Genomic DNA, 57187 nt, shown 5'->3' with positions numbered 1-57187 from the left:
AGCGCCTGCCACCGGTAGTTGCGGTGCTCGTGTGCGCAGTGCCGGATGTCGTCCATCGTCAGTGACGTTCCGCCCGCCCCGCTGAGTACGAGGATGCGGGTCTGCCCGGACGGGTCGGGTGCGGTGACGGCGCGTCCCTCGAACCGGCTGATCCCGCCCACGAAGGTCGTCTTGTGGGCGAATTCGCGCAACCACCGGGGGTCGTACAGGTTTTGCGGCCATGCGGCGATGATGTGGTCGGCCAGTTGGTAACCGAGATGGTGCGGTGCGTCGGTGCGCTCGCCGGGCATGGCGATCAGCACGACCGGGACACCGAGTAATCGCACGAGCGCTGCCACCTCCACCGATACGTCCACCACCACCAGGGCGGGGCGGGTCGCGTCGATCCAGGACACGATCCTGGCCATCCGTGTCCGCAGCCCGGTGTCGTGGGTGGGCGCCCAGTGCAGCGCACCGTCGGCGGTGGGGTTGACGGGGTCACTGCCGCGGTCGTCACGGGCCAGCGCGATGCTGTCGGCGAAGCGTCCCGCGGGCGGTGGCGGCGCCGAGGACAGTGTGGTGACCGGCGACTGCAACTGCGCGGAGATACTCGATGCCCGCATCCGGTGACCATGACCGTGGTGGTGAATGTAGTAACCGATCACGGTGTGGCCCTACCCTGCGCCCGGGGTCGGGTGTGGCCCCGCGCCAGTCGCCGGTACAGGTCGACGTACGTGTCGACCATCCTGCGCTCGGAGCAACGTTCCCTGGCGTGGGCGCGCGCCGCCGCACGCGAGCGCCCGACGACGTCCGGGATCGCCCGGGCCAGGGCCGGGACATCCCCCGCGGCGACGAGACTGCCGCAATCGGGGGTGAGCACCTCGGGGATCCCACCGCGGGCGAACGCCGCCACAGGCGTTCCGCACGCCAACGATTCTGCGACCACCAGCCCATACGGTTCGTCCCACAGGGGAGTCACCAGTGTCGCCGCGGCCCCGCCGATCGCTGCCGCCAGCTCGGGCTGCGCCAGATGCCCGAGATAGGTGACCTCCGGTCCCAGCCGAGGACGGATCATCCGGTCGAAGTACTCGGCATCACTGATCGGACCCGCGAGCACGATCGGGAAACCGGCGCGCCGGGCGGCGTCCACCGCGACATGGGCGCCCTTCTCCGGCACCAGCCGGCCGAACCAGATGAGGTGCGGCCCACCGCGACCTTCGGGCCAGCTGTTCAGATCGACCCCGTTCGGCACCACCTCGATGTCGTCGACGGCGTGCTGCCACGCCGCCGCGGTGTGTCTGCTCACGGCGGCGAAATGTGCCCCGGCGCCCGAACGCACTGCGAGCGCCGATTCCAGCCACGGAGTGGGCGGGGTGTGCAGCGTCGACAACACGGGTGCCGGAACGGCGGATGCCATGGCGACCGGTAGATAGTGCAGGCTGTGGTTGTGGACCACGTCGAACGACTCGGCGAGTGGGCCGGACAGGTCGAGCATCAGCTGCAGGTAGGCGTGATGCTCTTGCATGAACCACATCGACGGCATCGAAACATCTTGCCGCGCGGCATGACTGACATCCAAGGTCCGCACCTGCAGGTGAGCGCAGCCCAGCGTGCGGTCCGAACCCGGGCCGGCGAACAGGGTGACGTGATGACCGTCGCCGCTCAGGGTACGGGCGAGATACCAGACGTGCGATTCCAGACCACCGGGGAACGGCTGGCGGATAGGGTAGCGACTCGATGCGATGAGGGCGATCCGTAGCGGGTCGGCCGTCACGACGACACCCGCCAGGAGAGCGCCCGCTCGTAGAGGTCGTGGTGAGCCCGTGCCAGGTTTCGCCGCTCCTGTTCGCGTTCACCCCAGGTGGCCCGCAGGTTCGACTGCTCGTAGAGGCCCTCGATGCAACGCTCGAGCGACGAGCCGTCGTAGGAATTATCATCGAAATCGTATCTACCGCAACGTTTTTGCTGGGCATAGAACCCGCAGGACGGCGCGGCCACCGCGGTGCCCAGGTCGTAGCAGGCCTCGAGCCAGCCGGAGTGGGTACCGAACCGGTACGGCAGCACGGACACCGACAGGGAGGACAGATAGTCCCACAACTCTTCGTCGGAGAAGTAGGGGTGTACTCGTAGGTCGACACAGTCCGACTCGGCGTAGCTCAGCAGCCGGGCTCCGGCGTCGGGGGCGTACCAATGGTTGGCCGGATCGAAAATTTCGTCGTGGACGTCGATCTGCAGGCGCGCCCCGTCCAGCGCCGATACGGTTCTGGTGAGGGTGTCGAGCACCGGGAACGGATCCATGTTCGCTCGAAGACTCTTCACGTGGACACCGACGACGAATGCTCCCGAAGCGGGCCGAGCGCGTTCGATGAGGGGCCGCTCCACGACGTGCGGATGCGGAAGGACGGTGGGTATCCGGGCCCAATTCGACTCGATCACCGCGGCCGCACCGGGAGTGAGGGTGACCAGCTCGGTGGCGGCGGACACCAGCACGTCCAGAGCTTCGAGGTGCGGTTCGGGGTCGGGATGATGTGGGTTACGCAGATCGTGGACCGTGTACACCAACGGTTTCCGCCGCGACGACAGCTCGTGCACGATGTCTTTCATCAATGCCGTCTCGATGGCGTCGAAACCGAAATGAATGTGGAAAATATCGAAACTTCGGTGATTTCTGCTGATCCATTCCGGGTCGAGCATCAACGGCGGCCACCACCCGCCGGGAACTTTCCGTCCGTCTGCCGGCACCGGATCCGGGAGTCGAACAACGGTGTCGTTGCCCTCCGGATCGGTCAGATGGCGAACGTACACATGAGACGCCGGTACGGAGGCGACCCGAATCACTCATTACTCCTTCGTCCGTGGGCGAGCGGTGCATCATGGTTCGGCGCCCTGTCGGCGCGCGCCGGATCACGGTGGCGTCAGCGCACCCAGGAACGACTCGGCCCATCGATGCACATCGTGCTCGACAACCTGCTCGTGCAATTTCGTCATGCGACGCCGCCCCTGCTCGGGGTCCTGTTCCAGGGCTTCGAGGATCGTGTTCTTCACACCGTCCAGATCGTGGGGGTTGACCAGATAGGCGCCGCGCAGTTCGGCGGCGGCTCCGGCGAACTCGCTGAGCACCAGTGCACCACCGAGATCGGTGCGGCATGCCACGTACTCCTTTGCCACCAGGTTCATCCCGTCCCGCATCGGCGTCACCAGCATGACGTCCGCGGCGAGGTAGAGAGCGATCAACTCCCGGCGGTCCACCGGCTGGTAGAGGTAATGCACCACAGGCTTGCCGATCTGACCGTGATCGCCGTTGATGTGGCTGACCTGCTCCTCGATGGAGCTGCGCATCTTCATGTAGTGCTCGACGCGTTCGCGGCTCGGCGTCGCCAGTTGCACCATCACGGTGTCGGACGGATCGAGACGACCCTCGTCCAGGAGTTCACCGAGCGCTGCGAGACGCAGATCGATGCCCTTGGTGTAGTCGAGGCGGTCGACCCCGAGCAGTACCTTCCGCGGGTCTCCCAGTTCGCGCCGGATCTCCGCTGCCCGCGCGACGACGGCAGGATCCGTCGCTTCGTCGATGAGTTGCCGGGCGTCTACGGAGATGGGGAAGGCTCCCACCCGGACGACCCGACCGTTCAGCCGCACTTCACCGAGCCCGCTGCGATGTCCGCCGCCCGCGGCGGTGGTGTCGAGTCCGAGCAGGCGCTCGGCGAGGAAGAGGAAGTTGTTGGCGCCGCCGGGGAGGTGGAATCCGATGAGATCTGCCCCGAGCAGTCCTTGCACGATCTCCTTGCGCCAGGGCAACTGCATGAACAATTCGACGGGCGGGAACGGGATGTGCAGGAAGAAGCCGATGGTCAGATCGGGACGCATTTCGCGCAGCAGCCGCGGAACGAGCTGCAACTGGTAGTCCTGCACCCACACGGTCGCACCCTCGGCCGCCGTGCGCGCGGTCTCCTCGGCGAAATGCCGGTTGACGTCCACATAGGTCTGCCACCAGCCACGATCGAACACCGGCGCGACCAGCACGTCATGGTAGAGCGGCCAGAGGGTGGCGTTGGAGAAACCCTCGTAGTAGAGCGTCACCTCATGCGAACTGAGCTCGACCGGAAACAAATGAAGTTTCCCCGACACGATCGGTTCGACCTTGGTGTCGGGGACGCCCGGCCAGCCCACCCACGAGCCGCTCTCCCGATCGAGAATCGGTTCGAGGGCTGTGACGAGTCCCCCCGGGCTCCGCTTCCACCGGGTGGTCCCGTCGTCGAGTGTCTCGAGATCTACCGGGAGCCGGTTCGCCACGACGACGAAGTCGGATGTGCCCTGCGGCGTTTCATCGTTCACGCCGAAATCCCGTGGGTAGGGAGCCCCTCTGCGACAAGCCTGCTTGCGTCGTCGAGGGAGGTGGAATACGGCACCACCGTATCCAGCTTCATGGCGGTCAGAGGCCGGCGGACCGCGGTGTTCCCGGTGACCGCCCAGGGCAGTCCCAGCCTGCGGGCGCGGCCGGCGATGATCTCCAGCACCGAAAGTGCTGATGCGCAGAAGAACTGAACGTGGGTCAAGTCCAGAACGAACGGCAGGCGTTCGTTGATCGCCTCGTCCAGGTGAATACCGAAGAGAGGAACGGTGGTGACGTCGATGTCACCTGAGATACGGAGGACCAGAACGCCGCCGGCACCGGGGGTGCACTCGACGGTGAGCTTGCCGTGCTCGGGCTCGGTGGCCCAACTGAAAAGCATGGTGTTTTCTGCAGAATCGTGGTGTCCCGAATGTGCACTGAGAACAGATTTCATGTCGGACTCCTCACGGTCGTAGCGACGAGGGAGACAGGCACGGGAACGGTGTGCGAACCCAGCCCGTCCTTTGCGGCTGGGGGCTCAACCGTGCAGGACACTGACGTTACCCCATCCTGTCGATTTCGGCCTCACCTCCTTCCCGGTGTGCATGCTGCCCACGACGGCGGCGGGGTGCATAGGTTCCGGGAAGCCGGGTAAACGGGAGCTATGGAGCTCATTGCACTGGTGATACTGGTGGCTGTCGTACTGTTCGTCGTCGCACGTCAGCGGGCGAAGAAGCGGAACCAGGGCTGATTTTTCACGATGCCGCCGACCACGCCGCCATGGCGCAGACGACGATGACCGAGCGCGCATCCGACATGTGCGAGAGATTGCAGGCGACGGCGCGGGACACTTTCGGCTGGGACACCCTGCGCCCCGCACAGCTCGAGGCGATGCAGGCGTTGATGACCGGCCGCGACGCGCTCGTCGTCATGGCCACCGGGGCGGGTAAATCGGCGATCTACCAGGTCCCCGCCGTCCTGCTCACAGGGACGACCCTGGTCATCTCCCCACTGATCGCGTTGCAGGAGGATCAGATCGCCGGCATCGACTCGGCGGGCGCACCCCGGGCGGTGGCGATCAACTCCACACGGTCCGCACGCGACCTCGAGGCCACCTGGCGTGCCGTCGAGAAGCACGAGGCCGAGTACGTGTTCGTCGCCCCCGAACAACTGGCGAACAGCGACGTGATCTCCCGATTCGAGGCAGCGGACGTCTCCCTCATCGTGGTGGACGAGGCGCATTGCGTCGCCGCCTGGGGCCACGATTTCCGTCCCGACTACCTACGCATCGCCGATACCGTGCGAAGGCTCGGTCACCCACCCGTCCTCGCGCTGACCGCCACGGCGCCGCCCCCGGTCCGGCAGGAAATCATCGACCGGTTGGCGCTCGATGATCCCGCGGTGGTCGCGACGGGCTTCGACCGCCCCAACATCACCCTCGAGGTGGACCGCTACGTCAACAGAGCGGACAAGGAACGCGCCGTACTCGACCGGGTACCGGAACTTCCGCAACCGGGATTGCTGTACACGGCGACCCGCAAGGACGCCGAGTTCTACGCCGAAGAGCTGTCCGACCGCGGGCTGCGGACCGCCGCGTACCACGCCGGAATGAAGAGATCCGAGCGGGAAGCTGTACACGAACAATTCCTCGACGGCAACTTCGACGTCGTGGCTGCGACCTCCGCCTTTGGAATGGGTATCGACAAACCCGACGTGCGCTTCGTCGTCCACGCCTCCGTTCCCGACTCTCTCGACAACTACTATCAGCAGCTCGGACGGGCGGGCCGCGACGGGGAGAGCGCGTTGGCGCTGCTGTTCTACCGGCCCGAGGAGCTGTCACTCGGCAGGTTCTTTGCGTCTCACCGACCGGACGAGGATTTTCTCGCCCAGGTGTTCGAACTGCTTCGCAGCGGTGGCCGCACGAAGATCAAGGACCTCCGCGCGGCACTCGACGCCGGGAGCCGCAAGGTGACGGCAGCGATCAACCTGCTCGAACAAGTCGACGCCGTCGCCGGAGAAGGAAGAGGCTTCACGGCCCGCGACCTCAGCGCCGACGAGGCCCTGAGGCGGGCAACCGACCGTGCCGCCGCGGAGGAACGCCTGGCACGGTCGCGTGTCGAGATGCTGCGCGAGTACGCCGACACCCGCAACTGCCGCCGCAGCTTCCTGCTCGGCTACTTCGGCGAGGCCTTCGACCCGCCCTGCGGCAACTGTGACCGATGTTGCGCGACCGAGTCCACCGAACACCCGGAGCCCACCGACGAGGCCGCCGCCTGCGACCAGGACGCACCCTGGCCAGTCGACACCGCAGTCGAACATTCCGAATGGGGCCCGGGAACCGTCATGAGCACCGCACCCGACCGGATCACTGTCCTGTTCGACGACCACGGCTACCGGACCCTCTCCGTCGCCGCCGTCGAAGAGTCCGGCGTACTGCGGTCACGCTGAGCGGCGCACCGACCTCCTCTCCCTCGGCCGGCTGTTTGTGGTGCGCCGCGACTCGGGTACCACTGCGGGGTGACCTCGAAGACGACCGTCGTGATAGTGACGCACAACCGGGCGACGAGCCTCTCGCGCACCCTCCTCGAACTGTCGAAACTTCGGCCCATACCCCCGATCGTCGTCGTCGACAACGCGTCCACCGACGACACCGCGGACGTCGTAGACGCGGCGCGCAGCGTCATTCCGGCCCTGACCACGATTACACGCTCCCGCAATGAGGGCGCCGCCGCTCGCAACTACGGTGTGTGGGCCGCGTCGACGCCCTACATCGCGTTCTGCGACGACGATTCCTGGTGGGACCGTGACGCTCTCCCCCTCGCGGAGAAAGTACTGGACGAGCATCCCGCCATCGCGCTGCTCGCCGCCCGCACCCTCGTCGGCCCCCAGGCCCGCAACGACCCGCTCAACGACCGCATGGCCTGCAGTCCGCTCGGAACACGGCCCGGTGCCCCCGGCCCCTCGGTGCTGGGTTTCCTCGCCTGCGCGTCGGTGGTGCGACGATCCTCATTCGAAAACGTGGGGGGCTTCTCGCGCGTGCTCGAGTTCGTGGGGGAGGAGGCGCTACTCGCACTCGACCTCGCCGCGCAGGGGTGGGAACTGTGCTACGTCGAGGACCTCGTCGCCTACCACCACCCCTCCTCGGTCCGCGCGAACGCGAGCCGCCGGCGCAATCGCGAGATCCGCAACGACACCCTGACCGTTGTGATGCGGCGACCGGTGTCGACCGTCGCGAGTGCCCTCATCTCCCTCATATTCGCGGCGGTCCGGACACCGTCCGCGGCGCCGGCGTTGTTCGACACGATCCGCAAGCTCCCCGCCGCGGTCGCACACCGGCGGGTTGTGCCCACTCACCTCGAACGCCGTCTCGAAGAACTCGAGAGGAGCCGGCCGTGAGCGGCGCCGAACCGCAGAAGCCGTCGCCGGTCACGGTGGTGGTCATGACCTACGACCGGTGCGCCGAGCTGCGCAAAACCCTCGCCCACATGACCACCCTGCCCGACCGTGCACCGATCATCGTGGCGGACAACGGCTCCGGTGACGGCACCACCGACATGGTGCGGCGCGAATTCCCGCAGGTCCGGCTCCTCGCGTTGGGGGACAACCTCGGGGCCGTCGCCCGGAACCGGGCCGTCGAGCTGGTGACGAGCCCGTATGTGGCGTTCTGCGACGACGACACCCGCTGGCAACCAGGTGCCCTGACCGTCGGCGCCGCGGTCCTCGACGCGCATCCGACGATCGGATCCGTCACCGGCAAGTGCTTGGTGGCACCGGACCTTGTCGAGGACCCGATCACTCCGGAGTTCCGGGACTCACCGGTACCCGGGCCGTCGTGGCTGCCGGGTCCGGCTGTCCTCGGCGTGATGGCCGGCCTCACGATGTTCCGGGTGGAGGCATTCCGTCAGGTCGGCGGCTTCTGCGAGAAGATGTGGCTGGGCGGTGAGGAGGAACTCCTCGCCCTCGATCTCGCCGCCGCAGGCTGGTGGATGGTGTGGAACGAGGACATGGTGATCCACCACGAGCCCTCGGTGAGCCGGGACGCCACCCGCCGCCGGCAACTCGGTATCCGCAACACACTGTGGACCCTCTGGTTGCGGCGTCCGGTGCGAAGCGCGGCGCGCCGCTCGCTGGTGATCCTGCGTAGCGCCCCGAAAGACCGCGCTACCGCGGCTGCCCTGCTCGAGGCCCTCAGGTCGACCCGGTGGGTTCTGCGTCACCGGCGCGTGGTGCCCGACACCGTGGAAGCCGGACTGGTGCTCCTCGAGGAACCGCAGTCCCGGTCGAAGGCGCGCCGATACATCGGCTGACCCGAGCCTTGTCCGCGATTCGTCAGTCGGAGTCGCCATCATCGGCGGCGACGGTCTCGACCACCTCGTGCGCCACGGTGACCAGCTTGACGTTCCTGCGCTGCGAGTTGGTCACCAGCATCCGGAACGCCTCGTCGGCCGAGATCCGCTCCGCCGCCATGAGGATCCCCTTCGCCTGCTCGATGACACCGCGCGTGACCATGGCCTTCTTCAACCCGGCCACCTCGTCGTGGGCCGCCGCCGCCTCACGCGTCATCCTGGCCACCACCTCGGCGAGACTGGTGAAGATCCTCAGCAACGCCACATCGAGATCGCCGAATCCATGGCTGCCGAAACTGTACAAATTCAGTGCACCGGCGTGCGCCTCACCCAGCCGCAACGGCGCCGACAGGTAGCTGGCAGCACCGATGTCGCGCACGTCGGCCGCGAACGCCGGCCACCGTTCGACAACCTCGTCGACCCGGACCTTGACGATCTGCCCCGTGGTGGCCGCCTCCAGGCAGGGGCCCTCACCGTTGCGGTACTGGTTCAGGTCGATGTCCACTGCGCGCCGATCGGTGCACGCCGCGGTCTCGGCACGCCCATCCTCGTCCACCAGGGTCACACCGGCCATGTCCGCTTCGATAATCGTCGACACCACACAGTCGCACAGTTCCTGCAGGAAACCCTGCAGCTGCGCGGGTGTGGTCAGACGGCGCTGCAGGTTGTCCAGCGCGCTCGCAACTGCATCGACACGTGCGGCGGTATCGACGTCGGCACGACGGTGCCGCGCCAGAGTGACGTCGGCACGACGGTGCCGCGCCAGAGTGTCGTCGGCACGCCGGTGCCGACCCGGAGTGACGTCGGCACCGAGATCCTCGGGCAATGGCACTACTCTCCCTATTTCAGGCGAGCGAGTACCCATGCACCCGCCGCCACTTCAGCGGTATGGCAGGTGTCTCTACCGAACAAAACATCCGAATACTACCGCCTCGCCGCGCCTCCTCCGATTCGAGACCACAGTCGCAGCACCCGGAATGTCGTCACCTCTGGTGACGGGGTGGGAGGACCTCCTGGGCCTTCATCTTCGCCCCCTGTACGACGAGGTGCCATGCGTTCGCATCACCCGCGAGTACCGCCTCAGCCGTCGACTTCATCTGCTCATAGGTGGCGTGCGGGGGAATCGGTGGAACCTCGGGGTCACAGCGAACATCGAGGACCACCGGCACGGAGGCGGACAGAGCGCGATCCCAGGCGGCGCCGAGCTCGTCGGGCGAGTCGACGGCCACGGCCCCGAGTCCGATGGTCCGTGCCAGGTCGGCGTACGACACGTCAGGGAGAGTCTGCGATTCCTCGAACTTCGGTGCGCCGCCCATCGCGCGTAACTCCCAGGTGACCTGATTGAGGTCGTTGTTGTGGAAGATGCACACGATCAGGCGGGGGTCGGTCCACTCCCGGTGGTAGCGGGCAATGGTCAGGAGTTCGGCGAGCCCGTTCATCTGCATCGCCCCGTCGCCGACGAGCGCGACAACCGGACGGCCGGGATGCGCGAATTTGGCGCCGATAGCGTAGGGGACACCCGCACCCATGGTGGCCAGGGTTCCGGACAACGATCCGCGCATGCCTTCCCGCAACCGCACGCACCGCGCATACCAGTTGGTCGACGATCCCGAATCGGCGGTGAGAATGGCACCTTCCGGCAGGCGCTCCGACAACTCCCACGCCACCCGCATCGGATTGACCGGCTGCGCCGACACCATGCACTGGCGCTCGACGGTGTCCCACCACCGCCGAACACCCCGTTCGATCTCCTCCCGCCACGACCGGTCGTCCTTGTGTTCGAGCAACGGGATCAGCGCCGCCAAAGCAGCTTTCGCGTCGGCAACGATGTTGACCTCCGTGGGGTACCGCATCCCTATCCGGGTGCCGTCGATGTCGATCTGCACGGCCCGCGCCCGGTCGAATGCGGGCAGGAACTGTGAGTAGGGAAAATTCGACCCGACGATCAGCAGCGTGTCGCAGTCCCGCATCAGCTCGTAGCTGGGCCGGGTGCCGAGCAAGCCGATCGCGCCGGTGACGAACGGCAGATCATCAGGAAGCACATCTTTCCCGAGCAGCGCCTTCGCCACGCCCGCACCGGTCCGGTCGGCCACCTCACACACTTCGGCGGCGGCGCCGCGTGCGCCCTGCCCGAGGAGAATCGCCACCTTCGTCCCCGCATTGAGAATGCGGGCGGCCCTGTCGATCTCTTCGACCGCAGGCTGCACCCAGGATCCGCTCACGCCAGGCGGACTGGACGGCACCTGCTTGAACTCGTGCGCCGGGGGAGTGTATTCCTCCTCCTGCACATCAGCGGGGATGATGACCGCCGTCGGCGCCCGCCGTGCCAGAGCGATGCGGAACGCCCGGTCGAGAGCGTTGGGAATCTGAGCGGCCACATTGACCTCGACAAGGTAGTCGGCGGCCACATCCTTGTACAGCGACTGCAGGTCGACCTCCTGCTGATAGCTGCCGCCCATCGCGCTGCGCGATGTCTGGCCGACGATGGCCACGACCGGAACATGATCCAACTTGGCGTCGTACAAGCCATTGAGCAGATGGACCGCACCCGGCCCGGACGTCGCCGTGCACACACCGACCCGGTCGCTGAACTTGGCGTAACCCGTCGCCTCGAACGCAGACATCTCTTCGTGCCGCGCCTGTACGAAACGAGGGTCATTGCCGGAGCGACCGAACGCCGCGACCAACCCGTTGATGCCGTCCCCGGGATAACCGAAGACGTACTCGACGCCCCATTCCCGTAAGCGGGACAACACCTCGTCGGCAACCGTGTGAGACATACCGTTCTCCTTCGTGGCGGGCACTCGTCGAAATACCCAGCACTGCGAGACCGAATCCGTACCCGTCGGCGAAGTCCATGGCGGCCGGACGGTGAAGGTGAAAAGCTGAAGTCATGAGTGAGACGCCGGACGGGGGCGACGAGCGCTCGTTGATGGCGAAGACCAACGCCGCGTTGGACACCGTCACCGAAGCCCTCGAGCAGCTCCACAAGGCCGCGATCGCCGAAGAAGCCGTCGACACCGTGCTACTCCGGGTGGCGGAGACCGCCCTCGCGGCCCTGGTCGACGCCGATGCAGTCAGCGTCACCCGCTTCGACACCACCGCCCCCTGCACGGTCGCCAGCACCGACAAGACACTCGCCGCCCTCGACGCGCGACAATATGCCGCCGGGAGAGGACCCTGCCTCCGGGCAGCACGATCCCAGTTGCCGGTCCGCGCGGTCGTCGGAGAGCACGCCGAAGCATGGCCCGAATTCACGGTAACCGCCCACACCATGGGGGTCCGCGCCTACCTCTCGGTTCCGCTTCTCGTCGACGTCGACCAAAAGCGAAGGCTGATAGGGTCATTCAACGCCTACAGTTTCCGGGCCGAGGCGTTCGACCCGCTCGACCAACGGCTGATGACGCTACTGACGGCGGCCGCGGCCACCGCGATCAGCAACGGGTGGCGCTGGCAGAATGCCCGGGACCACATCGAACAGATGAAACTCGCCCTGACCTCCCGCGCCGAGATCGATCAAGCCAAAGGCGTGCTCATGGCCCTGCACGGAATAGATGGCGAACAAGCATTCCGCCGCCTGGCGCACATCTCGCAACACACCAACACGAAGCTGCACGACGTGGCCCGCGACCTCCTGCGGTCCTGCACGGGCAACCTCTGACACCGCGGTTCGCGCGCACCACGGACGGTCATCGACCGGCATCCCCGCTGGGCTGGCGTAGCGCCGTAACAGAGAGGACCGTGGAGTCATGAGCAAGGAATCCGACCTGACGCGTGTGCTCACCGCAGCGCGTCGCATCCGCGAGGGAGTGCGATTGCGCGCCGTCCGGGGGGAGAGCGTCGGCATCCTGCAGGCGTGGGGCGGATGCACGACGGCACAGGCCGGCCACGCCTTCGATCAGAATTCGAGCGCAGACGGATGTTCGGTGGAGGCAGCGCGGCTGCGGGAGCTGGTGAATGCGGCGGCCAACGGCCGAAACGATCCCGACTGGGATTGACTGCCGCCGTCAGCTTTGTCGGACGAGTAGTTCTGCCGGCCGGACCGTGCCCTCGGTGATCCGGTGGGCAACATCTCGCAACGCAACGCCGTTTCCCTGCGCGTAGTCCTCGAGCGCGGCGCATGCCGCCGCCGGGGCAATGCCCAGCGTGCCCGCGACCAACCCGGTGGCATGACCGACATGCACCCGATCGTTGAGCAACGACATCGTCCGCTCCGCCAGGCGCCCCGTACGCGGTTCACCAACCTCCTGGGTGAGCCCGAGAACCGCCAGCCGGGCCAAGATCACGGACCGCCCGCGGTCGTGGGCGGAAATGCCCTCCGTCCGCGTGTACAGCAAATTCAGTCCGCCGACGGTGCGCCCGTCGAGGCGCATCGGTACGGCGAGCACGGACCGGTACCCCGCCTCGAGTACGGCCGAAGTGAAGTCCGGCCACCGACCGGTGATCTCATGCAGATCGCTCGCCTCCACGATCTCGGAGGTGCGCATACAGTCGATGCACGGGCCCTGGTCGATCTGAGTCTGCAGCAACTCGACCAGCCTGGCGCGCTCGTCGGACGCGGCGACCACGGCGACGCCGCCCCGCGGATCGACGACCATGATTCCGGCTGCATCGGCCTCGAGCACGTTCACGCACGTGCCGGCGATCTGATACAACGTTGAACCGCTGTCAGAGGAATCGTCGACGAGTTGCGCTGTGATCGCGGAAAGCGCGTCGACCAGATGAGAAGTCGCGTCCGGTACATCTTGAGCATACGGTGTCACCTCCTCGTGGTGCGGATTCGTCAATCGTTGAGGTCGTCGACACGCCTCAATCGTTGAGGTCATCGACACCGATGCGTTGCTCCAGCACGTCGCGGGCGACCTCCAGGGCGGACCGGTTCATCATGAACGCGTGCCCCCGCAATCGCACGAACGCATCGGCCAGGCTGATGTGCAACCGGGCCGCGAGGATCCCTGTGGCCACGTTGACATCCTGATACGAGCCCTCCCGGCTCCAGAGGTCACCGGCCGCAGCATCCCGTTCGGTGTGTTCGAGCAGCGCCACGGTGATCAAGTCGGCCACCACGGCCGCATCACCGAGGGTGCGCGGCGTAAGCCCGCCCACCCGGCGGCGGTAGAGGTCGAGGGTGCCGAGCAGGATGCCGCCGATTTGTAAGGGAAACGCGAACACTGCGGCCGCCCCGATCGCCCGCGCAGCCTCCGAGAAGCCCGGCCAACGATCTTCGTCGACACTGAGGTCGCTGACGAGTACGGGGGAACCCGAGGCGAAGGCGAGCACGCCCGGACCCTCACCCAGGGTGTACTGCTGATCGTCGAGGATCCCCGCCCATTCGTCGCTCGCCCCGAGCATGTCCTGAGCCGAGGCGGTGGCGCGGATGGTCAACGCCGCCGAGTCGATTCCACTGAGCAGTTCGACCGCGGCGCTGCAGACTATCTCGGCCCAAGCGCCTTGCCCGCGCACGTCGGAGGCTGCGGCGACCGCACGCCACAACGACCACCGTCGCTGCTCGTCCACGACCTACCCCTCACCGCCGTCGATTGTCTGTGGTGTCCAGCCTACGAGTTCCACCGTGGTGCGGGTGTCACCCCAGCAGCATGACACGTCGCGCGAACGGGTTTGGCCCGCGCAGTCCGGGGCATAGCTACAACAGTGGGTCCGTCGAGGACACACGCTTCGTAGCGCTGTCGAGGAGGAATCATGGGTACCGAACCAGGTGAGCAGCTCCAAGAGGAGCCGCAAGCCGAACGGGGTCCCGTCGGCTCACGCGACTCGGGTCCGGACGAAGCCGGGGCCGGTCCGTCGGACCGGGAGCCGGGAACTTTGGATCAGGAGGAAGTGGCCACGACGGGTGAAGGCCCCGATCCCGGTCGGGAACACGTCGCCGGGCCCGCAGGCGGCTCCACGCCACCGGGAGACGCCCAGCCCGCAACACCGCCCTACGACGGCCGCACCACCAGCACGGCCGAGGGCCGGCCGGAGCACGACGAGCACGTCGACGCGAACCGGCTCCAGGACAAGGATCCCGACGACACCGCCCGCGGAGCGGTAGCGTCGCCGTCGGAGGAGAAGCCGGCGGCCGACACCGAGCAGGCGGAGTCGAGCGACGAGGGCGTCGGACCTGCACACGAAACTGGTGTCGGTAAGGGCGAAGACAAGAAGTAGACCGGGCCGCCGCATCTACGGACGGCGGAGCTTCTTCTTGTGGGAGCTGTCACAAAAGGGCGCAATGCCGGTTCTTCCACACCGGCACAGCGCCACCGTGGCCCGGTTCGACGGTAACGGGTTACCGTCGGTATCGAACAATTGCGCCGAACCGCGGACGAGAAGTGGCCCATCCGGGCACACCGTGATGGTCACGTCGGATCCGTCGGTTCCCGTTGTGAAATTGGAGTCCATATGACCACCTTGCACTCTCGGTCGTTGTCGGAGACAGTGGCCCCTTCCGGATCCGCGATGCCGTTTCCTGCATCACGCGGCCCCGTGAGCGAGCTCTTGTTCTCCATTCTGCGCGGAGACGTCGAGGACAGCGAATCGTTGGTGACGGCGGCGCGTTCCCTCGCAGAGACTTCCGCGGACACGACGGTCGACGGGCGTCCCGCCATCCTCTACGACGAGGACGCCCAGATCTGTCTCACCGCCCTCTACGAACTGCATCTGCAGGGCATTGCGGGCGTCGGAGACGACTGGGAGTGGAACACCGATCTGCTCGCGGCGCGGGAAGCCCTGGAGCTTCCGTTCGAGGCGGCCATCCGGATCGTCGCGAACCCGCCGACCGATTCGACAGATGTGGTGGCGGAACTGTGGAAAATGACCGCACCCACCGCCGGACCCGGCCTGTCCACCTTCATGGCACGCGACGCCGACCTCCAGCACTTCCGCGAACTGCTCGTCCACCGCTCACTGAATCAGCTCCGCGAAGCGGACGTGCACACGCTCGGCATCCCGCGACTCGCCGGCGCACCGAAGGCGGCGTTGGTCGAAGTGCAATTGGACGAATACGGCGGTGGCCGTCCCGAACGCATGCACTCCGCGCTGTTCGCCACCACCATGCGGGAACTCGGGCTTTCCGACCGCTACGCCCACTACATCGACGCCGTTCCCGCGATCACCCTGGCGTCCCTGAATGCGCTCTCACTCTTCGGCCTTCACCGCCGCCGTCTGGGTGCACTGGTCGGGCACCTCTGCGCGGTCGAAACCACCTCGGCGTTGCCGAGTAAGAAATACAGCGCCGGACTGACCCGGCTCGGCTTCGGCAAGGCCGCCACGCTGTTCTTCGACGAGCACGTCGAAGCCGACTCCGTGCACGAGCAGATAGTCTGCCGCGACCTCGCGGGCGGTCTGGTGTCCGCGCGCCCGTCGACCGGTGACGACATCCTGCTCGGCGCCGCGGCGTGCCTCGCATTCGACGACCTCGTCGGTGACCACGTCACCCGATGCTGGGAAGCGGGCATCAGCTCACTGCGGCAGGCGATCGAGTAGACGCCGAACCACGCCTCAGGTTCCCGATGCCGCGACCGCGCTCTCGAGGTCACTGAGCGACGTCTCGAGATGCGTGATGATGCGCTGCAGGTGGGGGACCGCGTGACGGTCGCCGACCACGCCGACATCGAGTTGCCCCGCCCGGCTGGTGACCGTGATGCTCAGCGCCTGACCGCCGAGGATCGTCGGCACCGGATACACGGCGTCCAGGCGGGCGCCGTTCCAGTACCGCGGCCTCGACGGGCCCGGCATGTACGAGATCATGACGTTGAACGGCGGGGGAGTGTCGTCGACGAACCTCCGCACCGGTTCGAGCAGTATCGGACTGATCGCGAGCGCGCTCATCAGCTGGAACTGGTTGTGGCTGAGCGCACCGAATACCCTGTGCGTGTGTTCCATCGCGTCCGTGATGCGCGCCAGACGCGCTGCCGGATTGCGTTCATCGGTGGCCAAGCCCACGACCATCGCACCCACACCGTGATCCCGCCCGCGCGGTCCGATCGCAGGACCGCCGAGGTCGAGTGGCACCGGCAGCATCGCCGTCAACGGCGCATCCGGTAGCGCGTAATTCTCGAGCAGATAGCTACGGAGCGCGCCCGAACACATAGCGAGAACGACCGTGTCGATGGTGGTGCGGGCGGCCGATGCGACGGCCAGCAGTCGACGAATCGGCCACGAACGCGCCGCCACCTTCCGGGCCCGGCCCACTGGCACATTGAGCATGGTGGGGGGCGACTGCAGGGGGAGGGTCAGATGCTGCTCACGGAGGCCGTCCATGGTGGCCTTCGCGGCCGCCGGGACCACACCCACCAGGCTCGTCGCCGCCCGCCAGCCGGCACGGACGGCCGCCACCGGGAAGGGCGAGGTGCGCTGCGACATCGCCGCGACACCGGGTGTCCACGGCGCCGGGCAGTTCGTGTCGTCGGGCTCACTCGACAAGGCATGATGGAGCAACCGCAAACCCGCCGGACCGTCCATCAGCGACAGGTGAATCTTCGAGTACACGGCGGTCCGCCCGTCGGCAAGTCCTTCAATGACATGCATCTCCCACATCGGATGCTGTGGATCGAGCGGTATTCCGTGCATTTGGGACACCAGAGACAGCAAATCGTCCATCCGTCCGGCGCCCGGCACCGCGCTGTGCCGCACGTGATACCCCAGATCCAACCGATCATCGACCGACCACCACGGATAACCGACTCCTCGAAGCGGGCGAACCGCCCGCTTACGGAACAGCGGGGACGACTCCTCCTGGGAAGTCAACGCCTCGAACATCGTCCGGGCGTGGTCTGCGCCGGCCTCGGCCGGCGGATCGAACAGTTCGAGCGCCCCCACGTGCAGCGGATGGGACGGTGTCTCGAACAGCACGAACAGTGCCTCCATGGGGCTCATCACCAACATCCGCACCCCCGTTCGGGCGACCACGAGCCGCGCTGGCACGTCGACGTGTCCATCGATGGGATTCTGCTTGTCCGGGCCGGACGGCAGAGCCCCACACCACGGCAGTAAGCAGATCACGAAAAGACTGTCGCCATACCCATTTCGGTGCCGCCGATTCGAAATTCCGTCACCACCGCACACTGCATGCGGCCCGCAACATGCCGGGCAACAGCCACGAATGTGGCGATGATTGGACTGCTACCGCCTCGGGTATGCGGTCAGCACGCCGCAGTCATACCCGGGTACGACTTCGGCCAGGTCTTGTCGGTTGAGCCCTACAGCCGACGAGGCCGCGCTTCGGCACGACACCGGTCTTCCGTGTCGGCGGACGCGGCGATCAGGGACGCTTCACCACCCGGTCGCGGCGCCCGCGCCCGGCAGTCTCCGTACCGATTCGCGAACACCGATCGTGTTCTATCGACGAAAAGCTCTCTGCAGCAACACTATTCGGATCGGGACCGTCCGTCTGCGTCGGCGGCGACCGGAAGTATCCGTCGATCAACTCGAGTGCGCGGTCCGAACACAGCGCGGGCGGTGGGGTCCGTCCGATCCCGAGTCCCTCGATGACGACGATGCTGCCGCGCCCGACCCCCTCCGCACCGAGCGACCACCCGAAGTGCCGGTTCCACACCAGAACCGCATTGCGCCCCGGCAGGTAGCGCAACCGCAACGGCAGGACCAGAACGACATCGACGCCCTCGGAGTCCCACCAATCGATCGAATCGGCATGAACGCACCGGGCGACCGTGTGGATGTAATCCCGAACAGTCCGCCCGTCGGCAACACCTGTTCCAGTTTTCATCGTTCACCGCCTCAGCTGTAGACACGACATACCCTGGCCGGTTGCGGTTGAAACTTCACGCACAGCCGGTGTATTCGGCGGGTGCTCGCCGCCGCGGTTGGGTAGCCTCGCGGCATGCCTTACTTGGAGCGGTCCGAAAACGTGTTCGTTCTCTACCTGGGTGAGCGGGGAAGCCGTGACAGCGAAAATGCCTTCCACCCGGACTGGCTCGAGCAGGTCGGGGATCTGCTGGACGAGATCGAAAGCACGGACGGTCCCGGCGCGCTCGTCACCACCGCAGTCGGCAAGTTCTACTCCACCGGCCTCGACACCACGTGGGTCGTGCAGAACACGGACAAGCTGAACTCCTACATCGACCGCGTGCAGGAACTGTTCGCCCGGATCCTGACGTTCCCGTTGCCCACCGTCGCAGCCCTACCCGGACACACTTTCGGTGGCGGCGCCATCCTGGCCACGGCCCACGATCACCGGATCATGCGCGAAGACCGCGGCTACTTCTGCCTGCCCGGGATCAGCATCGGCGCCAGCTACGCGCCCGGCAGCATTGCCCTCCTCGCGGCGCGACTGCCTGCGCCCGCGGCGCACACCGCCCTCGTCACCGGTCACCGCTACGGCGGTGCCGAAGCGCACGCCGCGGGCCTCGTCGACGACGTCGCTGCCGAGGACGTCGTCCTCTCCAGAGCGATCGAACATGCCCGCGGGCTGGCCGCCACCCGCGGCCGCACCCTGCGCGAGATCAAAACCACCCTCTACGCCGACGTCGTGGCATCCCTGCGCACCCCTGTGCAGAATCTCCAGGCTCAGGAGGCGCTCAGCGCAGACTGACACCGGTGGATGTGCCGGATCGGCGCGTGCGCGTCCACTCGTCGAGGAGGAACCCGAGGCCCATCCCGAGCATCCATACGTCCTTGCTGACCGCTAACCCGTTCTCGCTCGGCCAGATACTTCCCGGGTTACGCAGTCCAGGTGTCCGCGCATACATCGCGACCAGACCACCGGAAAAGGCGGTGAGTGCCGCGCCGGCCAGCGCGGTCGGCACGAGCGGCACCAACAGTGCGGTGCCGGTGCCGATCTCCGCCACCGACAGCATCTTCAGAAATCGTGCCGGCGGCACTCCGTTCAGAAAGGGAAAGGCGCCCGCGGCCATGCCGTGGATACCCGCGGCCGTCTGCTCGTCGCCGGGCCACTTCTGAAGTCCCGAATGCAGGATGAAACCTCCGGTCGCTATCCGTCCGGGCAGCTGTCCGAGTGTGGGAAGTCGCATTGGTTATCTCCTGCCGAGTACGAGGAAACGCCGAAATGGCTCCCTTCAGCCTCCCATCCGGCCGCCCGGCCGGGGAAGCCTCGGCCGAACTCTCGAGCGGGTGCCGGGTGTGCGGAGACGAAGTCGTCGATAATGTTGACAACCTCACCAGGCGCCTCCAGATGCGGATAGTGGCCGACACCATCGAGGACGGCGAGTCGACTGCCCGGCATTGCCTCGTGCGCCGCATAGGCATGGGCGACGGGAATGATTCGGTCCGAGTCCCCCCAGATCAACTGGGTGGGCCGGTCGGCGTTCAGATAGAGGCGGCTCAGCGCGCTGACGGCCTGACCCCGGTAGTCGACGACGGCGCGCAGAGTACGCAGAAATGCCTGCCGCGTGTCCGGATCGGAGAGCGATGCGTAGGACTGCCACATCTCGTCACCCCGCACCGACCGCAGACCCGCCGCCCCCAGCCACGAGCGCACTTTGTTTCCCGCCTCGCGCACGACCCCCGGCGCGATCAGAGGCAGGAGAAACTCGGCTCCCGGCGCAGCCAGCAACCGGAGCGTCCAATTGACATCGCGTCCCAGCCCACCGCTACCGATGAGCACCAACCGATTACACAGTTCCGGATGTTGGTAGGAAAATTGCATCGCCACTCCGCCGCCCAACGACTGCCCGACGACCGTCACCCGTGGGATGCCGAGTTCGTCGAGGAGATCGCGCAACCACGCGGCGAATGCTCCGAGGGAGTAATCACCGCGCGGTTTGGCGGACCTGCCGTGGCCCGGCAGGTCCGGCGCCAGAACCTGATACCGGCGCGAGAGCTGGGGGATAACCGCACGCCAGGTGTCGGAGCTGCCGGCCATACCGTGTATCAGCAGGAGCGTCTCACCCTCACCGGAGAGGTGATAAGCAGCTTCGTCCCCGTGCAGTTCAGTGCGTTGGAGGCGAGACATCAACGCAACCTTCCCTTCGAATGGCGCCGAACGTCGAATGGTACCCATCCTCGCCGAACCCGCAAGGCCTCCGCGTTGGCGTATCCGCGTCATGGAATGCAGGTCATGGAATGCAGGTCAGGGCAGGTCGAGGCGTGCCTGCTCAGGCGCAGCGGCGTTGTCGACGACGCAGAAGAGGTTGCCCTCGGTGTCGGCAAGGACCACGAAATCGGAGTCGTCGGGGTAGCGGTCCCAGGGCACCCGTCGTGCGCCGAGCCCGACTAGTCGTTCGATCTCGGCCGCCTGGTCGTCGCTGTCCCTGGCATAGAGGTCGAGGTGCATTCGCGGTTCGGGCTCGGCGTCGTGGTCGCTCTGCTGGATCGACAGCAGTGGCCGCCCGTCGGGCAGATACAGGTTGGTGAAGCCGTTGCCGCCGAACGGATCGCCGGCGGTCAGCCCGAGTGCCCCGGCCCAGAACGCGGTTGCCCGCCGGATGTCGCGTGCCCCGATGACAGTGGTCCCAAATATCAGCATGCGCAAAATCTATGTCGATTCTCGCTGTCCTGTGGCCACGTTCGCCCGAAGAGCACCGCTCAGTCGGCGACGTCGCGGTGTGCCAGGACCTTCGCGATCCGCAGGCGTACCAGCAGCTCGCCTGCGACGCCGTTGCGTTCGCCGAACTCCTCGGCTCGGTCGACTCCCATGTACCGGCCACCGAGCCGCGCCGCCCATCGGCGCAGCTCGGCAGGATCCTCGGACACCTCGGCTGTGCCGGTGATCACAACGTACGCGAACGGTGGCCGGTCGTCGTCGACACACAGCGCGGCACGCCCGTCTCGGAGGAGGTTGCGTCCTTTGACGGTGCTCTTGCCGGTCGTGAACACGAGGTCGTCACCGTCCAGGACGAACCAGACGGGGGCCACGTGGGGGCTGCCGTCGGCGCGGACGGTCGACAATTTGCCCGTGCGTGTTCCCGCCGAGACGAATGTGCGCCATTCCTCGTCCGACATCCGTTCAGCCATGCCGTCATTCTCACACCTGAACCATCCCGGCAGCGGCACAACGCGACGACGCGCGGGCGAGAGCGGATCGTTGCCCACAGCGGACGCCCTTCCAGCGGCCGTCATTACGTCACGGTGACGAAATGCGGTCTGATGGCTGGAAGTTCCCGCACCCGGGGCAGCGGGGCCTCAGGCTCGCACGGGCACGTATGCGCCGACTCGTCGCAAGCCGTCCACATTTCGGGACGCTCGCTGGGGCTGCATATTATCCAACGGTATGAATCATCCGGACGTTCCGACGAGCGCCGGTTCGGATGTCTCGCGTGCGCTCCAGCGCAGGTTTGCAAGTCCGGCCAGACGAACACAGAAGGCCGACCGACACACGGCCGGGAGAAAAAGCGCCCACGGGTTATACCTGCAGACCATTTCGGGCGATGTGAGTGGTAAACCGCCAGGTGGATAATTTGCCGATAATCAACATTATGTCAACTAGCGTGCGGACGAGGCACCCCGGTCCGTTTGTCGCGCTCCCCGTCGACCCCTTCCGGCTCACTGCGGGTTCACCGACGAATGGTGGTTGGCGATCAGCCACTTTCCGTCTTCGTGCCGGTACACCCACGTCACCCTGGCTGCCACATCTTGGCCATTGGCATTGATGACCCAGCGACCAACGTTGTACGCGAGGTTGCAGTCCGAGAACTTGACGCTTTCCTCCATGCGGATCTTGGGATCGGCTTTGATCAGGTTGGCGAAATATTGCGTTATCTCCCCCGGAGTGTCTGCGATAGCCACCGACAGCGTAGGTAGCAGCACCGCGTCCGACCGGTACAACTCGGCCACCTTGCTTGCGTCGCCGGTGCTCAGCGCGTCATTCCAACTTTCGAAGAGCGCATCCAGCTCGCTGTCGGTCGCGCGGACGCAATTTCCTTCGCCGCCAGCGGGATTGTCCGCCGAGCACGCCCCGATCGACATTGCCAACGCGAGAACTGCGAAGCCTGAGCCGAACGCTGCGGTCGTCATACCAGCCTCCGCGAAGAAATGCGTAGGAACTCATCACCAACCGATAGAGCCTAACTCCGGGGGCACTGCCTGCAGATGCAGAATTCCCACAATGGAATATCGCAAGCCTGAGTTCGCTGCGACCGACTGCCGTCAACACATGCTGACGGTGGCGCAATGCCTTCGTTCTGAACTGGTCGATCTCGTTCTATCGCGGTGTCGCAGTGGGGTTCGGAACAGCCGGTTTCCGATGACGTCTCCGGTACCAGGCGTGGGCGGATTGTTTGCTCATCCCGAGAACACGTCCGATTTCGGACCAACTGGCTCCCTCAGCCAATGCGCGCCTGACGACGTCGAATCGCGCGTTGTGCAGTTCATTTTCGAGGTGGATGCTGATCGCCAGGGCGTCGAGATGACTGGGCGCCGGCGATCGCAGCTGAGCCCGTTCTGCGAGTTCCCTCCGCCGGGCAGCAGTTTCCTCGTCGCCCCGTTCGGCCGCCGCCACGGCTGCTTCGCTCATGTTCTGCACACTGTCGTAATGAACCCACAGCGCAGAGAGCCCCTCGACTCCCCTGACGCCCTGCTGATCGCCGCTTTCCACGCCGTCAGCTTAAGCTGACGGCGTCGTCGGCGGTGCGATCGACTCAGGTCAGGCGGCTCGTGGCGGGAGACGGCGCATGCGATACCGGAGGGTGGCCGACCAGCACCCTGCGGTGCCTATTTCCTGTGTCGGGGATGGCGCAAGCTTCTAGTAGCGGCACACAGGTCGCCGACAATCAAGGAGCAGCATGATCCGAACCCCCACAGCCCGCGCCACCGTTGCCGCCCTCGCCGCGCTCGCGATCTCACTGACCGGCGCCGCCGGATTCGCCTCCGCCAAGCCTGCGTCGCCCGGATCCGGGCCCACCACCGTCTCCCCCAGCCAGAACGTCGAGATTCCCGGCCAGTGGGTGTGCTTCCCGGATGGCGTCTGCATCTGGGTTTCTTCCAAGTAGGGGTGACGGTGCCCGCCAGTGCGCCTCTCGGCAAGTGGTCGCTCACAGCGACAATATTGATGTGGTACCCGGGGCATTGGGTCGAACACCGTCGGCCTGTTAAACCCCGCCGGTCCCCCACGTATTCCCGCACTCCTGGGCGCGCGACGGTGTGAGGCCGGCCACCGCTCGGTCACCCCTCTTCGAGCCTAGCGCTGCGGCTCACGAGTCGGCACAGTCCTGCGCGACGGCGGTCGCCGCGGGATTACAGCAACTCTGTGAGCTATGAGGATGCATGATCGAGGGGTGTTATTTCATCTCTGCGCCACGTGCGGCGTCGAACAGGACCCGACAACGCCCCTTCCCGACGAATGCGCAATCTGTGCGGACGAACGCCAGTACATCCCACTGGGTGGTCAGGAGTGGACGACCGCCGAGGACCTCACCCGTTCCGGTCACCGCATTGTCGAGCGCGAACTCGAACCCGGGCTGCGCGGACTGTCTGTGGAACCGAAGGTCGCGATCGGCCAGCAGTCACTGGTGCTGAGCACCCCGGCCGGATCGCTGCTGTGGGATCCGATCGGCCATATCGACCCGTCCGCGGTCGAGGCTGTGGCCGCTTACGGGCCAGTACTCGCGGTCGCGGCCAGTCATCCGCACATGTTCGGCGTCCAGACCCAGTGGTCGAAGGCACTCGGGAATGTTCCGATCCTCGTCGCCGACGCAGATCGTAGATGGCTGGCGCGCACCGACGGCCCGATCGAGTTCTGGTCCGGCACCCACGACGTCGCGCCGGGGCTGACGTTGCATCAGATCGGTGGGCACTTCCCGGGTAGTGCCGTGGCGCATTGGCGCGACGGCGCGGACGGGAAGGGTGTTCTTCTCACGGGGGACGGTGTCTTCCCCAATCCGGATCGCCGCACGGTGTCGTTTCTACGCTCGTATCCCAACCGACTGCCACTCTCGGCCGCCGTTGTCAGGAGGATCGCCGACCAGCTGTCCCAGCTCGAATTCGACCGCATCATCGGCAATTTCGACAATTCCATCGACACCGATGGTCGGGCGGCGCTCGAGTACTCGGCGTCCCGCCACTGTGCCTGGGTGAATGGCGAGTTCGACGACCTGACGTGACCGCTCCTGATGACGTCGGAGGTAATGGCCGCGACCACCCCGCCACCCTAGGCTGGCCTGCATGACGACCCTGGACGATTGGCATACTTCGCACGTCGGCATCCACTTGCGAACGTGGCGGGAACGCCGCCGGTTGAGTCAGCTGGAGCTGGCGAATCGGGCAGACGTGTCGGCGCGGCACGTCAGCTTCATGGAGACCGGGCGATCCAATCCGACGCGGGCGATGCTGCTGCGGCTGAGCGAGCATCTGGACATTCCCCTGCGCGAGCGGAACGAACTGCTGCTCGCGGGCGGATTCGCTCCGGAGTTCCCCGAGCACCGCCTGTCGGATGCGTCGATGGCGTCGATTGCGGACGCGATCGAGAAGATTCTCACCGCGCATTCACCGTATCCGGCGGTGGTCGTGGACCGGCACTGGAACATGGTCGACGCCAATGACGCTGCGGCGATCTTGACGGACGGCTGCGCGCCGTCGTTGCTGGAACCGCCGGTCAACGTGCTGCGCCTCAGTCTCCATCCGGACGGGATGGCGCCGCGGATCGTCGACCTGGCCCAGTGGCGTGGGCATCTTCTGCATCGGCTCGGACACCAGATCGCGGTGACCGGTGACGACCGGCTCCGGGACCTGCTCGACGAGTTGAGGGGCTACCCCGGCGGTATATCGGAAGCCGGTGACCCAGCCGGTTCCCTCGTCGTACCGCTCCGTATACGCCACCGCGGCGCCGAGCTGTCCTTCCTCAGCACAACCACGATGTTCGGCACCCCACTCGACGTGACCGTGGCGGAACTCGCCATCGAATCGTTCTTTCCCGCTGACGCCACGACAGCGGCTACCCTGCGCAGTAGCGTGAGCAGCGACTGAGGAGGTACGTCCAATGGACTGGGCAGCAATAGGTGTGGGATTCGGTTACGTGGTGGTCGTGCTGACCGTTCTCGTGGTGGTTGTAGGCGTCATCGCACTGTTCGTCTACTCGATCAAGTCGGATTACATCGTGCCGACAAACGAGAAATCGCGGTCGACGCGGCGGATCGAGCGAGCGCGGTAGTTGCGTCAATCGCACAGGTGGGTGGTTCCCTCGGCGAGGGAACCACCCACCTGTCGCTGTTCGCGGGCACCGGCCGGTCTCTGGATCGATTCCGTCCGAAGCAAGCCTTACTGAGACGCCCGTGGGCAAGACGACTACCGTTACACACGTCGCCTAGATTCGAGGAGCACGGAATGAGTATCCAGTCGGTTGAGTCACGCCGCCATCGCGTCGTGGTCATTGGATCCGGCTTCGGTGGTCTGTTCGGCACGCAGGCCCTCAAGAAGGCCGACGTCGACATCACCATGATTGCGCGCACCACTCACCACCTGTTCCAGCCCTTGCTGTACCAGGTGGCCACCGGCATTCTCTCCGTCGGCGACATCGCGCCCGCCACCCGGCTCGTGCTGCGTAAGCAGAAGAACGCTCGGGTGTTGCTCGGCGATGTCGAGTCGATCGACCTGGAAACGAAGACCATCACGTCCCGCTTCCTGGACCGGACCACCATCACTCCGTACGACAGCCTGATCGTGGCGGCGGGGGCAGGCCAGTCCTACTTCGGCAACGACCATTTCTCCGAGTTCGCGCCCGGAATGAAAACGATCGACGACGCGCTCGAGTTGCGCGGCCGCATCCTGGGCGCCTTCGAACAGGCGGAGCTGTCCCACGATCCGGAAGAACGCGCCCGGCTGCTCACGTTCGTGGTGGTGGGTGCGGGCCCGACGGGTGTCGAGTTGGCTGGGCAGATCGCCGAATTGTCACGCCGCACTCTGTCCGGCGCTTTCCGGAACATCGACCCGCGCGAGGCCCGAGTGATTCTCCTCGACGGCGCCGGGGACGTGCTGCCGGTGTACGGCGGCAAGTTGAGCCGCAAGGCAGCCGAGCAGCTCGAGAGGCTCGGCATCGAGATTCAGCTGGGCGCAATGGTCACGGACGTCGACGTCGACGGACTCGTGGTGAAGGACAAGGACGGAACTCAGCGGCGCATCGAGTCGCAGTGCAAGGTGTGGTCTGCCGGTGTGCAGGCAAGCCCGCTGGGCAAGCAGATCGCCGACCAGTCCGAAGCCGAGGTCGACCGGGCGGGCCGGTTGCTCGTGAACCCCGACCTGTCGGTGCCGGGCCACCCTGAGGTCTTCGTCATCGGCGACATGATGTCGCTCGACAAGCTGCCCGGGCTTGCGCAGGTCGCGATGCAGGGCGGTAAGTACGCGGCCAAGCAGATCATCGCCGGCTTACACGGTCAAAAGCCCGAGGATCGCCCGCCATTCAAGTATTTCGACAAGGGCAGCATGGCCACGATCTCCAGGTTCAGCGCCGTCGCGAAGGTGGGCAAGCTCGAAATCAGTGGCTTCATCGGCTGGGTGGCTTGGCTGGCGATCCACCTGATGTATCTGGTCGGCTTCCGCAGCCGGTTGTCCACTCTGCTGTCGTGGACGGTGACGTTCCTCGGTCGTGGACGCGCGCAGATGGCGTCCACCGAACAGTGGGTGTTCGCCCGCAATGCCATGGAACAGCTGGAACGCCACGAGCGCGAGAAGCAAGCTTCGATCGAACCGTCGACCGCTACAGGGCAGCGCAAGGCCGCCGGCTAGTTCCCGACCACAGCGAACACAGGCGGAGGGCACCGGGCTACTGGGTGCCCTCCGCCCGTTCGTGTCACTGAATGGGCAGGATCGCCTCGAGCGCCGGGCATCCGGTGATCCCGCGCGGAAGTGTCGACCCACTCCGCTGTACCGGATTAGAATCCGGGTTGGAAGGTCATTTCTTCGGCATCCCACAGCACCCGGAGAGCGCCAGTATCGGGGCTGGCGGACTAGTAGGCGCGCATGAATGACGCGAGAGTACTGGCACACCGGTACCGGTTGGACGCGGTGCTCGGCATCGGTGGAATGGGTCGCGTGTACCGCGCGTGGGACTCTGTTCTGGACCGTCCGGTGGCGGTCAAGGTGCTACGAACCGAACTTCTCGAAGAGGATCCCACGGGAAATTGCCTGGAGCGATTTCGTCGGGAAGCGCGAATTGTTGCCAGCTTCGACCACCCAGCGATCGTCCATGTGTACGACTTGGGTGAGGATATGCTCGGCGGCGAGCGAGCGCATTTCCTCGTCATGCAACTTGTTTCTGGGACGACTTTGCAGCAGCGTCACCGCACGGATGGCCCGCTTGCGCTGCCTCTCCTCGTCCACGTCATGGGTGACGTGCTGAGTGCGCTGCAGCACGCTCACGAACGCGGAGTTGTTCACCGAGATGTGAAGCCGGCGAACGTTATGCTCACTGATTCCGGAGCGGTGAAGGTGATGGACTTCGGGATTGCGCACCTGAGGGGTTGCAGTAACCTGCTGACGGGAACCGGCAACATTATCGGCACCGTCGCCTATCTGGCACCTGAGCAGGCTCGCGACAGCCGACTCGTCGATGCGCGCTCCGACGTGTACTCCGTCGGATGTATGTTGTATCACCTCCTCACCGACCGGCTGCCCTTCCCTGGTGATACCCCGTGGCAGATCCTTGCCTCGCAGCTGGAGCGTCGTTACGTTCCGGCTTCTGAGGCGAGACCGGTGCTCGGCACCGTCTTCGACGACGTTCTGAAGCGGGCCCTTGCCCTCGAACCAGACCATCGCTATTCCAGTGCCGCCGAGATGTGTAGGGAGCTACTCGCCCTGAAGCCCAGCCTCTCGGCCGAACCGGGCCAGTTCGCGTCCGACCGCACCTCGGCATCCGCATCCGCATCCGCATCCGCGACGATGTTGTCGGGACCGGACGACACCGAAACGCACGTTGCGAACCTGCCCAGCGAATTCCACCTCAGAGCGCCGGCTTCGGGGCCCGTAGGCCTGCAGACCGGGTCGTCGCCGGAAGTGCGCCATCCGTCCTTCGACAGCCTGGCGCCACCACCGCTCACACCGGCATCTCCGCCGACGGATCAACCGTTGGTCGGCAGAACCGGGCCGAGCCGCCGGGAAGTCCTGGCCGGTTTGGGTGGAGGGGCAGTGCTCGTGGCCGGTGGGGCCGCGATCTGGTTGATCACGTCCTCCTCGGACGGGCAGCCCTCTTCTCCAACGCTTTCCGGTCGACCCGGCGCGGTGCTGTGGACTGCTTCGGCTGGCACCGTGATCATCTTCTCGGCGCCGACCCTGGGTGCCGGCCTCGTCTACATAGGTGGCTACGACAAAAACGTGTACGCGTTGGACGCAGCGACCGGGGTGCAACGCTGGACAGCTGCCACCGGGGACCGGGTCAGGCCGTCGCCGGCCTTCGCCGACGGACTGGTCTATGTCGCGAGCTGGGACGGGAACGTCTACGCACTCGAGGCGAAGACGGGAGAAGAGCGCTGGAAGACCGCACCCGGCAACCCGGGCGACACGTTCCCGGTTTCACCGGTGGTGTCCGACGGGACGGTGTACTTCGGTGCTACCGACTGGTACGTCTACGGGCTCGACTCGGCCACCGGTGCGATGCGCTGGAAGACTCGCACCAACGGTGCCGCCGCCGCGGCCCCAGCGGTCGCCGATAGTGTGGTGTACCTCGGAACCGAGGGGTACGTGTACGCGCTGGATGCCCAAACCGGCACGGCGCACTGGGCAAGCCCCGTGGGGGGCCAGGTCTGGTCGTCACCGGCCGTTGGGGACGGACGCGTCTACCTCGGCAACGAGGACTTCTCGGTGTATGCGCTCGACGCCGGCTCCGGCGAAGTCCGCTGGAGGACCCCTACCGGCGGCGAGGTTTATTCGTCGCCGGCGGCAGCGGGGGGCCTGGTTTACGTCGGCAGCTACGACAAGAACGTGTATGCGCTCGACGCCGGCTCCGGCGAAGTCCGCTGGAAGACCCTTACCGGCGGTCAGGTTCATTCGTCACCGGCCGTGGCAGACGGCGTGGTTTACGTCGCCAGCTGGGACGGCTACCTCTATGCCCTTGGCGCGCAGGACGGCACGGTACGGTGGAAAACTCCTATGGGCGGGCAGGTCTGGTCCTCGCCGACCGTCTCCGACAAGCTGGTCTACCTCGGCAATTACAACGGGAAGGTATACGCCGTCGAGAGATGACCGCGGTTACCTCGGTACATACTCCTCATGCCAAACGATCTCTCGGGTGGCGTAACTGACGTTGCCGAGCAGCGGCAGGTAACGTTCGTAGCGCGTGCGATCGGCGAAGACCGCTGCGGGACTCGCATTGTCCGCTATGTAAGTGTCGACGCTGCCTGGCGAATCGAGCACGATCGGTTTTGCCACGATAACCCGCGGGATCTGCTTGCCCTCGATCCAGTCGGCGGCAAATTGTCCCAGCCCGTATCCCATCAGGTGCCACGGGAACGCAATGCTGGCGCGGTAGGGTCCGTCGTTCTTGACAAGTGCCAGCGCCTCCTTGTCGCCGTCGACACCGGAGAAGTACATGTCGTCGGCGAGCTTGCCGGACTGGTCCAATGCCCTGTAGGCGCCCACCACCAGGGTGTCACCACCGAGGATGATCCTGATGTCGGGCTGCTCCGCGATGACGGTGCTCATGATCGCGGCACCATTGGCGGTCGAGATGTCGGGCGCATCCACATCGCTGACCACACTCAAGCCACCGCCTGCGCTCCGCAGGCCGTCCAGTACGCCGGCGTGCCTCAACTGCAGCTGCGGTGAGGCGGAGTCCAGATTGAAGTAGTGCACTTTCGCATTCCCTTGGAGGCGCGCGGTCGCGAAATCCGCCGCGGCCTTGCCCTGTGTGAAACCGATGTCGTACTGGTTGGCGGCGACCTGGAGCGTGCTCGGCTGAGTGATGATGCCTTGCACGCAGACGCCTTGTCGCAAGGCGGCATCGAGGATGGGCCGTTGAATCACCGCGTTGAGCGGTTGGAATGCCAGTGCGCCGACGCCACGGGCGAGGAACGTTTCGAGCTGGCGGAGATTTTTCGTCGGGTCGTCGCCAGAGAAGGCGGTGAGGTATTGCAATCCCCGTTCCCTCGACGCGGCTTCCACCCCGGCGCCGAGGGCGAGGAAGAACTCTGCGGCCGCGGTGCTGGCCCAAGCGGCGCGCCGGGGTAGTCCAGTGGGGGGTCCGCTTGACAACGAGGGATCGAATTGGCCGAGTTCCTCAGGCGGCGCAGGCGACGTTGGGACGCCGGCCTCCGAATTGCCGTTCTTCGACGCACACGCCGCCGAGAGCGCGGCGCCGGCCATGCCAGACCCCGCCAGCGCCCCTAGTCTGAGCAGGTCACGGCGGCTCAGTCCGGGCAGGTGCCGCTTCGCGAACGGCATGGCTCCACGATAGCAAGCGAATCAGTTCGTGGAGATCGAGATGGCATTGCCCGGTTGGCGGATGCGCGAGTTGTCGGCGGACCCCACCCGCACCAGCGCCGACTCGTCGAGCTCGGTCACTTGCCGAGCGAGGCGGTGTCCGTGATGTTCGCCAATCGGACCTGACCCTTCGAGACCAGCCGATCGCTCTCGTCGGTGATCCGGACCTCCCACAATTGCTGGGTGCGGCCGCGGTGAATCGGGCTGGCCTCGGCGGTCAGCATGCCCTCGCGTGTGGCGCGGAGAAAGTCGGTGTTGTTGTTGACCCCGACCACGTGTCCCCGACCGCCCAGCCACATCATTCCGGCCGTGCTTGCCACCGATTCGACGACCGCGCAGTACACGCCGCCGTGCTGAATTCCGGCGGGCTGCTGCAGGTCCGGGGTGACCGTCCACTGGGCGCACACGCGATCCGGACCGAGTTCGGTGTACTCGAGACCGATCACGGCATCGAATCCCTTGCCCAATCGCTGAAGCATCGCGTCGGTGCCGATCTGGCCGTTGCCGTTCGTGGCCTGTCGTTCGGGGGAACCCACCATCACACACTCCGTTGGATCACTGGGCGCTGTCGCAGCGCATTCGTTTCTCCTGCCTACACGACGTCGGTGCGGGAGCGGGAAGCAGGTGTGCCGAAAACAGATCGGCGGGCCCCACGCCCTTCGGTGTGAGGCCCGCCATGAGTGGACCGGGAGTCGCTGCAGCCCTCAGGACTCCGGTACGGTCCGGCAGTTCGGTTCGAGATGTTCGTGCTTGCCGACGTGGCCCCTTGACTATAGGCAAGGCTGCCCTAATTTCGCAACCGCTTCAGTGGATCCGCGTCAGCCGGGTCTTCCACCGGACCGGCGCACCGGCGGCCACGAAGGCATCCAATATGCCCTGACCGCGGCGCTGAGCGGCGGACTCCCCCTCACCTGCGAGGATCGGCACGTATGTCGAGGCGCCGAGTACTGCTTCCCCGACCAGACCCCAGAAGCGGGAGGCGTCGATCGGCGTGCACCGCGCGATCGCGTCGAAAATCGCGTGCAGCGATGTGAGGCACCGGTGAACGGTCCAGACCAGGAGTGCTCGTTCACACGGCACTGTCACCGTGCCCCGGGTGCCTGCCCACGGATCGTCGGGTAGAACCCGCATCGTGTCGTCGGCGAGCCCCGCCCAATCGATGCCGCCGTCGCTGTCCATGTGAATCCACAAATTTTCGAGGCCCGGGTCCCACGCGCGCCCTTCGAGGACGACGAGCGCGGTGACTCGCCCGACCACGGCGTGGATGAGCGAGGTGGCGACCTGCATCGCGGCGACGTCGGGGTCCGGAACGTCCTCGAGGGAGCGGGCCCACATACGCGGAACGCGGTCACCGTCCAGATCGTCTGCGAGCGACCACCACCGCCGTTTTCCCTCGTCGGCCATCGATGCCACGGCATACATCCGCGGATAGTCGGGATTCAATGAGCGAAGGCGCGCGCAGGACGCGTCCAGAGCGGTCGCGGGGGCAGACAGGGTAGAAGTCACCGTGCACTCCAATCGGTCGGGGTGGAACCCTTCTCAACATAGGTGAGCCTAACCAAATTACAAGAGTTGCTTTCCTGTGATGTAGAGCACCCACTGCAGGGCGCCGGAAGTGGACATACCGCCCGGAGGGACATCAGAGATAGGGTTCCGTAACCTAAGTAGTTGAATCGGTGCAGATTCGGTTCCGGTGCACACACGTCAGGAGCTTTTCCCGCAGTGACGACGACGCGACAGTTCGGCAGCGACCTCCCGCACCTGCCGACCGACGAGGAGTACGGAAAGCGCGACATTCCGCGCGGTCCGGCTCCCCTGCCTCTGCGGGCACTCGCAGGATTCCTGGATGCGGTCGTGGTGGCCATCCCCCTGGTTCTCGGCTGGTACCTCGTCGATGCGCTCAGTGACAGCAACGGCGGCGGTCAGGCGGACCGGGTCGTCTTCGGTGGTTCAACCGTCGCCATCGCCGTCGGACTCGCGGTCTGGAACAAAGGGTTTCGGGAGGGCAACACCGGGCAGAGCTCGGGCAAGGGGTGGGTCGGTCTCGTGACCCGGGATGCGACGAGCCTCGGCGCGATCGGCCCGAAGCGCTCGTTGCGGCGCCTGGTCCAGCGGTCCGGTACCGAGGTGGTCCGCGACCGTACAGCGGACGACGAGGGATTCGTGGCCCGCGAGAAGGACGGGTCCGTCGCCGCGATCCGCCGCCGCCGGCTGATCGGACTGGGCGTCCTCGTTGTCTTGCTCGGGCTCGTGTTGCTCGCCAGCATCGCGGTCGGGGCGCGCCCCCTCTCTTTCACGGAGATCTTTTCCGCGCTGTTCGACGCGGACGGGTCCCAGGCGGACATCATCGTCCGTACGTTGCGTGGCCCCCGCACGATCCTCGGCCTCGTCGTCGGAATGGCACTGGGGGTTGCGGGCGCGCTGATCCAGGGTCACACCCGTAATCCCCTCGCGGACGCGGGCCTTCTCGGCCTCAACGCGGGCGCCGCGTTCCTGGTCGTCCTCTCGATGTACCTGTTCGGATTCAGCGCCCCGAGTGAGTACCTCTGGTTCGCCTTCGCCGGATCGTTCCTTGCGAGCGTGGTGGTGTTCGGCCTGTCATCGATCGGCAACGGAGCCGCCAGCCCGTTGAGCCTCGCCCTGGCCGGGGCCGCGGTCGCCTTCTTCCTGCAGGCGATGACCAACGCGATCATCATCGTCGACCAGGCCAGCCTCGACTCCTACCGGTTCTGGGTGGTCGGTTCCGTGGCCGGACGCGGATTCGATGTGCTCTGGCAGGTGCTGCCGTTCCTCGTGATCGGCCTGCTGCTGGCCCTCGCCAGCACGCCCGGCCTCAACGTGCTGAGCCTCGGCGAAGACGTGGCCCGCTCCCTCGGCACCAACATCGGCGCGAGCCGCGCCCTCGGCATCGTGGCGATCACCCTGCTGACCGGGGCGGCGACCGCCGCCTGCGGTCCGATCGCCTTCATCGGGCTCGTCGTTCCGCACGTGGCACGCGCGATCACCGGCCCCGACTACCGCTGGCTGGTGCCCTACGCGGGACTCCTGGGCGGCGTGATGCTGGTGACCGCGGACGTCATCGGACGTGTTGTCGTGCGCCCCGGTGAACTTCAGGTCGGGATCGTCCTGGCCGTCTTCGGAGCCCCATTCTTCATTGCGTTGGTGCGGCGCAGAAAGCTGGCAAGCCTGTGACCGTCGACGACCAGACCCGCCCCGATCCGGTCGCGCCGGCGAAGTCCCGCGTCCCGGCACGACCGCCTTTCCGGCTCGGCCCGCTTTCCCTCGTCCTGCGTCCCCTCGGCATCGCCGTGAACGTCGCGCTCCTCGCGGCGCTGTTCCTCGTGCTGTGCCTGAACATCGGCCGCGGCGACTACCCGCTGTCCATTCCCGAGGTCACCACGGTCCTCTTCGGCGGCGGCACCAAGGCACAGAGCTTCATCGTCATGGATCTACGACTGCCGCGGTCGCTGACCGGGGTGTTCATCGGCATGGCCCTCGGACTCGCCGGCGCGCTGACCCAATCGATCGCCCGCAACGCGCTGGCCAGCCCCGACATTCTCGGGATCACCTCGGGCGCGAGTGCGGCCGCCGTCGCCCTCATCGTCCTCGGCGGAGGTGGCAGCTTCGTCGGGCTCCTCGCCACCCTCGGAATCCCTCTGGCCGCGTTGTGCGGTGCACTCCTGACCGCGCTGACCATCTATCTCCTGGCGTGGCGCGGCGGGGTCGAGGGCTACCGGCTGATCCTCATCGGCATCGGGATCAACGCCATGCTCATCGCCGTCACCGGATGGCTTCTCATCTCCGCGGACATCAACGACGCCTCCCGCGCCCAGGTGTGGCTCAACGGGTCACTGAACGGTGCGTCGTGGAGTCAGGTGTGGCCGGTGATGGTCGCGGTCGTCCTCGTCGGCGGTTATGCGATCGGATCCTCGTTCACGATGGGTGCGCTGCGCCTCGGCGACGACAATGCCGTGTCGCTGGGCGTGCGACTGCAGTGGTCGCAGGCCCGGTTACTGCTCATGGCGGTGGCACTCGCCGGAATCGCGACAGCGGCCGCCGGCCCGGTCGGGTTCGTCGCACTCGCCGCCCCGCAGGTGGCGCTGCGGTTGGTGCGGTCGGCCGGGCCACCCCTGATTGCGTCCGCATTGACGGGTGCGGTGCTCGTGGTCGGTAGCGATGTGATCGCGCGGACGATCCTGCCGGTCGAGTTGCCGGTCGGTATCGTCACGTCGGCCCTCGGCGGGCCGTTCCTGCTCTACCTGTTGGTTCGCAACAATCGAAAGGTTTCGGCATGACCGTGGAGACCGACTCTCGGCTGAGCGCCGAAGACCTGAGCCTGGGATACGGCGACCGCATCATCGTCGAGAACCTGAACCTCGAGGTGAAGACCGGGGTGATCACCACCGTGATCGGCCCCAACGGGTGCGGAAAGTCCACCTTGCTGCGGGCGCTCGGCCGGCTCTTGAAACCTCGGTCCGGTTCGGTGGTCCTCGACGGCAAGGCGATCGGTTCGCTCCGCACCAAGGATGTCGCCCGCATCCTCGGGATGCTCCCCCAGGCGCCGATTGCGCCGGAGGGGCTCACCGTCGCCGACCTCGTGGCCCGCGGACGGCATCCGCATCAGTCGTGGATTCGGCAGTGGTCGTCCGACGACGAAGGCGAGGTCGCGGAGGCGCTTGCGTTGACCGGAGTCTCCGAACTGGCCGACCGCCCCGTCGACCAGCTGTCCGGTGGGCAACGCCAACGCGCCTGGATCTCCATGGCGTTGGCCCAGGGCACCGACATTCTGCTGCTCGACGAGCCCACCACCTACCTGGATCTTGCACATTCGATCGAGGTGCTCGACTTGGTGGACCGGATGCACGAGGAGATGGGCCGCACCGTCGTGATGGTGCTGCACGACCTCAACTTGGCGATCCGCTACAGCGACCAGCTGATCGTGATGCGGGACGGCAAGGTCGTCGCCGCCGGCGCACCGAAGAACATCATCTCTGCCGAACTCCTCCTCGAGGTGTTCGGGCTCGAAGCGGCGGTGATCGGCGACCCGGTGTCCGACCGTCCGCTGGTGGTGCCGATCGGCACCCGCCACGTGTACGGCGCGGTGGGCGGCCCGGAGCGGGCTTAGTCAGCGCCCGGGTCGGCGACCACCGATCATCGTGCGCACCAACCGCACGCCCTGCCCCAGAGACACGGTGGGCAGGTACGCCCGCCCGACAGCGTTTCCGATGCTCGGCAAGGCGGCCGGGTCCGCGAAGGTCATGTGCATGGCCACGTAGCGGGGCTGGAACTTCGACTTGAATGCCAGAAGCGATCGGAACCCGTACACCGGTTCGAGGGTGCGCCCGAGGAGATCGAGGACGCTGTCCATGACGGTGGACGGGCTCGACGATTCGGCCTGTTCCGCGGCGTCCGCGTCACGGTCGGGTTGTTCGACCTTCGCGAGCGGCGCGCCGGACAGGCTGAGGAATTCGGCCCCTTCCGCTTCGAGTTTCAGCGCGGCAGACGCGATGAGGAACTCCATCGCCGGCCGGAATCCCTCGGAGCGGCGGCGCATGAAGTCGAGGGTCCAGCCGACCACCTTCCCGTCCCGGTACACCGGCAGCCACGAGGTGACCCCGTGCACGGTGCGGTCGCCGTCGACGGCGATCAGGCAGCGCACCTCGGGGTCGTCGACCTCGTCGAGGCCGCCGAGGGTGAATCCCATCTCGGGCATGCCCTTGTCGGCCACCCATTCTTCGGAGATCGCCGTGATTTGATCGGTGATCGACAACGGGGCGCTGGGGAAGCTGACCCATTCGGCGGTGATGCCCGACTTCTTCGCCTTGTTCAGGGCGGTGCGGATGTCCTGGAAGCGTTTGCCCGTGAAGGCGATGGTGCCGAGGTCGAGCACCGTCTCCTCCGCGACTTGGATACCACTCCAGCCGAGGTCGTCGGTGACGGCGCGCACGGCGGAGGTCACCGAGTAGAAGCAGGGGATCCACCCGTTGGCGGAGGCGAATTCGGCGAACCCGGTGACGGTATCCCGTAGCCGTTCCGGGGAGCCGACCGGATCCCCCGTGGTCAACGCGACCCCGGCGATGACGCGGTATGCGACGTAGCTGGTGTCGTCGGGGGCGAACCAGTAGTTGTTTCCCCGCCACGTCGTCATCCAGGACAACGGACTGCCACTCCCCGACTTCAGCAGGGCCCGCGCGCGGGCGGCGGCGTCCGAGTCCGCACCGAGCGCCGGTCGCAGGAAGGTGGCCGCCACCAGCGCGCATGCCGTCAGCCAGAACACCACCCCGGTCCATTCGTACAGCAGGGTCGCGGGAATGTTGACCGGTAGCAGGCGTGGGTCGAGCCACTGCAGATAGACGGGTGGAATCAGGCGCTCCGGGAAATTGGCGAGCAGGGTGGTGGCGGAGGGCCGATGATCGAAACCGTTCCGCGCCCACAGGCCGCCGAGGACGTAGAGGACGGCGAGTCCGGCCGTCACCGCCGCCAGCGCGACCGCAAGGCGGCGGTAGGTTCCGGCGGGGGCGGTGACGTCGAAAAATCGTCGGGTGGCGAGGAGGACGATCAGGATCACCAACGGGGTCAGGAACGGCACCAGCGTTCGATACAGGTTGGGGTCCGCCAGCCCGTAGAACAGCGATTCCTCCTCGAACGAGTCGATGAACCGGACCACGAAGTTGAGCAGGGACAGCACCAGCAGGATCACCTGTGCGACCACCGCCCCGACCCAGGCGAAGCGTCGGCCGCGCCGCAGTCCGTCGCTGAGGGTGAGCAGGAACAGCGACGGCATGAGACTGAGCAGTGTCGGCCCGACCCCGGACAGTCGCAGTTCCAGTAAACCGCGGCGGCATTCGGGGTCGGCGGCGTTCACCTCGCAGAGGTCGCGAACCTCGGTGGCGGTGTACGGAATTCCCCGGAACAGATCGCGCAGCACGGCCAGGGGTCCGACCGCTTCCGCCGAGAGAGCTGCAATCATCGGTCCGACGGCGCTGGCGGCCACCACGATGGCAACCAGTACCCGGCCCTCTCGCTGGGTCCCGGCGATCCGCTCGCCCCGCGCCGAGCGGCCGACGATCCAGGGTCCGGCCACCAGGCCCACGACAGCGGCGGCGAGCCGGACCACGTCCTGCAGGGATCCGCTGAACAGGGCCAACGTGATGGTGAAGGCGAGCACGCCGACCCGGATCCGGCGGCGCCACAGGGTGCCCGTGTCGGAACTCGCCACCATGGCCGCGCCGATGATCCAGGTACTGGGCCCGACCGCCATACCCACATGGAGCCGGAAACCCCAGTCCGCGTCCACAACCTTCGCGACGGCGGCGACCGCCAACGCGAGCAGCCCACCGACCACTTGTGTCACCACTGCCGCCAGGGCAAACCGCGCCGAACCCATCCGGCGCTCCAACGGCGCCGCGGCCAGGAAGACGAGAATGGTGGTGGTCAGATAGGCGAGGATGTCGTCGCCCCACAGCCCCGCCGACAGCAGGGTCCAGACCCACCCGTGCTCGAACGCCCGGATGCCGAGGGCCACGTGCTGCGACAACGCGTGGGAGGGTCCGCCGATCACACTCGAGGTCGCGAACGCCACCAGCCAGATCACAACCAGGAGGGCGATGCTGACCGGTGCGCCGGCCACGCCGAAGCGCACCCATTCCGCTACCCGACCCGGCGCCCCGCTGACTTTCGCCGCCGCACTGTCCCCAGTGACTGCATTGCCGTCGATACTCATCCGCCAGGTCCCCACTCTCCCGCGATGTCGAGAACGAAAGCCCGCCCGGCGACACAGCCGCCGAAGTCGACGGCCGGTGGCCGTCCACCGACCGTAAACCACCTGTTCGCGCTATGACCATTACCACACGACTTCGCGCGGTTTTACTACTACCAGTAGTACGCATCCGCGTCGTTGTATCCGTAGAATCGGACCATGGCTGGACTCGGCGAACTCGAACGCGCAGTGATGGATCACCTGTGGTCCACTTCGGAACCGCAGACGGTGCGGCAGGTGCACGAAGCTCTGGCAGAGCGTCGCGAACTCGCCTACACCACCGTCATGACCGTGCTGCAGCGACTGGCGAAGAAGCACCTCGTCATCCAGCAGCGCGATGATCGCGCCCACCGGTACCTGCCCGTGCATCAGCGCGAAGAACTGGTCGCCAGCCTCATGGTCGACGCCCTACAGCAGGCCGACAAGTCCGGCAGTCGGGCCGCAGCCCTCGTGCACTTCGTCGGCCAAGTCGGTGCAGACGAGGCGGACGCTCTCCGGGAGGCACTGGCTGCGCTCGAAGCCAAGGAACGGTCCGGCGACGGCAACGAGACGGGAACCGTTCGCGCCGTCTGACGTTCGTCATGCATGATGAGTGGGACATGGACGCCACCACCGCGCTGGTATTCGGCATACTCGCCCTCCTTCTCGCAGGACCGGTTCCTGCGTTGCTCAGCCGTGCCCGGTGGCCGCACCGGGCTCCGCGGGCAGCGCTCGTGCTGTGGCAGGCCATCGCCCTCGCCGCCGTCCTGTCCGCCTTCAGTTCCGGTCTCGCGATAGCCAGCCAGCTCCTCGTGCCCGGTCCGGACGGACGGCCTACCACCGCGCCGGTGGAAGAGATCGACGCGCTCGGCCTTCCCCTCTGGCTGCTGTACGTGGTGGTGTTCGCCCTCACCCTGCTGGTCGGCGCCAAGCTGATGTTCGCGGTGGTTCAGGTGGGGTTCCGCACCCGGCGCCGTCGTGCCCGGCACCGCATGCTCGTCGATCTGCTCGACCGATGTGACTCGACGTCCCCGCTGGCGCGTACGCCCGACCTGAGAATCCTCGACGTCACCGAACCCATCGCGTACTGCCTACCCGGCCTGCGTCAGCGGGTCGTGTTGAGCCAGGGCACGTTCGCCAATCTCGACGACGCCGAGATCACCGCGATCCTCACCCACGAACGTTCGCATCTGCGCGCCCGCCACGACCTCGTCCTCGAAGCGTTCACCGCGGTCAACGCCGCGTTTCCCACCGTGGTCCGCAGCAAGTCCGCCCTCGGCTCCGTGCAGTTGCTCGTCGAGATGCTCGCCGATGATTCGGCGGTGCGTGCCACCGGGCCGACAGCCCTCGCTCGTGCGCTCGTCGCCTGCTCCGGCTCCACGGCGCCGAAGGGCGCGATGGCGGCGGGCGGTCCGAGCACGTTGCTGAGGGTGCAGCGACTCGCCTCCTCCGAATCGGCCGTGCCGGTCGCCATCGCCGCGTACACGGCGTCGGTTGCCATCCTGGTGGTTCCGACGGTCGCGGTGGCCGTTCCCTGGCTCACCGAACTGAGCCGCCTGTTCTCGGCGGCGTAGTCACTCACGTCACAACTCCGCCGGTTCGGTATCCGGGCGCCCGTCCCGTACACTGGTTCACGGTCGCCACTGCGGCCCATCAACACTGAAACGGCACACAGCCCAATTCCCCGCACTTCCGCGAATGGATTGACCAGGTGACATGTGCCCTGGCTCGTCCCTTTGTGCGTGCTGCATGACAGCCCCGCTCCGCGACGCGCCCTAATGCCCGGAGAGGTATCCCGCGTGACCAACGCTGTGCAAATGACCGCTGTCCCAGTGACTGCTGTCCCCATGACATCTGCAGAAGACGTCAGCTCTGTTTCCGAGGAGAACACCACCGAGACGGTGACGTTCGCCGAGATCGGCCTTCCCGAATCCCTGGTGCAGGCTCTCCTCCGGAATTCCATCGCCACCCCGTCGCCCATTCAGGCCCTGGCTGTTCCGGACGCGCTCGCAGGCAAGAACGTTCTCGGCCGTGCACAGACCGGATCGGGTAAGACGCTGGCCTTCGGCCTGCCCATGCTCACCCGTCTCGCCCGCCACGAAGACCGGCCGGCGCCCAAGCGTCCCCGCGCCCTGGTTCTCGTGCCCACCCGCGAACTTGCCTTCCAGGTCGTGGAATCCCTCAACTCGTACGCGGGTGCGCTCGGTCTGACCGTGCGCCCGGCGGTCGGCGGCACCCCGTTCACCAAGCAGGTCGACCAGCTGCGCCGTGGCGTCGACATCCTCGTCGCCACCCCCGGACGTCTCGGTGACCACCTGCGTCAGGGCACCTGCGTCCTCGACTCCATCGAGATCACCGCGCTCGACGAGGCCGACCAGATGGCGGACATGGGCTTCCTGCCCGAGGTGCGTTCCATCCTCGGTGAGACCCCGGCCGACGGTCAGCGGCTGCTGTTCTCGGCCACCCTCGACCGCGAGGTGCAGTCGCTGGTCCGGCAGTTCCTGCCCGACCACGTGCAGCACTCCACCGAGGACGGGCGCGCCAGCGTCGACACGATGGCGCACTACGTCCTCCTGGTGGACCGCGGCCAGAAAGACAATGTTCTGGCGGAAATCGGTGCGCGCGAAGGCCGCACCATCATGTTCGCCCGCACCAAGCTCGGCTGCGAGGGCATCACCGACCGGTTGCGTGCAGTCGGGATCGCCGCGGAGTCGCTGCACGGCGGCAAGGCGCAGAACCAGCGGACCCGCGTCCTCGAGCGTTTCAAGAACGGCCGCACCCCTGTGCTCGTCGCGACGGACGTCGCGGCGCGCGGCATCCACGTCGACGGCATCGACCTGGTGGTTCACGTCGATCCGCCTGCCGATCACAAGGATTACCTGCACCGTGCCGGCCGCACCGCCCGCGCCGGTGAGAAGGGCACGGTCGTCGCGATCGTGCTCCCGAATCAGAAGCGCACCTTCCGGAAGCTGACGGGAATGGCCGGGGTCGACGCCACGGCAGTGCCCGTCGCACCCGGATCCGAGGTCCTCACCACCATCACCGGCGCGAAGGTCCCCACCGGGCAACCGGTGAAAGACCCCGCCTTCCGCAGTGACCGTGGTGGCGACCGTCGCTTCGGCGACCGCGGACCCCGCCGTGAAAGTGGGTTCGGCGGCCGAGACGGTGGCTACCGCGGAAACCGCAGCTCCTCCGAGGGACGCGGTGACCGCCCGTCCGGCGGCCGCAGCTTCGGTGACCGCCCGTCCGGTGGCCGCAGCTTCGACGACCGCGGACCCCGCCGTGACCAGTCGGACACCCGGTCCGGTGGTTACCGGGGCGACCGCCCCCAGCGCGACGGCGACAACCGTGGTGGCGACAACCGGAGCAGCGGCTACCGCGGTGACCGGGACAACCGCGGGTTCGGCGACCGGGCCCCGCGCAGGGACTTCGGGGACAGCGCGCCGCGCCGTGAGTTCGGCGGCAGCAGCAGTGGCGCACCGCGCCGCGACTACGGCGACCGCGGTGAGAGCCATCGCGGTACCGGTGAGCGGAGCTTCGACCGCAGCGCACCCCGCCGCGACTTCGCGGACCGCGACAACCGTGGTGGCGGATTCCGCCGGGATGATCGCCGTCCTGCGGCCTCGCCGGACCGGGGTCCCGCCGCAACCAGTGGTGGTTTCCGTAGCCGCACCGACCGCCGCTCGTACGACGGTTTCGACGGACCTCGTCGCGAACAGCGCAGCTGAGCGGTGCGTGCAGGACACAACTGAACATCGACATCGTTGACACGAGGCCGGCCCGCGCGAATGCGCGGGCCGGCCTTCGTATGTTTGTCTGGGACGGCTCATTTGTCGTACGCCGATTTTTCTACCGCCGAGCGAGAGGGAATGCTGTATCCATGACTATCACCAACGAGGGCGCCCGCGCCCAGATCGGCGTGACGGGACTGGCCGTCATGGGCTCGAACATCGCCCGCAACCTCGCCCGGCACGGGCACACCGTGGCTCTGCACAACCGCAGCATCGCCAAGACCGATGCGCTCATCGCGGAGCACGGCGGCGACGGCGACTTCGTCCGGACCGAAACGGTCGAGGAGTTCGTGGCGGCGCTGCAGAAGCCGCGCCGCGTACTGATCATGGTCAAGGCCGGCGACCCCACCGACGCGGTCATCGAGGAGCTTGCTGCGGCGATGGAGCCGGGTGACATCATCATCGACGGTGGCAACGCCCTGTACACGGACACCATTCGGCGGGAGTCGTCGCTGCGCGAGCGAGGCCTGCATTTCGTCGGCGCCGGCATCTCCGGCGGTGAGGAAGGTGCGCTGAACGGCCCGTCGATCATGCCGGGCGGCCCCAAGGAGTCGTACGAGGCGCTGGGACCGCTGCTCGAATCGATTGCGGCGCAGGTCGACGGGACCCCGTGCTGCACCCACATCGGCCCCGACGGCTCCGGGCACTTCGTGAAGATGGTCCACAACGGCATCGAGTACGCCGACATGCAGCTGATCGGTGAGGCGTACAACCTGTTCCGTGACGCACTCGGGTACGACGCCGACAAGATCGCCGAGGTGTTCACCGAGTGGAACTCCGGCGATCTCGAAAGCTATCTGGTGGAGATCACCGCCGAGGTGTTGAAGCAGAAGGACGCGAAGACGGGCAAGGCCCTCGTCGACGTGATCGTCGACGCCGCCGAGCAGAAGGGCACCGGCCGCTGGACCGTCAAGTCCGCTCTCGACCTCGGTGTGCCCGTCACCGGGATCGCCGAGGCCGTGTTCGCGCGCGCCTTGTCCGGCTCCCGGGAGCAGCGCAAGGCCGCCGTCGGTCTGGCGTCCGGTCAGCTCGCCGACAAGCCCGCCGATGCCGCTCAGTTCACCGAGGACATCCGCCAGGCGTTGTACGCATCGAAGGTGGTGGCCTACGCGCAGGGCTTCGACCAGATCGCCGCGGGCAGCGCCGAATACGACTGGGACCTGCACCCCGCCGATCTGGCCACCATCTGGCGCGGCGGCTGCATCATCCGGGCACGTTTCCTCAACCGCATCAAGGACGCGTACGACGAGAACCCGACGCTGCCGAGCCTGATCCTCGCGCCCTATTTCCGGGACGCCATCGAGACCGCCATCGACAGCTGGCGTCGGGTGGTGTCCACCGCGACCCTGCTCGGTATTCCGGTCCCGGCGTTCGCCTCGTCGCTGTCCTACTACGACGCCCTGCGCGCGGAGCGGTTGCCCGCGGCGCTGACGCAGGGGCAGCGTGACTTCTTCGGTGCCCACACCTACGAGCGGACCGACGCCGAAGGTAAGTTCCACACGCTGTGGAGCGGTGACCGCAGCGAAGTGCAGGCCTGACCTTCCTCCGCCTCGGCCGTGACGCAGTGCGCTGACGTCCCGGTCGAGGCGTCGGGAGGGCCTTCTCCCAGGCGGTAGCCTTCTGGGCATGCCCGAACACGAGAACACCTCCGCACCGGCGGGTGAGACGTTCCTCGGGCTCGGCGTGCCCGCGGTCATGACCCATGCCCTCGATCGCAGCGGCATCCGCGCGCCGTTCCCCATCCAGGCCGCCACCATTCCCGACGCCCTCGCCGGCAAGGATGTGCTGGGCCGGGCTCCCACCGGGTCCGGCAAAACGCTCGCGTTCGGGTTGCCCATGTTGGTGCGCCTCGCGGGTGCGGCCAGTCGCCGCGGCTTTCCCCGCGGAATCGTCCTCGTTCCCACCCGGGAACTGGCATTGCAGATCGAACGGGCGCTCGACGAACCGGCACTGTCGATGGGACTGCGGGTGGCCACGGTGGTCGGCGGCATCCCGATCAAGCGCCAGGTGGAGGTGTTGTCGCGGGGAGTGGATCTTCTGGTCGCGACACCCGGGCGCCTCGCCGACCATCTCGGTCAGGGTTCGGTCTCCCTCGACGACGTTGCCGTGGTGACGGTCGACGAGGCCGACCACATGGCCGAGATGGGTTTCCTCCCCCAGGTCGTGCGGATCCTGGACGAAACACCTGCGGGGGGGCAGCGACTGCTGTTCTCCGCCACCCTCGACGATGAGGTGGACAGCCTCGTCCGGCGCTACCTGCGCGACCCGGTCACCCATTCGACGGCGCCCGCTTCGGCCGCGGTGACGACGATGGTCCATCACCTTCTCTACGTCGACCGGGACGACAAGTATTCGGTGGTCGCAAATATCGGTGCGCGGTTGGGGCGCACTCTGATGTTCGTGCGCACCAAGCACGGGGTGGACCGGGTGGCGAACGAATTGCATGCCGCCGGCATCTCGGCGGGCGCCTTGCACGGCGGCAAGACCCAGAACCATCGCACCCGCACGCTCGCATCGTTCGCGGACGGAACGATCCCGGTGCTGGTGGCCACGGACGTCGCGGCCCGCGGCATCCATGTCGACGACATCTCCCTGGTGGTGCACGTCGACCCGCCCGCCGAACCCAAGGCCTACCTGCACCGTGCCGGGCGGACCGCGCGGGCCGGTGAGGCCGGGGTGGTGGTCACTCTCGTGACGGAGGACGAGCGCGCCGCCGTCGAGCAGATGACGCGCACGGCGGGTATCGACGTGGCGGGGGTGCAGGTGCGCCCCGGCGACCGGCTGTTGGCCGATCTCACCGGCGCCCGCAGGCCCAGCGGCAAACCGGTGCCCGCACCGGACACCCGGGCGCCCGCCCAGGACACCCCGAAGAAGGGTCGCCGGGCCGCCGATACCGGCGATCGCCCGTCCCGGCGCGGCCGCGTCGGTGAGGTGCCGGCCCGAGGCGGAAGCCGACGTGGGCGCAATCCCGGACATGGCTCAACTCCGCACGGACACCGCAGTCGCGGAGCACACTGAGAGGCATGTCCCTGCCGCTCGCGTCGGTCCTGTGCGCATTGGTCGCGGCCCTACTCTTCGCGTGTGCCTCGGTCGCGCAGCAGAGCGCCGCGTCCGCGGTCCCCGAGGATGCGGGCTTGATGACGTCGCTGGTGCGCAGCCCGCGGTGGTGGGCCGGTGTCGCGGGTGACGGTGGCGGCTACATCATGCAGGCCGTCGCCTTGGCGCTCGGGTCGGTGCTCGTCGTACAACCTCTCCTCGTCACCGCCCTGCTGTTCGCGCTCCCCCTGTCGGCGAAATTCTCCGGCTACCGGCTCAACCGGACCACCTGGGTTCTGGCCGTCGCCCTGGCCGCCGCTCTCGCAGTGTTTCTCGTCGTCGGTAATCCCACCGAGGGAAACATCGACGCCCCGTTCCGGGAATGGGTCATTCCCCTGGCGATCGTCGGGTCGGTGGCGGCGGCCGCCGCGCTCGCTGGGATGACGAAGATCGACCCGGGGTGGCGGGCCCTCCTCCTCGGCGCCGCGAGCGGCATCCTCTACGGTGTTGCGGTCGCCTTTACCAAATATGTGGTCGAACTCGTTCCCCGCGGACTGTGGACGGTCCTGAGCAGCTGGCAGACGTGGTCACTGGTCGCCGCCGGACTCGTAGGGGTGTACCTGCAGCAACGCGCGTTCCAGGTGGGCCCGCTGTCGGCGTCTCTGCCGGCGCTGACCATCGCCGAACCCCTCGCCGCCGTCTTCCTCGGCATGACGGTCCTCGACGAACGCCTGCGCGTCGACGGGCCCGGACTGATCGTGGTCGGGTGCGCGGTCGCGGTGATGCTGATCGCCACCATCGGGTTGTCCCGGTCGCAGGCGCAGCGCACGGCGGGCACCGCCGCAACTTCCCCGGTATCGTCGTGAGACGTGCAGTTTCTCGACGGGCAACGCCCTCCCTATGACCTGACGTACGACGACGTGTTCCTGGTGCCCAGCCGCACCGAGGTCACCTCCCGGTTCGACGTCGACCTGTCCACCTCGGACGGCACCGGGACCACCATTCCGATCGTCGTGGCCAACATGACCGCCGTCTCCGGGCGCCGCATGGCCGAAACGGTGGCGCGCCGGGGCGGTCTCGTCGTACTTCCGCAGGACCTTCCGATCCCGGCGGTCTCGGAAACCGTGTCGTTCGTGAAAAGCCGGCATCTGGTGGCGGACACCCCCGTCACGCTCGGTCCGGACGCCGCCGTGTCCGACGCCCTCGCGCTGCTTCCCAAACGGGCCCACGGCGCGGTCGTCGTCGTCGACACCGACCGGCCCGTCGGCGTGGTCACCGAGGCCGCCTGCTCGGACGTCGACCGATTCGCCCGACTGCGGTCCGTGGCGCTCACCGACTTCGTCACGGCCCCGGTCACCGCCACCCCGCGCGAGGTGTTCGAACTGCTCGAGGGCCGGCACGATTCGCTCGCCGTGATCGTCAACCCCGACGGCACCCTCGCCGGGGTCCTCACCCGCACCGGCACGATCCGCGCCGGCATCTATCAGCCCGCGGTCGACGAGGCGGGGCAGCTGCGCATCGCCGCCGCCGTCGGCGTCAACGGGGACGTCGTCGCGAAGGCCCGCGCGCTCGTCGACGCCGGCGCCGACCTCCTCGTCGTCGACACGGCGCACGGTCACCAGCAGAAAATGATCGACGCGCTCGGCGCCCTGAAGAAGGCCGACCTCGGTGTGCCGCTCGTGGCGGGCAACGTCGTCTCCGCGGCCGGAACCCGTGATCTGATCGACGCGGGCGCGGACATCGTCAAGGTCGGTGTCGGACCGGGCGCCATGTGCACCACCCGGATGATGACCGGGGTGGGCCGCCCCCAGTTCTCGGCTGTCGCGGAATGCGCCGCCCAGGCCCGCGCGCTGGGTGCGCACGTCTGGGCGGACGGAGGCGTCCGTCACCCCCGTGACGTGGCACTCGCGCTCGCCGCGGGCGCGTCGAACGTCATGATCGGATCCTGGTTCGCCGGCACCTATGAGTCCCCCGGCGACCTGCACGTCGACCAGGCCGGCAACGCGTACAAGGAAAGCTTCGGGATGGCGTCCAAGCGTGCGGTCGCCGCGCGCACCGCCACCGACACCGCCTTCGACCGTGCCCGGAAAGGACTGTTCGAGGAGGGTATTTCCAGTTCCCGGATGCGGTTGGACCCGGAACGCCCCGGAGTCGAGGACCTGATCGACCACATCTGCTCCGGGGTGCGCAGTACCTGCACCTACGCCGGCGCCCGCACCCTGGAGGAACTGCACGCCCAGGCGGTGCTCGGGGTGCAGTCGGCGGCCGGATTCGCCGAGGGCCGCCCCCTTCCGGCCGGTTGGTGACCGCAGCGCCGTGAGGTGCCGGTGGATGTCCTGTTCCACGGAACCGGACATCCACCGGTATCATGGGTCGCTGAACCACACCAGTTCTCGGTGCCGGACTTCTCCGGACGCCGAGGCCGAACGGAAGGACTCCGGTGCCCGCGGCACCCACACACGCAGCAAGCGCTCCACCTGTCATTGCCTCAGCAGAATCAGATTCTGATTCCGCCGGTTCGGAGGGCTCCTCTAGCGAGCCGGGTGACAAACCCGGCGGCCTCCCCTCGCTTCCCTGGTGGCGATGACAGATGGACATCGCACTCAGCATTCTCGCTCTGCTCGGCTTCCTCGCCTTGACCGCAGGCACCGCACTGTTCGTCGCAGCGGAATTCTCCCTCACCGCACTCGAACGCAGCACCGTCGATTCGCACGCCCGGGGCGGTGACCGGCGTTCGAGGCAGGTCCAGCACGCCCACCGCACGCTGTCGTTCCAGTTGTCCGGCGCGCAGCTCGGCATCACGATCACCACACTCGTCACCGGCTACCTGTCGGAACCGGTCCTGGCCCGGTTCATCACCCCGGTGCTGTCCGCGGTCGGGTTCAGCGAATCCGCCGCCGCGGCAACGTCGTTGGTGATCGCCCTCGTCCTCGCCACCTCGTTCTCGATGGTGTTCGGTGAACTGGTCCCCAAGAACCTGGCCATCGCCCACCCGCTTCCGGTGGCGCGGGCCACTGCGGGAATGCAGGCCGCGTTTTCCCTGATCTTCAAGTGGGCGATCAACGGGCTCAACGGAACGGCCAACTGGCTGGTCCGGCGCCTCGGAATCGAGCCCGCCGAGGAATTGCGGTCGGCGCGGTCACCGCAGGAACTCGGCTCCCTGGTCCGCACCTCCGCCCAGCGCGGCGCCATCGACAAGGGAACGGCGTTGCTGGTCAACCGCTCACTGCGATTCGGTGAACGCACCGCCGAGGAATTGATGACACCGCGGGTGAAAATCGAGTCGCTGGCCACCACCGACACGGTGGCCGATCTGATCGACACCGCCGCCCGCACCGGTTTCTCCCGATTTCCGGTGGTCGACGGCGACCTCGACGACTCCGTCGGGATCGTGCACATCAAGCATGCGTTCGCGGTGCCTGCCGGTCGTCGCCGCACCACCCGCCTCAACACCCTCGCGCAGAAGGTCCCGGTGGTGCCGTCGAGCCTCGACGGTGACGCCCTCATGGAGCGGATTCGTTCCGACGGAATGCAGGTGGCGCTGGTGGTCGACGAGTACGGCGGCACCGCGGGCATGGTCACCATGGAGGACCTGATCGAGGAAATCGTCGGTGACGTCCGCGACGAGCACGACGAACCGGAGATCGACGTCCAGCGGATCGGCGACGGCTGGTCGTGCTCCGGTCTGCTGCGCATCGACGAGGTGTCCGAGACCACCGGCTACACCGCACCGGAGGGCGAGTACGAAACCCTCGGCGGCCTGGTCCTCACCCATCTGGGCCGGATTCCGGTAGACGGCGACAAGGTGGAACTGCCCGTACCCGACACGGCGTTGTACCCCGACGGCCGGTGGATCGCGACGGTGACCCACATGGACGGACGGCGTATCGACCGGGTGCTGCTCACACCGGTTCCCGTGGAGACGGACGAGGAGGAGGCCGACGATGAGTGATCTCTTCGGAATGCTGCTCACCTTCGTGCTGCTCGCCGGCAACGCGTTTTTCGTCGGCGCCGAATTCGCCCTCATTTCCGCCCGCCGTGACCGCCTCGAGGCGCTCGAAGCGCAAGGAAAGAAACGTGCCCGGACGGTGATCCTGGCCGGCGAGAACCTGTCGCTGATGCTGGCGGCCGCCCAGCTCGGCATCACGATCTGCTCCATCCTGCTCGGCAAGGTCGCCGAACCGGCGATCGCACACCTGCTCGAAGTGCCGCTCCACGCCGTCGGCCTGCCCGACGGATTGCTGCATCCGGTGGCGTTCACCGTCGCCCTGGCACTCGTCGTGGTGCTGCACATCCTGCTCGGGGAAATGGTGCCGAAGAACATCGCTCTCGCGGGACCCGAACGGTCCGCGATGCTGCTGGTGCCCGTGCATCTGATGTTCATCACCCTGGCCAGGCCGCTGATTTCCTTCTACAACCTGTGCGCCAACGCCACATTGAGGTTGATGCGCGTCGAACCCAAGGACGAACTCGACGTCACCGTCTCGGCCGTGGAGTTGTCGGAGATGATCGGCGAGTCCCGCTCGGAGGGACTCATCGACGCGGAGGAGCACCGTCGGCTCACCCAGGCGCTCGAAACGACCGACCGCACGGTCAGCGAGGTGATGATTCCTCTCGACAAGGTCCGCACCGTGCCGCTGTCGGCGGGCGGCACCCGCCTCGGCGCCATCGAGGAAGCGGTGATCGAAACCGGGTACTCCCGCTACCCGGTCCGCGCCGACGACGGTTCCCTGTTCGGGTATTTGCACCTCAAGGACGTCCTCGACGACATCCTCGACGAGGACGCCGGCCCGGACACCGTGATCCCCCGCTCCGATATTCGTCCGCTGCCGCGCATGGCGACCACCACACCGCTCGCCGAGGCACTCGCGGGTCTGCGCCGGGCCAGTTCCCACCTCGGTGCGGCCGCGGACCCGTCGGGCCGGATCGTGGGGATCGTCGCACTCGAAGACCTCGTCGAGGAGTACGTGGGCACCGTGCGTGACGGCACTCACCGGGTGAACGGGATGAACCCGGGGCAGCGGACGAGTTGACCGTGCGGCCACCGGACAACACGGTCACCGGACGCCCGCTCGCGGTGCTGGCGTCCGGTGACTGGACGGCTCGACGGACCCGCCACCGCGATCGGGTGGCACGAATCGTCGAGCCGTATCAGGAACGCAAGGCGGCCGGAATCAGCCATCCGGTGCACGACTTCCTCTTCACCTACTACAGCTTGCGCCCCAACCAGCTGCGTCGATGGCACCCAGGTTACGGGACCGCGCTCACCGGTCCCGGGTCCGACGACTACCTCCGCTACACCGGCTACCGGTCGGAAACCGTCGACGGAGACCCTGTTGTCACCGTCGACCCCGCGGTGCTCGAGCATCGCCGAAGCACCGTTGAATTCGTGGCCGGGCTTCTCGAGGCCACCGAAGCCCGCACTCCACGCCTGAACTGCTTCGGCCTGCACGAATGGGCGATGGTCTACCGGGGTGGCGCCGAGGCGATCCGCCACCACAGGGTGCCGCTGCGCCTCGGGTTCGACGGCACCGACGCGGTGGTCGAATCGATGCCGTTGCGCTGCACCCACTACGACGCGTTCCGGTTCTTCACCCCTGATGCGGCGCCCCGCAACGAGTCCGCACTCGACCGGGACGGCCAGATCCGCCGCGAGCAACCCGGCTGCCTGCACGCGGGCATGGATCTGTACAAGTGGGCGTACAAACTTGGGCCGCTCGTCGACTCGGACCTGGTGATGGACTGTTTCGAGCAGGCACTCGCCGCACGCGAACTCGATATGCAGGCCAGCCCCTACGACCTGTCCGAGTACGGATACGCCCCTGTGCCCATCGAGACTCCCTCCGGGCGTGCAGAATACGTACGACGGCAGCAGCACCTCGCGCAACGGGCCGCCCCGCTGCGCGCCGGCCTGCTCGAGCGGTGCCGTCGACTGCTGTCGTAGAGTTCGCCGTTCGAGGCTGAGGGGGTTCGGTGACCGGGTTCCCAGGACTGCTGGCCGAGTACGAGCGCAGTGTCGGTGTGCAGCCCGCGTCTCACCTCATCGAGTGCCCCGACCCGGGCGCCTTCCTCGCCGCTCGGCTTCCCGTCTTCGCCCTGACGGCGGGGTCGCTCGCGGCCGTCGCCACTGCCGTCGACAGATTCCGGGTGTCCTGCGGGTGGGGTCCGCGGTCGTGGCGGCTCGACCCCGAGCGGATCGCAGCAGCGTTCTCCAGCGACCGGCTGTTGCGGGTGGCGGGCGCACCGGTGTCCGGGTTCGCTGAGTTGTCCGGCTTCTTTGCTGTCTCCGACGGCTGGGTGCGTACCCACGCCAACTATCCGCACCACCGTCGCCGGCTTCTCGGGGCGATCGACCTCGCCGAGGATGCCGGCCGGGAGGCGGTGGCCGACCGGCTCCGCGAATTCACCGCGGCCGAGGTCGAGGAACGGGCGTTCGGCGCGCAGGCCGTGGCGTCGGCCGTCCGCACGCAGGAAGCGTGGGCGGCCACCCCGCAGGGTGCGGCCGCGGCGTCGGGTGACCTGGTCCCCACCCTCGTACATCCCGGTCATTCGCCGGGGTCGCGGCGGTCGGGGCAGACCTCCGCGACGACACCGCTGAGCGGGATCACGGTTCTCGATCTGACCCGGGTGATCGCCGGCCCCGTCGCCACCCGCACGCTCGCGCTCCTGGGCGCCGAGGTCCTGCGCATCGACCCGCCGTTTCTCCCCGAAATCGCCGTCCAGCATCTCGACACCGGGCAGGGTAAACGGTCGACGCTGCTCGATGTGACGTCGGTGGCGGGCCGCAGGCGGTGGGAGGAGCTTCTTTCCGACGCGGATGTGGTCGTCACCGGCTACCGTCCGGGCGCCCTCGACACCCTCCTCGATCGCGCACCCGCACAGGTGGTGCGGGGCAGGGTGAGTGCGTGGGGCCGCACCGGCCCCTGGGCGGGTAGGCGGGGCTTCGACAGCATCGTCCAGGCCGCATCGGGTATCTCGCTCGTCGAGGGTGGGCACGCCCCCCGCGCGCTGCCCGCGCAGGCTCTCGATCACGCCAGTGGATACCTGCTTGCCGCCGGCATCGTCGACGCGCTGACCGCGCACCGATCCGACGGCTGCGGCCGGACCGTCGACGTCTCCCTCGCGCGCACTGGTTCGTGGTTGCTGAGTGCACCCGGCCGGTCCGCCGACCCGCCGGCCGCCGCCGTTCCCGGACCGAACTCCTTGGTGTCACACGGGACTTTGGTCACCAGCCGCCCGGCACTGGCCGAGTACGACGACTACCCTTTCCCTGCCCGCCCGTGGGGCGAAGATCCAGCGGTGTGGGCAGCAACCACCTGACCGGTCCCCTGGAGACAGACCACGATCCACGCGCACGGTCCTCGCCGTGCACTATGGACGCGTGAAGACACACCACTACTCCCTGGCTGTCATCCGGACGGGCAACCGGGGATCGGGGACCACCGGGCCGAGCAGCTCCGACCGCGATCACTGGGCCCATCCCCACTGCTTCATCGCGCGGGCGGTCAACTTCCCGGTCAGCCACCGCCCCACCGTCCGCGTCGCCGGATGAGCGCCCCCACGCAGCGCCTGATCGTCGACGTCGACACCGGCATCGACGATTCGCTGGCCCTTCTGTATCTGCTGGCCAGCCCGGAAGCGGAGATCCTCGGGATCGCCAGCACCGCCGGGAACGTGCCCGTCGAGCAGGTCGCAGCCAACAATCTGAACTGGCTCGGGCTGTGCCGTGCACCCGACATCGAAGTGGCCCTCGGTGCGCGGGTGCCGCTCGACTGCCCGTTGCGGACCACCGAGGACACGCACGGGCCGCAGGGCATCGGCTACGCCGTCCTCCCCGACTCCGGCCGGTCCCTGTCGGCGCGGGACGCGACGACGATGTGGGTCGAACTCGTCCGCGAGCATCCCGGTGAGGTCACCGGACTCGTCACCGGACCGCTGACCAATCTGGCGTTGGCGATCCGCGCGGAACCCGAACTTCCCCGGCTGCTGCACCGGCTGGTGGTGATGGGCGGCGCCTACAACCATCCGGGCAACACCACCCCCACCACCGAATGGAACGTCTCCGTCGACCCCGAGGCCGCGAAGGAGGTGTTCGACGCGTTCTCCGGGCTCCCGGAGGGCCGGCGTCCCATTCTCTGCGGGCTCGACATCACCGAGACCATCGAAATGACACCGGATCATGTTCGCCGTCTCGCCGAAGCGGCGGGAAGTGTTCCCGCCGAGGTCATCTCACCGGAGGATGCACCGCACATCCGGTCACGTACCAGCAACCCGGTGATCCGTCACCTGTCGGACGCCATCCGGTTCTACATGGATTTTCACCGTAGCCACAACCAGGGCTTCATCGCGCACATGCACGACCCGTTCGCTGCGGCGGTGGCGTTGAACCCGGACCTCGCCCGGACACGTCCGGCCACCGTCGACGTCGAACTCCATGGGACCCTCACCAGGGGCACCACGGTCGCCGACTGGGTCGGCCACTGGAACCGGGAACCCAACGCGGACATCGCGGTGAGCACCGACCCGGCCACGTTCTTCGACGACCTCATCGACCGGGTCGGCCGCTACGCCAAATCGGTCGGCTGACGCCGACGGCCGCGTCTGTGCCGCCAGAAAGGGGGTGCGCGCCGGACCGCGGGCGCGCAGACTGGTAGCAGGAGGTCATCATGCGCTTACTCAATGGCCTGCTCGGCGTGGTGACGGGGATTCTCACGGCCCTGCTCGGCACAGTCCTGGGAATCCTCGCGGCCGTAGTGTGGCTCGTCGGTGGGGTGCTCTGCGTGACGGTGATTCTGCTGCCGCTCGGGATCCCCGTCCTGAAGCTCGGCCGCCGACTGTTCACTCTTGCCGGGCAGCTGATGCATCTTCCCTGAGCGACCGCCGCCGCGACGCGGTGATTCTGCGACCGATGACGCCCTGACGAGGCGCGAAAAGGTACGCCACGGCGAAAGCCGCACCCTGGGACAGCACGACCATGCCGCCGCTGGCAGTGTCGAGGTGATAGCTCAGATACAGCCCTGTGACCGCGCAGACGGCCGAGATCGCGGGTGCGATGATCAGCATGCGGTGGAAGCTGTCGGTAAGCAGGTAGGCCGTGGATCCGGGGATGATGAGCATGGCCACCACGAGAATCACACCCACCGCCTGCAAGGCCACCACAGCGGTGAGCGCGAGTAATCCCAGGAGCGCGGCCCCCAGCAGCCGGGGATTGAGACCGATGGCGTGGGCGTGGGTGCGGTCGAAGGCGTAGAGCGTGAAGTCGCGGCGTTTGACGATCAGAGCGACGAAGACGACGGCCCCGAGGATCGCGATCTGAACGAGATCGGAGCGGCTGACGCCCAGCAGGTTGCCGAAGATGATGTGGTTGAGGTCGGTTTGGCTCGGAGTCACCGAAACCAGGACCAGGCCGAGGGCAAACAAGGTGGAGAACACGATTCCGATCGCGGCGTCTTCCTTGACACGACTGGTGTCGCGGACCACCCCGATCAGTGCCACCGCGAGGAATCCGAAGATCACTGCGCCGAGGGCGAAGGGGGCGCCGACGATGTAGGCGAGGACGACGCCGGGCAGGACGGCGTGCGAGACGGCATCGCCCATCAGCGACCAACCGATCAGCACCAGCCAGCACGACAACACCGCGCATACCACCGACGCGATCAGGGTGGTCATCAGTGCCCGGACCATGAAGTCGTAACGCAGCGGGTCGACGAAGAAGTCGATCACGTTCATGGGGTGTCAGGTCCTTGTCATCACGTCGAGGCCGAAGGCCGACGCCAGGTTCGCCGGTTGCAGAACGAGCGTCGGGTCGCCGTGCGCGAGCACCGTGCGCATCAGCAGGATCGCCTCGTCCGCCAGCGCCGGCAGCGCGTGCAGGTCATGGGTGGAGACGAGGATGGCCGCACCTGCACCGGCGAGTTCCCGCAGCAACGTGGTGATGGTGGCTTCGGAGCGTTTGTCGACACCGGCGAACGGTTCGTCCAACAGCAGGATCGTTGCCTCTTGGGCGATTCCCCGGGCCACGAAAGTACGTTTCTTCTGGCCGCCGGACAATTGCCCGATCTGCCGGTCCGCCAAGTCGGTGAGTTCCACGCGTTCGAGGGCGTGGTCGACGGCCGAACGATCAGCTTTCCCGGGCCGCCGGGTCAGGCCCATGCGACCGTAGCGGCCGGTCATCACGACATCTCGCACGGACAGCGGAAACGCCCAGTCCACCTCCTCGCTCTGCGGAACATAACCCAGGACACCGGTTTTGCGCGCGGCGGCCGGGGCCTGGCCGTTGATGCGGACCGTGCCGGTATCGGGTTTGACCGTTCCCATGATCGTTTTGAACAGTGTGGATTTGCCGGAGCCGTTCATCCCGACCAGGCCGCACACCCGTCCTGCCTGCAGGGAGAGGGAGACCCCGTCGAGGGCGAGAACGTCACCGTAGTGGACGGTGACGTCCTGCACCTCGACGGCCGGCTGGGGAGTCACTGCGGTTGTCCGTTCAAAGCGGAGGTGAGGGTCTCGGCGTCGTGCCGAATCAAATCGAGGTAGGTCGGCACGGGTCCGTCCTGCTCCGACAGCGAATCGACGTAGAGGGTTCCGCCGAAAGCGGCGTCGGTGGCTTCCACCACGCGTTGCATCGGCGCATCCGACACCGTCGACTCACAGAACACCGCGGGTACCCGGTTCTGCTTGACGAACTCGATCGTCGACGCGATCTGCTGGGGGGTGGCCTGTTGTTCGGCATTGACCGGCCAGATGTACTTCTCGGTCAACCCCGCATCGCGCGCAAGATACGAAAACGCTCCTTCGCACGTGACCAGCGCCCGTTCATTGACCGGCAACGCGCTCAACTCGGCGACCAATTCGTCCTGCACCTGCTGTAGTCGGGCCTTGTAGGCATCACCGTTGGTGCGATAGTCGCTCGCGTGTTCAGGATCGAGGTCGCTGAAGGCGGTGACCATGTTGTCGACGTAAATCTGCACATTCAGTGGTGACATCCACGCGTGCGGATTCGGTTTGCCCGCGTAGGCATCTTCGCCGATGCCGATCGGCTCGACCCCGTCGCTGACGACCACATGTTCGACATCCAGCCCCTCGACGAATTGGGCGAACCAGGCCTCCAGATTCATCCCGTTGTCGAGGATCAGGTCGGCCTCGGCCGCTTTCCTGATATCGCCCGGTGTCGGCTCGTAACCGTGAATTTCCGTGCCCGCTTTGGTGAGCGACTCCACCGTCAGGTGCTCCCCCCCGACGTTCTCCGCGATGTCGGCGAGAACGGTGAAGGTGGTCAGCACCACCGGTTTGCCGTCGGCGGGTCCTGCCGCACCCTCGGCGCACCCGGACAGCATCAGCGTCGCGGCGAGAGCTGCCAGTATCGCCGCGACCGTGGTTGCCCGTCGCCGCCTGCCCACCCCGAGGTCCGTTGTTTTCACAGTCGAATCATAATGTTCGGCCATCCGAAACTACAAGTGTGGGTCATCCCGCCGCGGAAGGTACGCGGCGGAGCGCCGATCGTCACTGCGCCGAGCGCGCACCGTGAGCGGTCTCGAGATGTTGCACCTGACGTAGCGTGAGGTTTTACGGTGGCCTGCATGACCGCGAACGACCCGGAAACATCAGCTCTCACGCAGGAACACATCATTGCGGTGGCTCTCGAACT

At 67.0% G+C, this 57187-nt stretch carries 57 protein-coding genes (2 of these 57 running past the window's edge); 33 read left to right on the top strand and 24 right to left on the bottom strand.

Features of this window, described 5'->3' with window-relative positions; genetic code table 11:
- From JQT59_RS22650 to JQT59_RS22630, 5 genes are all read right to left on the bottom strand, one after another.
- Positions 1 to 644, bottom strand: partial view of a glycosyltransferase family 28 protein gene (locus tag JQT59_RS22650; RefSeq protein ID WP_213572083.1) — the 5' portion only. The gene continues 361 nt to the left of window position 1, outside the view; 644 of the gene's 1005 nt are visible here — the first part of the coding sequence; it begins with the start codon at positions 642 to 644; its stop codon lies off the left edge, out of view.
- Complete coding sequence (locus JQT59_RS22645) at positions 641 to 1753, bottom strand: glycosyltransferase (protein ID WP_213572082.1); 1113 nt, start codon at positions 1751 to 1753, stop codon at positions 641 to 643. The genes JQT59_RS22650 and JQT59_RS22645 overlap by 4 nt, the downstream gene beginning before the upstream one ends.
- Entirely contained in the window at positions 1750 to 2817 is a 1068-nt protein-coding gene (locus JQT59_RS22640; protein ID WP_213572081.1) for a glycosyltransferase family protein, read from the bottom strand. The genes JQT59_RS22645 and JQT59_RS22640 overlap by 4 nt, the downstream gene beginning before the upstream one ends.
- 66 nt (positions 2818 to 2883) lie before the next feature.
- Positions 2884 to 4314 carry an alpha,alpha-trehalose-phosphate synthase (UDP-forming) gene (locus tag JQT59_RS22635; RefSeq protein WP_213572080.1) on the bottom strand — a complete coding sequence of 477 codons (1431 nt, stop codon included), beginning with the start codon at positions 4312 to 4314 and terminating at the stop codon, positions 2884 to 2886.
- On the bottom strand, positions 4311 to 4766 hold the full coding sequence (locus JQT59_RS22630; protein ID WP_213572079.1) for an STAS domain-containing protein: 456 nt from the start codon (positions 4764 to 4766) through the stop codon (positions 4311 to 4313). The genes JQT59_RS22635 and JQT59_RS22630 overlap by 4 nt, the downstream gene beginning before the upstream one ends.
- Positions 4767 to 5092: 326 nt before the next feature.
- Here JQT59_RS22630 and JQT59_RS22625 point away from each other — a divergent pair, with 326 nt between their 5' ends.
- The 3 genes from JQT59_RS22625 to JQT59_RS22615 all read left to right on the top strand — a co-directional run bounded on the left by JQT59_RS22625 (position 5093) and on the right by JQT59_RS22615 (position 8619).
- A complete protein-coding gene (locus tag JQT59_RS22625) occupies positions 5093 to 6760 on the top strand; it encodes a RecQ family ATP-dependent DNA helicase (protein ID WP_213572078.1) in 1668 nt (555 codons plus the stop codon).
- Between the two features lie 69 nt (positions 6761 to 6829).
- The gene (locus tag JQT59_RS22620) at positions 6830 to 7708 is read left to right on the top strand and encodes a glycosyltransferase family 2 protein (RefSeq protein ID WP_213572077.1); all 879 of its coding nucleotides are present in this window, start codon (positions 6830 to 6832) and stop codon (positions 7706 to 7708) included.
- Complete coding sequence (locus tag JQT59_RS22615; RefSeq protein WP_249353746.1) at positions 7705 to 8619, top strand: glycosyltransferase family 2 protein; 915 nt, start codon at positions 7705 to 7707, stop codon at positions 8617 to 8619. Before JQT59_RS22620 ends, JQT59_RS22615 begins: the two co-directional genes overlap by 4 nt.
- Before the next feature lie 22 nt (positions 8620 to 8641).
- On the opposite strand, the gene JQT59_RS22610 is transcribed toward JQT59_RS22615, so the two are convergent.
- On the bottom strand, positions 8642 to 9490 hold the full coding sequence (locus tag JQT59_RS22610) for a GAF and ANTAR domain-containing protein (RefSeq protein WP_213572076.1): 849 nt from the start codon (positions 9488 to 9490) through the stop codon (positions 8642 to 8644).
- A gap of 151 nt (positions 9491 to 9641) precedes the next feature.
- Positions 9642 to 11438, bottom strand: a complete 1797-nt coding sequence (locus JQT59_RS22605) for a thiamine pyrophosphate-requiring protein (protein ID WP_213572075.1) — start codon at positions 11436 to 11438, stop codon at positions 9642 to 9644.
- A 113-nt stretch (positions 11439 to 11551) separates the two neighbouring features.
- Between JQT59_RS22605 and JQT59_RS22600 the strand changes: the two genes are divergently transcribed.
- Entirely contained in the window at positions 11552 to 12319 is a 768-nt protein-coding gene (locus JQT59_RS22600; RefSeq protein ID WP_213572074.1) for a GAF and ANTAR domain-containing protein, read from the top strand.
- An 88-nt stretch (positions 12320 to 12407) separates the two neighbouring features.
- On the top strand, positions 12408 to 12656 hold the full coding sequence (locus JQT59_RS22595) for a hypothetical protein (RefSeq protein WP_213572073.1): 249 nt from the start codon (positions 12408 to 12410) through the stop codon (positions 12654 to 12656).
- Between the two features lie 9 nt (positions 12657 to 12665).
- On the opposite strand, the gene JQT59_RS22590 is transcribed toward JQT59_RS22595, so the two are convergent.
- Both JQT59_RS22590 and JQT59_RS22585 read right to left on the bottom strand, forming a co-directional pair.
- Positions 12666 to 13421: a GAF domain-containing protein gene (locus tag JQT59_RS22590; protein WP_213572072.1), complete on the bottom strand. Its 756-nt coding sequence runs from the start codon at positions 13419 to 13421 to the stop codon at positions 12666 to 12668.
- Positions 13422 to 13467: 46 nt separating this feature from the next.
- Positions 13468 to 14175: a GAF and ANTAR domain-containing protein gene (locus JQT59_RS22585; protein ID WP_213572071.1), complete on the bottom strand. Its 708-nt coding sequence runs from the start codon at positions 14173 to 14175 to the stop codon at positions 13468 to 13470.
- A 183-nt stretch (positions 14176 to 14358) separates the two neighbouring features.
- Between JQT59_RS22585 and JQT59_RS22580 the strand changes: the two genes are divergently transcribed.
- Positions 14359 to 14823 carry a hypothetical protein gene (locus JQT59_RS22580; RefSeq protein WP_159922444.1) on the top strand — a complete coding sequence of 155 codons (465 nt, stop codon included), beginning with the start codon at positions 14359 to 14361 and terminating at the stop codon, positions 14821 to 14823.
- 15 nt (positions 14824 to 14838) lie between these two features.
- On the opposite strand, the gene JQT59_RS22575 is transcribed toward JQT59_RS22580, so the two are convergent.
- Positions 14839 to 15057, bottom strand: a complete 219-nt coding sequence (locus JQT59_RS22575) for a CDGSH iron-sulfur domain-containing protein (RefSeq protein ID WP_109330043.1) — start codon at positions 15055 to 15057, stop codon at positions 14839 to 14841.
- Between JQT59_RS22575 and JQT59_RS22570 the strand changes: the two genes are divergently transcribed.
- Positions 15058 to 16140 (top strand): iron-containing redox enzyme family protein, encoded by a 1083-nt coding sequence (locus tag JQT59_RS22570; RefSeq protein WP_213572070.1) that lies wholly within the window; start codon positions 15058 to 15060, stop codon positions 16138 to 16140. It abuts the gene before it with no gap.
- Positions 16141 to 16155: 15 nt separating this feature from the next.
- Here the strand turns inward: JQT59_RS22570 and JQT59_RS22565 are convergent, their stop codons facing one another.
- Positions 16156 to 17541 carry a WS/DGAT/MGAT family O-acyltransferase gene (locus JQT59_RS22565; protein ID WP_213577987.1) on the bottom strand — a complete coding sequence of 462 codons (1386 nt, stop codon included), beginning with the start codon at positions 17539 to 17541 and terminating at the stop codon, positions 16156 to 16158.
- Positions 17542 to 17917: 376 nt separating this feature from the next.
- Positions 17918 to 18382, bottom strand: coding sequence for a DUF6292 family protein (locus JQT59_RS22560; RefSeq protein ID WP_213572069.1), 465 nt, complete (start codon positions 18380 to 18382; stop codon positions 17918 to 17920).
- A 114-nt stretch (positions 18383 to 18496) separates the two neighbouring features.
- On the opposite strand from JQT59_RS22560, the gene JQT59_RS22555 reads away from it, so the two are divergent.
- Complete coding sequence (locus JQT59_RS22555) at positions 18497 to 19207, top strand: enoyl-CoA hydratase/isomerase family protein (protein WP_213572068.1); 711 nt, start codon at positions 18497 to 18499, stop codon at positions 19205 to 19207.
- Here the strand turns inward: JQT59_RS22555 and JQT59_RS22550 are convergent.
- From JQT59_RS22550 to JQT59_RS22530, 5 genes are all read right to left on the bottom strand, one after another.
- On the bottom strand, positions 19194 to 19646 hold the full coding sequence (locus JQT59_RS22550) for a hypothetical protein (protein WP_213572067.1): 453 nt from the start codon (positions 19644 to 19646) through the stop codon (positions 19194 to 19196). The genes JQT59_RS22555 and JQT59_RS22550 overlap by 14 nt on opposite strands.
- Positions 19607 to 20587: an alpha/beta fold hydrolase gene (locus tag JQT59_RS22545; protein ID WP_213572066.1), complete on the bottom strand. Its 981-nt coding sequence runs from the start codon at positions 20585 to 20587 to the stop codon at positions 19607 to 19609. Before JQT59_RS22545 ends, JQT59_RS22550 begins: the two co-directional genes overlap by 40 nt.
- Before the next feature lie 117 nt (positions 20588 to 20704).
- Entirely contained in the window at positions 20705 to 21100 is a 396-nt protein-coding gene (locus tag JQT59_RS22540) for a VOC family protein (protein ID WP_159922456.1), read from the bottom strand.
- A gap of 59 nt (positions 21101 to 21159) precedes the next feature.
- The gene (locus JQT59_RS22535) at positions 21160 to 21588 is read right to left on the bottom strand and encodes a PPOX class F420-dependent oxidoreductase (protein ID WP_213572065.1); all 429 of its coding nucleotides are present in this window, start codon (positions 21586 to 21588) and stop codon (positions 21160 to 21162) included.
- Between the two features lie 528 nt (positions 21589 to 22116).
- The gene (locus tag JQT59_RS22530; RefSeq protein WP_213572064.1) at positions 22117 to 22587 is read right to left on the bottom strand and encodes an SgcJ/EcaC family oxidoreductase; all 471 of its coding nucleotides are present in this window, start codon (positions 22585 to 22587) and stop codon (positions 22117 to 22119) included.
- A gap of 91 nt (positions 22588 to 22678) precedes the next feature.
- Between JQT59_RS22530 and JQT59_RS22525 the strand changes: the two genes are divergently transcribed.
- The 7 genes from JQT59_RS22525 (at position 22679) to JQT59_RS22495 (ending at position 29739) form a co-directional block, all read left to right on the top strand.
- The gene (locus JQT59_RS22525; protein ID WP_213572063.1) at positions 22679 to 23185 is read left to right on the top strand and encodes a hypothetical protein; all 507 of its coding nucleotides are present in this window, start codon (positions 22679 to 22681) and stop codon (positions 23183 to 23185) included.
- A gap of 169 nt (positions 23186 to 23354) precedes the next feature.
- Positions 23355 to 23561 carry a hypothetical protein gene (locus tag JQT59_RS22520; protein WP_213572062.1) on the top strand — a complete coding sequence of 69 codons (207 nt, stop codon included), beginning with the start codon at positions 23355 to 23357 and terminating at the stop codon, positions 23559 to 23561.
- A gap of 285 nt (positions 23562 to 23846) precedes the next feature.
- Entirely contained in the window at positions 23847 to 24671 is an 825-nt protein-coding gene (locus JQT59_RS22515; protein WP_213572061.1) for an MBL fold metallo-hydrolase, read from the top strand.
- 61 nt (positions 24672 to 24732) lie between these two features.
- On the top strand, positions 24733 to 25533 hold the full coding sequence (locus JQT59_RS22510; RefSeq protein ID WP_213572060.1) for a helix-turn-helix domain-containing protein: 801 nt from the start codon (positions 24733 to 24735) through the stop codon (positions 25531 to 25533).
- Positions 25534 to 25546: 13 nt separating this feature from the next.
- Positions 25547 to 25717 carry an adenylate cyclase gene (locus JQT59_RS22505; protein ID WP_213572059.1) on the top strand — a complete coding sequence of 57 codons (171 nt, stop codon included), beginning with the start codon at positions 25547 to 25549 and terminating at the stop codon, positions 25715 to 25717.
- 173 nt (positions 25718 to 25890) lie between these two features.
- The gene (locus tag JQT59_RS22500; protein ID WP_109330071.1) at positions 25891 to 27288 is read left to right on the top strand and encodes an NAD(P)/FAD-dependent oxidoreductase; all 1398 of its coding nucleotides are present in this window, start codon (positions 25891 to 25893) and stop codon (positions 27286 to 27288) included.
- 234 nt (positions 27289 to 27522) lie between these two features.
- Positions 27523 to 29739, top strand: coding sequence for a serine/threonine-protein kinase (locus JQT59_RS22495; protein ID WP_213572058.1), 2217 nt, complete (start codon positions 27523 to 27525; stop codon positions 29737 to 29739).
- Positions 29740 to 29745: 6 nt separating this feature from the next.
- Here the strand turns inward: JQT59_RS22495 and JQT59_RS22490 are convergent, their stop codons facing one another.
- From JQT59_RS22490 to JQT59_RS22480, 3 genes are all read right to left on the bottom strand, one after another.
- Positions 29746 to 30936, bottom strand: coding sequence for a sugar ABC transporter substrate-binding protein (locus tag JQT59_RS22490; RefSeq protein ID WP_213572057.1), 1191 nt, complete (start codon positions 30934 to 30936; stop codon positions 29746 to 29748).
- A gap of 116 nt (positions 30937 to 31052) precedes the next feature.
- On the bottom strand, positions 31053 to 31514 hold the full coding sequence (locus JQT59_RS22485; RefSeq protein WP_213572056.1) for a PaaI family thioesterase: 462 nt from the start codon (positions 31512 to 31514) through the stop codon (positions 31053 to 31055).
- A 265-nt stretch (positions 31515 to 31779) separates the two neighbouring features.
- Positions 31780 to 32493 carry a hypothetical protein gene (locus tag JQT59_RS22480; RefSeq protein ID WP_159922478.1) on the bottom strand — a complete coding sequence of 238 codons (714 nt, stop codon included), beginning with the start codon at positions 32491 to 32493 and terminating at the stop codon, positions 31780 to 31782.
- A 204-nt stretch (positions 32494 to 32697) separates the two neighbouring features.
- Between JQT59_RS22480 and JQT59_RS22475 the strand changes: the two genes are divergently transcribed.
- The 3 genes from JQT59_RS22475 to JQT59_RS22465 are packed head-to-tail and all read left to right on the top strand — an operon-like array spanning position 32698 to position 36100.
- On the top strand, positions 32698 to 34167 hold the full coding sequence (locus JQT59_RS22475; RefSeq protein ID WP_213572055.1) for a FecCD family ABC transporter permease: 1470 nt from the start codon (positions 32698 to 32700) through the stop codon (positions 34165 to 34167).
- Entirely contained in the window at positions 34164 to 35270 is a 1107-nt protein-coding gene (locus tag JQT59_RS22470; RefSeq protein ID WP_109330081.1) for a FecCD family ABC transporter permease, read from the top strand. Before JQT59_RS22475 ends, JQT59_RS22470 begins: the two co-directional genes overlap by 4 nt.
- The gene (locus tag JQT59_RS22465) at positions 35267 to 36100 is read left to right on the top strand and encodes an ABC transporter ATP-binding protein (protein WP_213572054.1); all 834 of its coding nucleotides are present in this window, start codon (positions 35267 to 35269) and stop codon (positions 36098 to 36100) included. Before JQT59_RS22470 ends, JQT59_RS22465 begins: the two co-directional genes overlap by 4 nt.
- On the opposite strand, the gene JQT59_RS22460 is transcribed toward JQT59_RS22465, so the two are convergent.
- Positions 36101 to 38698: a bifunctional lysylphosphatidylglycerol flippase/synthetase MprF gene (locus tag JQT59_RS22460; RefSeq protein WP_213572053.1), complete on the bottom strand. Its 2598-nt coding sequence runs from the start codon at positions 38696 to 38698 to the stop codon at positions 36101 to 36103. It lies immediately after the preceding gene.
- A 195-nt stretch (positions 38699 to 38893) separates the two neighbouring features.
- Here JQT59_RS22460 and JQT59_RS22455 point away from each other — a divergent pair, with 195 nt between their 5' ends.
- From JQT59_RS22455 to JQT59_RS22390, 14 genes are all read left to right on the top strand, one after another.
- The gene (locus tag JQT59_RS22455) at positions 38894 to 39307 is read left to right on the top strand and encodes a BlaI/MecI/CopY family transcriptional regulator (RefSeq protein WP_109330087.1); all 414 of its coding nucleotides are present in this window, start codon (positions 38894 to 38896) and stop codon (positions 39305 to 39307) included.
- A 26-nt stretch (positions 39308 to 39333) separates the two neighbouring features.
- Positions 39334 to 40287 carry a M56 family metallopeptidase gene (locus JQT59_RS22450; protein WP_109335106.1) on the top strand — a complete coding sequence of 318 codons (954 nt, stop codon included), beginning with the start codon at positions 39334 to 39336 and terminating at the stop codon, positions 40285 to 40287.
- 273 nt (positions 40288 to 40560) lie between these two features.
- Positions 40561 to 42441: a DEAD/DEAH box helicase gene (locus JQT59_RS22445; protein WP_213572052.1), complete on the top strand. Its 1881-nt coding sequence runs from the start codon at positions 40561 to 40563 to the stop codon at positions 42439 to 42441.
- A 152-nt stretch (positions 42442 to 42593) separates the two neighbouring features.
- Positions 42594 to 44042, top strand: a complete 1449-nt coding sequence (gene gnd, locus JQT59_RS22440; RefSeq protein WP_213572051.1) for an NADP-dependent phosphogluconate dehydrogenase — start codon at positions 42594 to 42596, stop codon at positions 44040 to 44042.
- Positions 44043 to 44130: 88 nt separating this feature from the next.
- Complete coding sequence (locus tag JQT59_RS22435) at positions 44131 to 45522, top strand: DEAD/DEAH box helicase (protein ID WP_213572050.1); 1392 nt, start codon at positions 44131 to 44133, stop codon at positions 45520 to 45522.
- Between the two features lie 5 nt (positions 45523 to 45527).
- On the top strand, positions 45528 to 46406 hold the full coding sequence (locus tag JQT59_RS22430; RefSeq protein ID WP_213572049.1) for a DMT family transporter: 879 nt from the start codon (positions 45528 to 45530) through the stop codon (positions 46404 to 46406).
- Positions 46407 to 46409: 3 nt separating this feature from the next.
- Positions 46410 to 47846: a GMP reductase gene (gene guaB1 / locus JQT59_RS22425; protein ID WP_213572048.1), complete on the top strand. Its 1437-nt coding sequence runs from the start codon at positions 46410 to 46412 to the stop codon at positions 47844 to 47846.
- A 284-nt stretch (positions 47847 to 48130) separates the two neighbouring features.
- Positions 48131 to 49492 carry a hemolysin family protein gene (locus JQT59_RS22420; RefSeq protein WP_213572047.1) on the top strand — a complete coding sequence of 454 codons (1362 nt, stop codon included), beginning with the start codon at positions 48131 to 48133 and terminating at the stop codon, positions 49490 to 49492.
- Positions 49485 to 50573 carry a hemolysin family protein gene (locus JQT59_RS22415; protein ID WP_109330098.1) on the top strand — a complete coding sequence of 363 codons (1089 nt, stop codon included), beginning with the start codon at positions 49485 to 49487 and terminating at the stop codon, positions 50571 to 50573. The genes JQT59_RS22420 and JQT59_RS22415 overlap by 8 nt, the downstream gene beginning before the upstream one ends.
- Before the next feature lie 2 nt (positions 50574 to 50575).
- Entirely contained in the window at positions 50576 to 51484 is a 909-nt protein-coding gene (locus JQT59_RS22410) for a 3-methyladenine DNA glycosylase (protein WP_249353743.1), read from the top strand.
- Between the two features lie 77 nt (positions 51485 to 51561).
- Positions 51562 to 52860, top strand: coding sequence for a CoA transferase (locus JQT59_RS22405; protein ID WP_249354655.1), 1299 nt, complete (start codon positions 51562 to 51564; stop codon positions 52858 to 52860).
- A 61-nt stretch (positions 52861 to 52921) separates the two neighbouring features.
- Complete coding sequence (locus tag JQT59_RS22400; RefSeq protein WP_249353741.1) at positions 52922 to 53092, top strand: hypothetical protein; 171 nt, start codon at positions 52922 to 52924, stop codon at positions 53090 to 53092.
- The gene (locus tag JQT59_RS22395; protein WP_213572045.1) at positions 53089 to 54126 is read left to right on the top strand and encodes a nucleoside hydrolase; all 1038 of its coding nucleotides are present in this window, start codon (positions 53089 to 53091) and stop codon (positions 54124 to 54126) included. Before JQT59_RS22400 ends, JQT59_RS22395 begins: the two co-directional genes overlap by 4 nt.
- Before the next feature lie 80 nt (positions 54127 to 54206).
- Entirely contained in the window at positions 54207 to 54413 is a 207-nt protein-coding gene (locus JQT59_RS22390; RefSeq protein WP_109330106.1) for a hypothetical protein, read from the top strand.
- On the opposite strand, the gene JQT59_RS22385 is transcribed toward JQT59_RS22390, so the two are convergent.
- The 3 genes from JQT59_RS22385 to JQT59_RS22375 are packed head-to-tail and all read right to left on the bottom strand — an operon-like array spanning position 54379 to position 56876.
- Positions 54379 to 55269, bottom strand: coding sequence for a metal ABC transporter permease (locus tag JQT59_RS22385; RefSeq protein ID WP_213572044.1), 891 nt, complete (start codon positions 55267 to 55269; stop codon positions 54379 to 54381). The genes JQT59_RS22390 and JQT59_RS22385 overlap by 35 nt on opposite strands.
- A 6-nt stretch (positions 55270 to 55275) precedes the next feature.
- Positions 55276 to 56013 (bottom strand): metal ABC transporter ATP-binding protein, encoded by a 738-nt coding sequence (locus tag JQT59_RS22380; protein ID WP_213572043.1) that lies wholly within the window; start codon positions 56011 to 56013, stop codon positions 55276 to 55278.
- Positions 56010 to 56876: a metal ABC transporter substrate-binding protein gene (locus tag JQT59_RS22375; RefSeq protein WP_349307037.1), complete on the bottom strand. Its 867-nt coding sequence runs from the start codon at positions 56874 to 56876 to the stop codon at positions 56010 to 56012. The genes JQT59_RS22380 and JQT59_RS22375 overlap by 4 nt, the downstream gene beginning before the upstream one ends.
- Before the next feature lie 243 nt (positions 56877 to 57119).
- Here JQT59_RS22375 and JQT59_RS22370 point away from each other — a divergent pair, with 243 nt between their 5' ends.
- On the top strand, positions 57120 to 57187 hold the 5' end (the start) of the coding sequence (locus tag JQT59_RS22370) for a DUF6194 family protein (protein ID WP_213572042.1). It continues 493 nt past the right edge of the window; the window shows 68 of its 561 coding nt (coding positions 1–68); its start codon is at positions 57120 to 57122; the stop codon falls past the right edge of the window.

Origin of the sequence: Rhodococcus sp. USK13, from assembly GCF_018343855.1 — a bacterium.
In the GTDB taxonomy this organism is placed as follows: Bacteria; Actinomycetota; Actinomycetes; order Mycobacteriales; family Mycobacteriaceae; genus Rhodococcus_F; species Rhodococcus_F oxybenzonivorans.
The sequence above is the reverse complement of the archived record's forward strand: the minus strand, read 5'-3'. Positions and strand labels throughout refer to the sequence as shown.

Coding starts and splice junctions, on each gene's coding strand:
- JQT59_RS22630 (WP_213572079.1), bottom strand. CDS start 4,766: ATGAAATCTGTTCTCAGTGCACATTCGGGACACCACGATTCTGCAGAA.
- JQT59_RS22625 (WP_213572078.1), top strand. CDS start 5,093: ATGGCGCAGACGACGATGACCGAGCGCGCATCCGACATGTGCGAGAGA.
- JQT59_RS22605 (WP_213572075.1), bottom strand. CDS start 11,438: ATGTCTCACACGGTTGCCGACGAGGTGTTGTCCCGCTTACGGGAATGG.
- JQT59_RS22600 (WP_213572074.1), top strand. CDS start 11,552: ATGAGTGAGACGCCGGACGGGGGCGACGAGCGCTCGTTGATGGCGAAG.
- JQT59_RS22595 (WP_213572073.1), top strand. CDS start 12,408: ATGAGCAAGGAATCCGACCTGACGCGTGTGCTCACCGCAGCGCGTCGC.
- JQT59_RS22580 (WP_159922444.1), top strand. CDS start 14,359: ATGGGTACCGAACCAGGTGAGCAGCTCCAAGAGGAGCCGCAAGCCGAA.
- JQT59_RS22575 (WP_109330043.1), bottom strand. CDS start 15,057: ATGGACTCCAATTTCACAACGGGAACCGACGGATCCGACGTGACCATC.
- JQT59_RS22570 (WP_213572070.1), top strand. CDS start 15,058: ATGACCACCTTGCACTCTCGGTCGTTGTCGGAGACAGTGGCCCCTTCC.
- JQT59_RS22565 (WP_213577987.1), bottom strand. CDS start 17,541: ATGTTGGTGATGAGCCCCATGGAGGCACTGTTCGTGCTGTTCGAGACA.
- JQT59_RS22560 (WP_213572069.1), bottom strand. CDS start 18,382: ATGAAAACTGGAACAGGTGTTGCCGACGGGCGGACTGTTCGGGATTAC.
- JQT59_RS22555 (WP_213572068.1), top strand. CDS start 18,497: ATGCCTTACTTGGAGCGGTCCGAAAACGTGTTCGTTCTCTACCTGGGT.
- JQT59_RS22550 (WP_213572067.1), bottom strand. CDS start 19,646: ATGCGACTTCCCACACTCGGACAGCTGCCCGGACGGATAGCGACCGGA.
- JQT59_RS22545 (WP_213572066.1), bottom strand. CDS start 20,587: ATGTCTCGCCTCCAACGCACTGAACTGCACGGGGACGAAGCTGCTTAT.
- JQT59_RS22540 (WP_159922456.1), bottom strand. CDS start 21,100: ATGCTGATATTTGGGACCACTGTCATCGGGGCACGCGACATCCGGCGG.
- JQT59_RS22535 (WP_213572065.1), bottom strand. CDS start 21,588: ATGGCTGAACGGATGTCGGACGAGGAATGGCGCACATTCGTCTCGGCG.
- JQT59_RS22530 (WP_213572064.1), bottom strand. CDS start 22,587: ATGACGACCGCAGCGTTCGGCTCAGGCTTCGCAGTTCTCGCGTTGGCA.
- JQT59_RS22525 (WP_213572063.1), top strand. CDS start 22,679: ATGGAATATCGCAAGCCTGAGTTCGCTGCGACCGACTGCCGTCAACAC.
- JQT59_RS22520 (WP_213572062.1), top strand. CDS start 23,355: ATGATCCGAACCCCCACAGCCCGCGCCACCGTTGCCGCCCTCGCCGCG.
- JQT59_RS22510 (WP_213572060.1), top strand. CDS start 24,733: ATGACGACCCTGGACGATTGGCATACTTCGCACGTCGGCATCCACTTG.
- JQT59_RS22505 (WP_213572059.1), top strand. CDS start 25,547: ATGGACTGGGCAGCAATAGGTGTGGGATTCGGTTACGTGGTGGTCGTG.
- JQT59_RS22500 (WP_109330071.1), top strand. CDS start 25,891: ATGAGTATCCAGTCGGTTGAGTCACGCCGCCATCGCGTCGTGGTCATT.
- JQT59_RS22495 (WP_213572058.1), top strand. CDS start 27,523: ATGAATGACGCGAGAGTACTGGCACACCGGTACCGGTTGGACGCGGTG.
- JQT59_RS22490 (WP_213572057.1), bottom strand. CDS start 30,936: ATGCCGTTCGCGAAGCGGCACCTGCCCGGACTGAGCCGCCGTGACCTG.
- JQT59_RS22485 (WP_213572056.1), bottom strand. CDS start 31,514: ATGGTGGGTTCCCCCGAACGACAGGCCACGAACGGCAACGGCCAGATC.
- JQT59_RS22465 (WP_213572054.1), top strand. CDS start 35,267: ATGACCGTGGAGACCGACTCTCGGCTGAGCGCCGAAGACCTGAGCCTG.
- JQT59_RS22460 (WP_213572053.1), bottom strand. CDS start 38,698: ATGAGTATCGACGGCAATGCAGTCACTGGGGACAGTGCGGCGGCGAAA.
- JQT59_RS22455 (WP_109330087.1), top strand. CDS start 38,894: ATGGCTGGACTCGGCGAACTCGAACGCGCAGTGATGGATCACCTGTGG.
- JQT59_RS22450 (WP_109335106.1), top strand. CDS start 39,334: ATGGACGCCACCACCGCGCTGGTATTCGGCATACTCGCCCTCCTTCTC.
- JQT59_RS22445 (WP_213572052.1), top strand. CDS start 40,561: ATGACATCTGCAGAAGACGTCAGCTCTGTTTCCGAGGAGAACACCACC.
- gnd (WP_213572051.1), top strand. CDS start 42,594: ATGACTATCACCAACGAGGGCGCCCGCGCCCAGATCGGCGTGACGGGA.
- JQT59_RS22435 (WP_213572050.1), top strand. CDS start 44,131: ATGCCCGAACACGAGAACACCTCCGCACCGGCGGGTGAGACGTTCCTC.
- JQT59_RS22430 (WP_213572049.1), top strand. CDS start 45,528: ATGTCCCTGCCGCTCGCGTCGGTCCTGTGCGCATTGGTCGCGGCCCTA.
- JQT59_RS22420 (WP_213572047.1), top strand. CDS start 48,131: ATGGACATCGCACTCAGCATTCTCGCTCTGCTCGGCTTCCTCGCCTTG.
- JQT59_RS22415 (WP_109330098.1), top strand. CDS start 49,485: ATGAGTGATCTCTTCGGAATGCTGCTCACCTTCGTGCTGCTCGCCGGC.
- JQT59_RS22395 (WP_213572045.1), top strand. CDS start 53,089: ATGAGCGCCCCCACGCAGCGCCTGATCGTCGACGTCGACACCGGCATC.
- JQT59_RS22390 (WP_109330106.1), top strand. CDS start 54,207: ATGCGCTTACTCAATGGCCTGCTCGGCGTGGTGACGGGGATTCTCACG.
- JQT59_RS22385 (WP_213572044.1), bottom strand. CDS start 55,269: ATGAACGTGATCGACTTCTTCGTCGACCCGCTGCGTTACGACTTCATG.
- JQT59_RS22375 (WP_349307037.1), bottom strand. CDS start 56,876: ATGCTGTCCGGGTGCGCCGAGGGTGCGGCAGGACCCGCCGACGGCAAA.